The organism is Epilithonimonas bovis DSM 19482, assembly GCF_900108115.1.
GTDB classification, from domain to species: domain Bacteria; phylum Bacteroidota; class Bacteroidia; order Flavobacteriales; family Weeksellaceae; genus Epilithonimonas; species Epilithonimonas bovis.
In genome coordinates, this window is record NZ_FTPU01000009.1 from 1 (window position 1) to 57,671 (window position 57,671).

The following is a 57,671-nucleotide window of genomic DNA, read 5'->3' on the forward strand; positions in this document are numbered from 1 at the left end:
TAGGTATTTTGGCTATAAACTTCATGTGGTTTGTGACAAAAATGGAATCTTCCACTCGTTTGATTTTTCCCCTGCAAACGTTCACGACGTGAACTATCTGCACGACATTAAGGAGAATTTTGAAAATTGCTTATTAATCGGCGACAGAGGGTACATCAGCAAAGAACTCCAACTGGATTTATTCAACTATTCCAAGATAAATCTTTCGGTTCCAATGCGTAAAAACCAGCATAATTTTGTGGACTTTTCCAAGACAAAATCAAAAATCAGAAAGAGGATTGAAACCAATATTTCGCAACTGTGCGGACAGTTCTTAATGAATATTAACCTCGCAAAAACCTTTCAAGGTTTGGCAACAAGAATAGTATCAAAAATAACTTCTTTTACCATGATTCAATATCTCAATTTTTTCGTCTTCAAGAGAAGTTTGAATAAGTTAAAAATTAATTTGTGCTAAATGCACAACAGGTTAAATTTCTCTTCTGATATATAATTTCTGTTTTTTGATTTATACAGGCAGGTTACAACTTCTGCCAAAGACCGGATAGAAAACCCCAAAAACCTTTGGAACTCTAATTTAGATTGTAAAATAGAACCTTCTGAAATATTTAACGCAACAGAATCAACAGCTCTTCTTATTTGAGAAGTCAGATTGAACATTTCATCTTTTGGAAAAAATTTGGAAATTTCAAATACCTTCTCTCCAAAATCCATCGATTTTTGCCAAATAATTAATTTTTCAAATTTAAAGCTCATTAATAATACATTAGTATTCACAAAGTCTGTAATCTTCCAGCTTCTAGCCTCCAACTTCCATCATTTTGATCAAACAAAAAACGGCGTAATTCAGCATGTCGAAGTAGTTGGCATCCAGGCCTTCCGAAACCAAAGTCCGTCCTTCGTTATCTTCTATCTGTTTGGTTCTCAACACTTTCTGATAAATAAGATCTGTAATGGATGATATTCTCATATCCCGCCAGGCCTCGCCATAATCGTGGTTTTTGCGCTCCATCAGTTCTTTGGCTTGTTGGGCGTAAGAATCATAAAGATTGATAATCTCTTCCGGATTGGCATTCAGTTCATCAGAAAAACCTTTCTCCAACTGTATCAGTCCGATGATAGAATAGTTGACAATGGCTACAAATTCGTCTTCCTCACTCTCGTTAACCATCTTAACATGAGTCATCTGCAAAGTCCTGATCCTGTTAACCTTAATATAAATCTGATCGGTAACAGAACTTGGCCGTAAAACACGCCAGGCTGTCCCGTAATCCTTCATTTTTTTCTCAAAAAGCGCTCTGCAGGCAGCGAGAACGCCGTCAAACTGCGCGGATGTGTCGTGCATAAATCTGTCTAATTGGTCAAAGATACAAATTTAGTTGTTTTCAAATTTTGATTAACAAGCGGAAAAATTATCTATTTTTATATCTCAAAATTGCAATTAATGAAAATCGTCCTATCTCTCTTACTGCTATCTTCTATTTTCAGCAATGCCCAACAACAACGGGGACTTACTACAGAAATGGCGAATAAGCTGGCAACTATGCCAATGAAATGCATAAACCAGGCTTATCCCAACAAAACAGCGCACGTCATCAACAACGAGAAAGACGCTATATTGACCCCAAAAGAACTGCACCCGAGTTTCTACGGTTGTTTTGACTGGCACAGCTCTGTGCATGGCCACTGGATGCTGTTGCGATTGCTGAGAACTGTCAACAATCTGGAAAACAGGGATCACATCATCGCTGTCCTTGATCAATCTTTCCTCCCCGAAAAGATAAAAGAAGAAGCCAATTATTTTACCAAATATCAGGTAGCAACCAATTTTGAAAGAACTTATGGCTGGGCGTGGATCCTAAAACTGGACGAAGAATTGGCAAAATGGGACCATCCCAAAGCAAAAATTTGGCACCAGAACCTAAAGCCTTTAACCGACGAAATACTTAGGCTCTGGAAAGATTACTTACCGAAACAGACTTACCCCAACAGAACCGGAGTCCATCCCAATACAGCTTTTGCGATGTCCTTTGCCATCGATTGGGCAAGGCAGGTGGGCGATACCACATTTGAAAAAGAATTGTCTGACAAAGCCAAAACTTTTTACCTCAGTAATACCAAAACACCAGCCTATCTGGAGCCCGACGGCAGCGATTTTTTCTCTCCAAGTCTTGAAATTGCTGAACTGATGAGCCGGGTTCTTCCACAAAAAGATTTTAAAAAATGGATCCATCAATTTTATGAAAAGAGAAGTTTGATCAACATAGAGCAGATACCAGTTATCAGTGATATTAATGACTATCAGACTGTGCATCTGGTCGGCCTGTCATTTTCCAAGGCCTGGGCGATGAAAAATATAGCGAACGCTTTACCACAAAACGATCCTCTTAAAAAGACTTTTGAAGTGACTCGTGAAAAATTTATTACCAATGCCCTGCCTGTTATTTTCCAGGGAAATTATGGCGGCGATCACTGGCTGGCCAGTTTTGCCGTTTATGCTATGACCAATTAAAAGATTATTTGTTTTTATTAGGAACTGATTTTAAAATCTGACTTAAGTAGATGAAAGAAAATAGAGAAAAGATAAAAGACTTATATCAAACTGTCTTAGTCTAAAAATACACGACTAATCCTTTTCAAGAACTTATTATCCATGGATTTTACAATAAGCAACAATACATCGCCATTTTTCTCCATCAACTGCAACGGCAGGCTGGTAGACCTCTCAAAACCCAGATTAATGGGAATCCTGAACCTGACACCCGATTCTTTTTCGGACGGCGGTCAATTCAATAATGAAAAATCTGCTTTGCAACAAGCCGAAAAGCTACTAAAAAACGGCGCAACAATTATCGACATTGGTGCACAATCGACTCGTCCAAAAGCAGAATTTCTAAAAGCAGAAGAAGAAATCGACAGGATCGGAAATATCATATCTTTAATCAAAAAAGAGTTCCCGGATAGCCTTATTTCCCTGGATACATTTTATTCGGAGGTGGTAAAATTCGGTTTTGACGAAGGCATCGATTTGGTAAACGACATCTCCGCAGGACAATTCGATTCTGATTTGTTGGACACGGTTGCAAAAACCGGTTTGCCTTATATATTAATGCACGTCAATCCAACCTATCAACAGATGCATGAGAAAATAAAATATGATGACATCATCCTCGCCATTAATTATTTTTTCTCTGAAAAAGTAAATCTCTTGAGAAAGAAAGGTATTACCGATATTATTCTTGACCCGGGATTTGGATTTGGCAAAACAGTAGAAGATCAATATAAAATGATAGATGAGTTCCAATATATTGGTTTTGGGCATTTACCCGTTCTGGCTGGGATATCAAAAAAATCATTCATTTACAAACCTTTGGGAAAACAACCAAACGAAGTTGAAAAAGAAACATTAGATTTACATCTTAAGCTGTTAGAAAAAGGAGCAAGCATCATCCGCCTGCATCATCCGGAAACCCTGAAACTCTGAGCATGAAAACGATCTTCCGCTATATCAGAAAAGTCCTAAAAAATTCCTTTGACAACATCCGGAATGAGCATCTCAAGCAAAATCTGCTTCAGGCAATACCTTTTTGGATCGGATCTGTCATAACCGGTTTGATAGCGGTACTTTATGCGCAAATCTTTGCTTATGGCGAAGAGCTGCTTCACAAAATACTGGACTGGCATCTTTGGATGATTTTCCTGATTGCGCCCGCTGGTTTTGTACTGTCCTGGCTAATAGTACAAAAATTTGCGCCCTTATCTAGAGGCAGTGGTATCCCTCAGGTAATGGCAGCGGTAGAACTGGCCAATCCCAAAGAAAATTACCTGATCAAAAATCTGCTAAGTTTTCAAAATACTGCTGGTAAAAATTATTTCCAGTTTTATCCTGGTCACTGCCGGAGGAGCCATTGGGCGTGAGGGTCCAACCATCCAGATTGCAGGTTCGGTATTCAGAAAAGTGTATGAACTGTTACCGGATTGGTGGCCCCGGATTTCTAAGAAAAATATGATTCTTACCGGCGCAGCCGCCGGGTTGTCGGCCGCTTTCAATACGCCATTGGGAGGGATTGTTTTTGCGGTTGAGGAATTATCCAAAACTCATATCAATTACTTTAAAACCGCTCTTTTTACAGCCGTCATCATTGCAGGGCTTACCGCACAGACACTGGCCGGCTCTTATTTGTATCTTGGTTACCCCAAAACGCAAGGTGTAACATTGTGGATTATGTTCCCAATCATCTTTGTTTCCGGCATCTGTGGTATTCTCAGCAGTCAATTATCAGTTGCGATGCTTAAAATCAGCCGACTCAAGAAAAAGCTAAAATCACAGGCCGCTAACATCATTTTTCTTGTAATTTCGGGATTAATCATTGCTATGATTGCTTACTTTCTCAACCGTGACATTTTAGGCTCAGGTAAAGATATTATAGAAAGAGTTTTATTCACCGAAAATAAAACGGAAGCCTGGTACGTCCCAATCCTAAGGATGTTGGGGCCGGCCTTAGCATTCACCTCAGGAGGAGCGGGAGGTATTTTTGCCCCGGCATTATCTGCAGGTGCATCCATGGGCAGTGTATTTGGAGGCGTCATGAATCTCTCTGACAATGAAACCAATGTCCTGATTCTCGCAGGGATGGTTGCTTTTCTCACAGGGATCACCAGAGCGCCTTTTACTTCTGCTATTTTGGTTTTGGAAATGACAGACCGGCACTCATTGATTTTTCATCTGATGTTAGCAGGCATGATGTCTTCCATTTTTTCGGTGTTGGTCAGCCGTCATTCTTTGTATGAAGAATTAAAAATCAGCTTCTTGAAAGAACTCCGAAGTAAATAAAAACTTAATGTATCAAATTCTAATTTAAATTATCCATCGAACAACACATTAATTCATAAAAAAGTTGTACTTTTGCAGCTCGAATTTTTAATTAACACAATTAACATTATGAACAATTACGAAACTGTTTTCATTTTAACTCCCGTTCTATCTGATGCTCAGGTGGAGGAAGCAGTGAAAAAATTTGAAGATCTATTAACTTCAAACAATTGCGAAATCGTTGCCAAAGAAAATTGGGGACTTAAAAAATTGGCTTACCCAATCCAATTGAAAAAGAATGGTTTTTATACCCTAATCGAATTCAAAGGAGAAGGTACTGTAGTTGCAGATCTTGAAACTGCTTTCAAACGTGATGAGAGAGTAATCCGTTACCTAACGACTAAACTTGACAAGCACGCTGTAGATTATGCAGTAACAAGAAGAAGCAAACTAAAAGCTTCTAAAGCTTAATTATTAACCTTTAAAATTTTAAAACAATGGCAATAGACGATATGGCAAAACAAGCCTCTGCCGGAGGCGAATCGGAAGTAAAATTTCTTACTCCACTTGATATCAATACAAAATCTGAAAAGAAATACTGTAGATTCAAAAAATTCGGAATCAAGCATGTTGATTACAAAGATGCTGACTTCCTTCTTCAGTTCGTAAACGAACAAGGTAAAATCTTACCAAGGAGATACACTGGTACTTCTCTTAAATATCAGAGAAAAGTATCTGCTGCAATCAAAAGAGCAAGACATCTTGCTTTGATGCCTTACGTAGCGGATCTTTTGAAATAAAAAATTGCAATTAGCCATTAGCGCATCGCTTTTGGCTTTTTGTTGCTGAATAAATTAATTAAATTCTAACTTGATTTAGATTTCAGATTTCAGACATTAGACTTCAAGTCTACTATCTAACATCTACTATCTAACATCTAAAAAAGGACAACAACAAATGGAAATTATCCTAAAAAAAGACGTAGAAAACTTAGGACTTGAGTTTGATACAGTAAATGTAAAACCTGGTTATGCCAGAAACTTCCTAATTCCTCAGGGTTTCGCATTATTGGCAACGCCTAAGAACAAAGCGCAATTAGAAGCGACATTGGAAACAAGAAAAGAAGAAGAAGCTAAATTGGTTGCTGCTGCTAATGCAATTGTAGACCAATTGAAGAAAACTTCTGTTACTATTCCTGCAAAAGTAGGTTCTGGTGACAAATTGTTTGGTTCTATCAACAATGCAGATCTAGCTGCTGCTTTGGCAAAAGCTGGTGTTGTGGTTGATAAAAAATACATCAGAATCCCTGGTAATACTATCAAAAGAACTGGTAAATTCTCTGCTAATGTTAGACTTCACAGAAATGTTGAGTATAACTATGAGTTTGATATCGTTTCTGATGCTCCGGTAGTAGCTGCTCCTGCTAAAAAAGAGGAAGCTCCTAAAACTGAAGAAGCTTAATAAAAAAACTTAATCGTTTTATCATAATAGACTGTCTCCCGAGACAGTCTATTTTTTTTTGTAAACCAATCAGCAGCCTAATCGCAAGCATACAATTACAACCGTCTCGCTTCAGCCATCGCTAATCTCACTATATTTCGAAAATATAAAACACGGTAATACGGAAAATCATTCATAAAGCCTTAACTCATGAATGATGCAAGTCGTTCTGTTAATTGATGGAAAAACACATCTCGCGGAACATAATATATCGCCTCTTAACTCAGATATGGCTCAAACGAAGCCCTCCATCAAAAAGAAATAATGATTGACCAGCTACTGAGATTGTAGATTAAATATTAAAATCTCTTTTGGGATTAAATAGGTAAATTAAAACAAAAAAGAAAATGGATGCCGCCAGGAAATATTGATAGTAATGGACAGCGGACTGAGAATTAATCGTTGTTGAGCTGGAACTGGCTGATTGATGCAATTCTTTTACAAGCTGATTAATGACTGTGTCCAGATTATTACCATCCAGGTATTCACCACCTGTGGAGGATGCAATATTCCTTAAAGCCTTGGTCTGCAGTTTAGACACGACTGTTTCCCCATACATATCGGATTTGTAGCCCATCAGCTGACCAAAATAATACTCCGGAATGGGTGCACCCTGCTCAGTCCCCACACCAATAGTAGTAATCCTGATGCCTTCTTTTTTAGCAAGGCTTATCGCTTCTTCCTCATGGCCTTCGTTATCCTCGCCATCGCTTATCAAAACAATATTTCTTGAACCTTTGGAAATATTTTTAAATTTTTGAGCAGCAATCTGCATAGGTTTAAGAAAGTCGGTTCCCTGATTTTGGATTACGCTGGTCTCGATACCAAAAAGATAATTTTCCGCTGCCGAATAATCACTTGATAAAGGCATTACCGATGTGGCGTCACCAGCAAATACGATGATACCAATCCTGTCGTTGGTTAATTTCTGCAAGGAGTTAATAATAATATTTTTAGCCTCCTCCAGTCGGCTGGGTTGGATGTCCTGGGCATTCATAGAATTGGAGACATCCAGCACAAAAATGGTGTTGCTCACATTTTGCTGTACATTGATCTCCTCTTTCCCTCCCAAAAGATCAATGACGGAAAATATCAGGAACAAAAAACCAAGCAGGTACAAAACCGGAAACAGTTTGGTAAACCAGGAGGTTTTATCAAACAAAACATCCCGGAAACGACTCTCGGCGAACAGATTTCTTTTCCTGTCTTTCCAATGGATATAATGGATGATGAAGTAGCCAATAATGGGCAACAACATCAATAATAACAGATACCAGTAATTTCCTAAATACCAATTCATCAGCCTAACATCTACTTAGTTCAAAATTTTAAAAATGACCCAACGCAACAATGCATCCAACAACAGAAAAGCTAAAGCGACCCAAAGGAAAATCCTGAAATATTCCTCATAATTATACAATTTGGATGTTTTAACATCCGATTTTTCCAGTTGGTTGATCTCGTCATAGACATTTTGCAGCCCACTGTTGGATGTTGCACGGAAATATTTACCACCTGTTAATTGCGCAATATCAATCAATGTATTTTCATCGATTTCAGTTTTCTGCTGCGTGAAAACGATGTCTCCAAAAATATTGGTACCCGTAGGAAAAGCCGCAAAACCATTGCTTCCAATCCCAACCGTATAAACCTTAATGCCATTATTCTTTGCTAATTCGGCTGCAATCTGTGGTGGCATGGCGTTAAGAACGGTATTAACACCATCAGTCATCAGGATGATAATTTTGCTTTTGGCCTTACTTTTTTTCAGGTGGTTGACAGCGACGGACAGCCCTTCACCTATGGCAGTTCCCGCCTGCAGTTCAAGAGGATTAAGTTGGTTTAATTCATCAATGACGACGTCATGATCTGTAGTTAAAGGGACTTTGGTATAAGCCTCTCCCGAATATGCCACCAAGCCAATCCTGTCATTCTCTCTTTTTTTAACAAAATCAACGGCAATTTTCTTAAGCGCTTCCAGCCGGTCCGGATCAAGATCTTTGGCCAACATACTCAGGGACACATCTACCGAAAGCATAATATCTATCCCTTTGGTCTCATCTCTGTCCTGAGAAATGGTGTAAGTCCTGGGCCTGGCCAGAGCAACAATCAGAGCAGAAAGAATAATGTACTTGGAAAGTTTCAAAAATTTTATCACCAGCGAAATATTTCCGCTTGGCTGCATATTATTAACCGTAGGTACCACAATGCCTTTGCTCTTTCTTTTGCCGGCATCCAAAATTAATAATGGAATAAACAAAAGAAAAAGAAGTAAAAACCAGGGACTGTAAAACTCGAAATTCACGTGTTACTTATAATTGATTAATGATAATTGATGTTATTTAAAATTTCCGAATATTTGAGTTGTCCTGTGATTCCGGGATATTCATACTGCGTAGGTGTTCTGCCTCTACATCTTTTGTAGAACGTCTTACAAAATCCCTGATCTCATCAAAATCCTTTGTCATCAGCTCTTGGGAAGGGATTGTTTTGGCAAACTTCACCAGGTCGCCGCGCAGGAATATATCTTCTACCACTTTCTCATTTTCCTGAGAAATAGCATTGGTATTCTTCATATAATCAATCAGATCATCAGTCAACAGTACATCTGCTGGAATCTGATACTGCCTGGTGATAAACCTTCTGGTAATATCCATCAGTTCCACATAAAAGGCGCGGAAATTTTGGTTCTCGATATACTTTTTCTTTTTGAGTTTATCCAGATCTTTCAGTGTTTCATTGGTTGTTACAGCAGGGCTGCTTTTACTTTTTCTGCCCCATTTTATAATCCCGATAATTAGAATAATGATGGCAATAATTAGCAGAGTAACCAGGACATAGAATTTATAAAGATCCCAGTAATCTTTGACATTAAGTTCTACTTCCTTATTCTTCATAATATCATTAATCTGGTCACCTTTTTTGGCGGTATTAATGACTTCTACTTCATAAGGGATTGTTTTAAAGATTTTACCGCCTACCTTCACTTCTATTTCGGGAATTTTAAACTTCCCTTCCTGGAAAATCGCAAACTTCACAGAACGGAGATAAATATCTTTCTGTTTGGCAATACTGTCGTTCACCATTTCAAAATGGAAAGGCAGTAACTCATTTCTCGGTGCTATCTGCACATCTTTCCCATCCAGATCCAGAATCTGAATTTTGTACACCGCAACCTCGCCCAAGGCCAGCGTGGTCTTGTCCAGGTTTGATGATAAGGTTTGTGAAAACCCTAGCGAGAAAAAGAGGATAAAAAACGAAAATAATATTTTGAATGATCTGTAAGGCATTTATGTTGTTGACAGTTGTCGGTTGATAGTTGATAGTTTCAATTTGTCACGCTGAGCGGAGTCACAGCGTCCTGATTCTTTTTTATTTTTTCTATTTCCTGAAATACTGATACAGCAATTTACTGTAGTCGTCTGATGTTTTAATATCCAGAAGATGTGCGGACGATGTCTCAAATTCTTCTTTTATACGACGCATTTTTTGCTTCTGTTGTTCAGCAAATTCGTACCGCCAGCGTTGGCTGGAAGTATTAGCCCAGACCTGTTGCCCCGTTTCCGCATCACGGAAAAGTGCATAGCCGATATCCGGTATCTCCACATCTTTGTCATCATAGACACGAAGCCCCAGCAACTGGTGTTTTCTGGCAGTGACATTCAGGATTTTCTGATCCGGTTCATCCTCGAAATCCGAAAAAACAAAAACAAGGGATTTTCGTTTGAAAACACTCATCATATAGTTAAAGGCGGCATCAACATTGGATTTTGCCGGAACATAGTCTACGGTAAGAATCTGGCTGATAATGGATAATATATGCTTTCTCCCTTTTTGTGGCGGCACAACTTTCAGTACCTTGTCAGCATATAAAATCAATCCTACTTTATCGTTATTACCGGCAGCAGAAAAACCGAGAGAAGCGCAGATTTCGGCAACATATTCGCGTTTCAGCTGCGTTTTGGTACCATAATCCATTGATGCAGATATATCTACGAGCAGCATCATGGTGAGTTCCCGTTCCTCTTCCATCACTTTTACAAAAGGCTCGCGAAAACGTGCGGTCTTGTTCCAGTCGATCCGGCGTGTATCATCACCTGTCTGATACTGCCGCACTTCGGAAAACGTCATCCCCTGCCCCTTGAAGGCGCTGTGATATTGCCCCATAAGCGATGCTTCCGTCTTTTTACGGGTACGGATTTCGATTTGCTTTACTTTTTTGACAATGTCTTGTATATTCAAGGTTCTGAGTTTTAAGTTCAAAGTTTTTTAATTCAACGCTAAAGTTATTTATATTTTGAACCTTTCATTTCACTATTGCTTAAATAATTAATAAAAGCTCCAATTCTCTTACTTAAAGTTTCAGTTTGTTCAATCAAATTTTCAAATTTACCTTTTGAAATAAAATTTCTATCAAAAAACCTATACATTTGCGACCCTGTCTCTCCACAAGATGCTTTTGCAATTGATAAAAACTGAATAAATTCTCTATTTCCATTTCTTTCAAAACCCTCTGCTATATTATCCATTATCGAACCCGAAGAACCGTCAATTTGATTACAAAGTCTATAATTGTTTTTAAGGTTTGTATTTTCAATTATATGATAAATCTCTTGACATAACAACCGAGACAATTGCCAAATTTCTAAATCTTCAAACGTCTTAATCGTTGCCATAACTCTGAATTCTAAACCTTAAACTTTGAACTAACAATTTTGGCGGTCATCGGTTGACAGTATTCAAATCATCGCTTTTAGTAACCCGACAATTGACCACTATCAACTGACAACCAAATTAAAAAAACCGCAAAGACTTATTTAATCATTTGTAAATATTGGGCTCCTAAGGCGCCTGGATTTTACTTAATATTTTGTTGACAATATCGTCCTGAGTCACTTCTTCAGCCTCTGCTTCAAAACTCAATCCGATCCTGTGCCTCAATACATCTTTTGCAATTTCCTTCACATCTTCCGGTATTACAAATGCCCTTCCCTTGATAAAGGCATAGGCTCTGGAAGCAATGGCTAAATTAATACTCGCTCTTGGTGATGCGCCAAAACTAATATAGTTTTTGATGTCAGACAGACCGTATTTTTCCGGGTAACGTGTTGCAAAAACCATATCCAGAATATACTTTTCGATTTTTTCGTCCAGGTAAATCTGGTTAATCAGTTTTTTAGCTTCCACGATCTGCTCAAGATTAACCACCTGTCGGATTTGCGGGATATCCTGTGTAGAAACCATCCTCATCACCTTTCTCTCATCTTCAAACTCCGGGTAATCTATTTTGCATTTCAGCATAAAACGGTCGGTCTGGGCTTCCGGCAAAAGATAAGTCCCCTCCTGATCGATAGGATTTTGCGTTGCCAACACAAGAAAAGGTTTTGGCAGTGGCATAGTCTCATCACCAATGGTTACCTGTTTCTCCTGCATCACTTCCAGCAGTGCAGACTGCACTTTGGCAGGCGCCCTGTTGATCTCATCTGCCAATACAAAATTAGCGAATACAGGTCCTTTTTTTATAGAGAAATCGTTGTCTTTCACGTTATAAACCATCGTCCCCACAACATCGGCAGGCAAAAGATCCGGCGTAAACTGAATCCTGGAAAACTGCCCGTGCACGGCATCAGCCAAAGTCTTGATAGCTAATGTTTTGGCCAGTCCGGGAACGCCCTCCAGGAGGACATGGCCGTTGCCCAAAAGCCCTATCAACAGGCGGTCAATCATGTATTCCTGACCTATGATAACACGGTTAATCTCTTGTTTTAAAATGGAGAAGAAATAGTTTTGTTCTCTAACTTTCTCTGTAAGCTGTTTGATATCTTCTGCTTGATTCAATTCTGACATGGTGGTATTAAAAATAATTGGTAAATTTCATATAAAAACCAGCAACAGCAAACACAATAACTGCTAATCTTGCGTTAAATATTTGTTAAAACAAAAGAGGAGTTATAAAGTTGTTAAAAACGCCATAACAAAAGCCTGTTAACTACTTTTTTCTTACATTTATCAATCAAAACTGAATTTAAAAAAATGAACTATCATTTTGCTAATCACAGACAGGTGAGAAAAAACCTGCTTGACATATTACAGAACACATCCGAAAAAGACCTGCTCACCATCCCTGATGGCTTCAATAACAATATATACTGGAACATTGCCCACTGTATCGCCCAGCAGCAACTCCTTTGCTACTACCTTAGCGGTAACCAGTTCCGCATCGACAAATACTGGATAGAAACTTATAAAAAAGGGACCTTTGCGAATGTGGATGTAAAACAGACCGAAATGGAGGATCTTGCATTTTTGCTTATCGAGACATCCAAAATCCTGATGAAAGATTATGACGCCGACTTTTTCTCGGATTACACGCCCTACTCCACCAGTTTTGGGATTGATCTTAAAAACATCCAGGATGCTATTATTTTTAACAACATGCATGAGTGCATCCATTACGGTTATATCCTTTCCCAAAAAAGAGCATTGATTGGCGAAGGTTTGAGCCTGTAAAGAATTTTATAGAGGCCATAAGATATTTTCATCTCGTCAAATATTCTGATTTCTGACTATTTTTTAAAATCTGCAAAATCTGCATCATCAGCGAGAATATTACATTTCTCAGTATGTCATTAATTGGTGACCTCTAAAATTTTAAAATACATAGCAATTCATTATATTTGTTATTATCTACAATCACCTATTCGTTTGAATCTTAATTCATCATGAACACAATTGTCCATAATCACGTTTTTATGGATGCATGCTGCATTATATTATTCGAAAAAATAATCGTTTCTTCCAATCATATCCCCACCGTAGCAAAGCCATGGATAAGCCATGGATAGTGCATGGGACGGCCTAATAACAATATCATACCTTATCATCGATAATTTTATAAAATCAACAACGCGGTTTAATCCTATTTTTCTAACTGCATGATATATGGAAATCATCGGTCCCAGCATGATTAATATTGATCAAAATATGGTAAAAATTGAGTAGATTATCATAATTTACAATTTTATTAAGAGAAAAACCACTGCAAAAACCTTATTTTTGCCCATCAAATTCTCATTAATGAACGATCAGAAAAAAGATGATTTTATATTTGGGCTGCGACCGGTGATGGAAGCCCTCGAGGCTGGTAAAACCATCGACAAAATATTTGTGCAGAATGCTCTGCAGGGAGAAATCTATATCGAACTGAAGCAACTTTTAGCCAAACATCAAATCAGGCCCAATTACGTACCGGTAGAAAAACTGAATCGTTTTACGAGAAAGAACCACCAGGGTGTTGTTGCATTTATCTCAGATGTCCCTTTCCATAAAATTGAGGACATTTTACCTCAGTTGTTCGAGGCGGGAAAGACACCGTTCATCCTTGTTCTGGACCGATTGACGGATGTAAGGAATTTTGGTGCCATCTGCAGAACGGCAGAATGTACCGGTGTAGATGCGGTTATTATCCCGGAAAAAGGTGGCGCGCCCATCAATTCGGACGCGATAAAAACATCTGCCGGTGCCATCTACAATATCAAAATATGTAAAGAAAAAAACCTGGCGCACACCGTTGATTTTCTTCAGCAAAGTGGCGTATCTGTATTTGCAGCTACCGAAAAGGCGCAAAAATTGATATACGACGTCAACTTCTCAGAACCTTGTGCTATTGTCATGGGAAATGAGGAAACCGGGATCTCCAAAGAAGTGATGCACCATGCCGATGAGAAAATAAAACTACCTATTGAAGGTAAAACACAGTCCTTAAACGTCTCTGTAGCCTGTGGCGCTATCCTTTATGAAGCGGTGAGGCAGAAGTTGGGCTAGAGCTTCGAGAGTATGAGTGTTAAATGAAAGGAATAACGGACATTAACACCGAAAAGCACAACCGGAGTGCAATAGGGATGGAAGCGGCATCCTTTTTTATACAGCGGCGAGGGACGAGCCGTTTCATAAAAAAGATACAGCGGACAGCCCGGCCCGGGAAGAGGGATTAGCCAAGGCGAGGGATTGCCAATATCAAAAATAAGTCCGGCCGCCAGGTTAATCTAAAATTTAATTAAAACACAATGACTGAAAAAGTCATCAAATATCATTTGTGAAATCGAAAGGAGTTGGAAACGTAAACACCAATGAAACTTTGAGATTGCATATGACGTTTGAAAAAAATAAATATCTACATATGAAAAAAATAACTGCGCTTGCGCTGATCGCCATAACATTAACGGCTTGTAAAAAAGAAACCAAAACTGTAACACGCGTAGACCCCAAAACCGGTAAAACTGAAACCGTAACAGTGGAAGTAACCCCGGAAGAAGCGGCTAAACCGAAAGCCATATCGGACAGCAGCGGTATCTACAAACAAAAATTCATCCTGGAAAAAGGACAAACGTATCCCCTGGTTTCTTATCAGAGAGAGATACAGACACTGACCTCGCCGGACGGGAAAACCATGTCCGGAACCAACGAAACCACCGACGAAATGTCTGTAACCGTAAATGATTTTAAAGATAATATCTACGACCTGACACTGAACATGGTGGGTAAAAGAATGTCCAGTACAGCCAATGGCAAAACTGTATCTATTGACACCAAGCAGGCTGCACCAAAAGAAGAGGCGTTGAAAATGGATTATCTTGTCAGCAAAGGCCTGGCTGGTAACAAACTGGCTGTAAAAATGGACGCTTCGGGAGACATCAAGTCTGTAACCGGGTTTGATGCGGTTTACAACAATCTGAGAAAAGCCATTGCTGGAACAGTTAAAGATAAGAAGCAACAGGATGCTATCATAGAAAGCTTCAAAGCTGGTTTTAACGAGGCTATGATGAAGGAGCAATTGGGCAAAAACCTGAAACTGATCCCGGCAAAAGGCGTAAAACTGGGTGATAAATGGACCGAATCTGAAGATATTGTACCCGGAAAACTGAAACAGACACAAACCTTTACACTCACCAAAGTGGAAAATGGCAAAGCCGAAATTGCTGTAAGCGGAACCATCCCATCTAAGTCTGATAAGCAGTCTAAGAATGGTATGACCCATTCTATGAGCATGAGCGGATCACAGAGCGGAAAAATTATTATCGATGAAAACACGGGCTGGGTGCTTAACCAAAACCTTTCTGTAAAAACCAATCAGAAAGAGAGTTTATCAGACGGAAAACAGACTCAGAGTATGTCAAAAAATTCAACAACATCTATTGTCATCAATCCATCCTATAAATAAGAAAAGGAATGAAATATATTTTTGAATTCATTTTAGCAACCATCATCATATTCTTTGTCTGGAATATATTGAAACGGTTGTTCTTCAATGCATTTTATAAGAATTTCCCTGCACTTAACCCTAAAAACCAGCAGGAAACAAGCAAAACAGATTCTACCAAAACACCAAAGAAAAAAGTGAACTGGGACGCCGAGACGGTTGATTATGAAGAAGTGAAGGAGGATAAAAAATAGTAGTTTAATCTAATGCAACCCCTTCAGAGTTAAAACTCTGAAGGGGTTATGTTTCTGATATGGAAAAGGAGATTTTAGAATTTGGACATTTTTATCACATTTACAATCGAGGAAATAACAAAGAGGCTATTTTTTTCGATGACGATAACTATAGATATTTCTTAAAATTGTTATTAAAATACATTGATCCAGTTGCAGATGTATATGCTTATTGTTTACTGAAGAATCACTTTCATTTATTAATTAGAATAAAATCTGAGCAAGAAATTAATGTTTCTGATTTCAAATTCTCAACAATTGAAAAATCAAAATCAATTAATCCTTCGAAACAATTTTCGCATTTCTTCAATGCCTACACACAAGCTATAAATAAACGCTATAACAGAACTGGAAGCTTGCTAGAGAAACCGTTTGAAAGAAAAAGAATAACCGATGAAAACTATCTGAAGCAAATCATTCTATACATTCATAATAATCCGGTAAAACACGGTATTACATCCAATGCAAATCAATATTTTTGGTCTTCTTATCATTCAATTTTATCAGACAAGCCATCAAAACTAAAAAGAAAAGAAGTTTTGGATTACTTTGAAAATGAGACTAATTTCATATTTTCGCATAATAATTACGATTCACTGAATTTACCTTATTAAACGGCAACCCCTTCAGAGTTTTAAACTCTGAAGGGGTTTATTAAGATTCAAACAAAAATAAATTATGTTCAAAAAAAATAAAAACCTCCTCTACATTGCGGCAAGCCTTGTTATTTTTATTGTTTTGGCTGTACTCTACGCCAATCCTGTAATCTCGGGAAAACGCCTGATGCAGCATGATATCGTATTTTACAAAGGCGGTGCTGAGGAATTGTTGCAGTACCGCGCCAACAACGACAAAGAAACCTATTGGAGCGATGCCATGTTTGGCGGTATGCCAACCTACCAGACCGGTGCGCAGTTTCGGGGTGATGTCATCAAAAAGATAGATGATCTGTTTATGTTCCTGCCCAAACCCGCCAATTACCTGTTTTTATTATTTGCAGGATTCTTCTTTTTGGGAATGGTAGCCGTAAGGAACTGGAAATATGCTTTGCTTGGTGCCACGTTTTTTGGATTGTCCACCTACTTCTATATTATCATCGCGGCAGGACACAACGGGAAAGTGCATACCATTGCTTATTTTGCACCGCTGTTAGCCGGGATTCTCTTGGTCTATATCCGTAAAAAATATATTCTTGGCTTCATCGTCACCACATTATTTGCAGGCTTGCAGATCTGTGCCAATCACCCACAGATGACTTACTATCTCTTTATCGGTTTAGGATTTTTATTCCTGTCCGAATTGATAAGAGCCGTCAAAGGACAAATCGAATGGAAACATTTTCTGATTTCTTCCGGGATTGTTGGGCTGGGTGTTGTTTTGGGCGTTGGTATGAACTCACAAAGAATCATGGCCAACGCTGAATATGTGAAAGAAACCGTGCGTGGCAAACAGATTTTGAATAATGAGAAACATTCTTCCGGTAAATCCGGAATGGACCATGAAAGCATTACCATGTGGAGCTATGGCAAACTGGAAACCCTGAATCTCTTCATTCCAAGATTAATGGGCGGTGGCAGCCAGGAAGAAGGTTCTGACAAAATAATGGAACACATCCAGGAGCTGGCACAGGAAAACATCAAATCCCAACAGGAATATGACATGATGGTAAAAGGCTTTGGCAGCGCCACCTACTGGGGCGATCAGCCGAGTACATCGGGACCGGCTTATCAGGGTGCTGTGGTTTGTTTTCTGGCAGTTTTAGGCTTTTTCTTTGCCGGGAAAAAGTACCGTTATTGGATTTTGGGTGCATCTATTCTGACGGTTTTCTTAGCCTGGGGAAGCAATTTCTCAGTCCTTACGGATTTCTTTATCGATTATGTACCGATGTACAACAAGTTCCGTGCGCCATCATCTATTTTGGTGGTGGTTGAATTTTTATTCCCTCTGATTGCCATTCTTGGACTTTATCAATTCTTTACCAATGATAAATTAACCGAAGAATATAAAAAGAGAATTTTACTTTATGTTTCGGGGACTGTTCTTGGGATTACATTGATCCTGACGCTTTTTGGGAAAGGTATTTTAGGTTTTTATACAGCCAACGAAAAGACTTATCTCCCACCCTACATCCTGGATTATCTGGTGGATGAACGCTACAAAATGTTCCAGGCAGATGCGCTGAAAGCATTAGCCTATGTAGCAATTACAGCAGCGGCTCTATTCTTTGCATTAAGAAAAAAGCTCAGTATCAATGTGGCACTTCTCATCATTGGCTTTGTAAGTTTATTCGATCTGTGGACCGTTAACCGACGTTATCTGAATGACGACAACTTTGTTGACAAAACATTTGCAGACAACCCTTTCCAGACAGAGAATTCGGAATACCTAATGAGCAAAGCAGGCAACGATTCTTTTGTACAAAGCCTTCTGCAACAGACCGAAGTTAACAGAGCTTTGCAAACCATCGCAGATAAAGACAAAACACACTATCGGATTTTCAATAATGTTTTAGGAACCTTCAGCGAGACAAATACTTCTTATTTTAAATCATCGATCGGTGGTTACCATGCGGTAAAACTGAGACGTTATGATGATCTTATCAATCAGTATTTCTCATCAACAGATCAGGTAAAAACAATCAGGATCCTGAATATGCTGAACACCAAATACTTTCTGGTTGGTAACCTGCAAAAACCGGAAATTACACCGAATCCTGATGCCAACGGGAATGCTTGGTTTGTATCTGATATCAAATATGTTAGCAATCCCAATGAGGAACTGAATGAAACAGGAAACGTAGATACCAAAAATACAGCCGTCATTGCTAGTGCTGACAAATCTTACTTCGCAGGAAAAAAACTGGCTAAAGATTCCACGGCTTATCTTAATCTTAAAACGTACCAGCCGAATGAGCTCTCTTTTGACTCATCGTCTAAAACGCCTCAATTGGCGGTATTTTCCGAGATCTATTATCCACATGGATGGAATGTTTATCTGGATGGCAACAAAGTAGATTACATCAAAGCTGATTATCTTTTGCGTGCGCTCTATGTCCCTGCAGGACAGCATAAAATCGAAATGAAATTTGAACCAGCTGTTATAGAAACTGGCAAACTGTTCTCATTAATTAGCTTTGGATTATTTATTCTGTTGAGTTTGGTTGGTGCTTACTTCCTGTTTAGAAACTACAAACAATCAAAGACAGTTACGGCTTAATTATATTCAGTCACCATTATACAAAACGGTGCCTGAATCTTTTTTGATCATCACAAATAAAAAAGCAACCCCATTGGAGTTGCTTTAATTTTTTGCTTAAGATTAGGATTATTTTCTGATTCCCAATTCAGCGATGATCGCTCTATATCTAGAGATTTCTTTTTTCTTCAAGTAATCAAGTAGAGATTTTCTCTTACCTACCAATTTTACAAGAGATCTTTCTGTTGCAAAATCGTGACGATTAGCTTTCAGGTGCTCAGAAAGGTGGTTGATTCTAAAAGTGAATAGAGCAATCTGACCTTCAGCGCTTCCTGTGTCTTGTGCAGATTTCCCGTGTTTTGCGAAGATTTCTGCTTTTTTTTCGTTTGTTAGATACATTCCAATATTATTTAAATGATTATTATGTAATTCGGGTGCAAAAGTACAATATTATTTTTAATAAACAATCAATCTGCTTTATTAATTACTGATCCAGATTCTTATGTTTTAACCAGTATGATGTCGCCTCATAAGCTGCGATGGTTTTATCGATTAGTTTTCTGTTCTGATTTTTAGTAAGAATTTCTTTATAATTGATATTGTACTGATCCGGCCAATTACTTTTTTCCATTTGCAAAGTGTATTGCTCAATCTTCTTCCCTGCTGATATGATAGTGAGTTGCTGATCTCTGATGTAGCCTAAATTCTCGTAAGTGGCGATATAAGCACGCGGAACGTAACTGTCAGAAAAAACATCCTGACCCAGGAACTTGGATTCGTAACTGAAATTAAGCAGCCCAAAAACAGTTGGCATGAGATCAATCTGCGACATAAGCCCGTCAAACTTCTGGGGTTTCACAAAACCTTCCGAAAATACAATAGCCGGGATGCGGTATTTATCTATCGGAAGCTCCGTAGATCCCGCACTGGATGCACAATGATCCGCTACAATCACAAAAACGGTATTTTTGTACCAGGATTGTTTTTTGGCCATTGCAAAAAAGCAGCGCAATGCGTAATCAGTGTATTTCACACCACCGTCACGCGATTTTATATCTCCCGGAATATCAATTTTACCATCCGGGTAAGTAAAGGGACGGTGGTTGCTGACAGTCATCCAATGGTTAAAAAACGGTTTCCCCGATTTTGCCTCCGCATTCATTACTTTGATAGCTTTTTTGGCCATATCTTCGTCGCAAACACCCCATACATTGGCAAAGCTAACCTCCTGAGGCAAAAAGCTGTCACGGTCCACAATTTGGTAACCGTTATTACCAAAAAAGGACTTCATATTATCAAAATAGCTGTAGCCACCGTACAAAAACTCAACATTGTATCCTTTTGATCTAAAAACCGAACCGGTTGTGAATTTGTTCCTGTTGTCTTCTCTCTTTATAACGCTCTCTCCGGCAGTTGGCGGGATGCAAAGCGTAAGCGCTTCCAGGCCGCGGACTGTACGGTTTCCGGTGGCATAAAAATTTGTGAACATAAGGCTTTTATCAGCAAGACTATCCAGAAAAGGTGTTATATTTTGTTGATTACCGTAATGCTTCAGATATTCAGCAGACAGGCTCTCAACAGAAATCAGCACCACATTTTTCTTTTGTTCGCTACCGCTTGCATTTATTTTTCTTCGTAAAACAGGCGGTTTAAAATCCTCCAGAAAAAGCTTTTCTGATTTTTGGATACCTAAAGTAGGATAAAACTTAAAAAAATCAAGTTCGTTGTGCGAAAATGCATAAGCGAAACGTTCTATACCATTGCTCTGTAACTCATAGGTGAAATTATTTTTGGACTGAAAATTCGCCAATTTTGGTAGAAAAAAGAGCCCCAAACTACAAATGATCACAAACGAAATGAGTAAACCTAACTTCTGTGAAATATTGGGCAGGATTTCCAATTCTTCCTTTGTCCGGCGAAATATCAGATAAGATACAATGAGACTTATTAAAATCATGACAGAAAATAGTGGGATTACCGGATAAGACTCCATGATATTCCCAATTACTTCGTTCGTATAAATCAGATAATCTACCGCTATAAAGTTGTAACGCACGCCAAACTCATTCCAGAAAAAATATTCGCTGACAAGATTTAAGATAATCAAAAGTACATACAGAAAAATGATGATGAAATAATTAATGTTCCTTATCAGCCTTCTTTGCTTAGGCAAAAACAGCATTAGAGCAAAACAAATAATCTTTATCCCAACGAAAATCATCGCAAGCTCCGCCACTACACCACCATATTGTCTAAAAATATTATTGGGATAAAAAGCAATATAAAGTTCTGCCAGGACCATCAATCCAAGAATAACCCAGCCCCACGGTCTGTGAAATTTGCTATTGGATAGGAAAAGAAAATAAAGTGCGAGAAAAGATGACGCCAAAGCAAAAACCAGAGAATCATTGATAAAGCCAATCCCGAAAATCCTGATTATATCAATAAAATCAAAATGTCCGGTAGTGATGGGATGAAATAAAAGTATCAATCTTAATAAAGACGATAACAACACATAAAATCCTCCCAGATATAGAAATGGTTTTATTTTGCCAAAGATCATAAATTATATTTTGCGCAAATATAACGATTTGATGGTTTAATATTTTGTACTGAAATATTTTAACGCGACATTATAGCTTCTTTAATTTTACTTAAATCATTGGGTAAGAGAGTTGCCAGTTTGTCTTTTCTACCAAAAGCCGCAAGTTTTTCCGGGATTTCTATTGTTTCTTTAAGGACATTCTCTACGACTTCTACAAACTTAGCAGGATGAGCCGTTTCCAACAAAACACCGATAAGTTCTTCATTATTTTTTTCTAAATATTTTTGAAATCCAAGATAAGCAACCGCCCCGTGCGGATCCAAAGTGTAACCAAAATCATTCCTCACCTTACGCATTGCAATTTTCGTTTCTTCATCGGAAAAAGAATACGAATCAATCTCTCTTTTGAATTCCGAAACATCATTATCAAACAAACTTTTCATCCGCTCAAAATTACTCGGATTACCAACATCCATTGCATTACTGATGGTTTGTACAGAAGATTTCGCCGTATAAATTCCGGTTTCTAAATAGTTTGGAACAATGTCATTCGCATTGGTTGATGCTACAAAATGATGGATAGGCAATCCCATTTTTTTTGCAAAAAGTCCGGCAGTTAAGTTCCCAAAGTTCCCGCTTGGCACAGAGAATACAATTGGTTTCCCAAGCTTCTGTAATTGTGCAAAAGCCCAGAAATAATAAAAAGATTGAGGAATCAATCTGGCAATATTAATGCTGTTGGCTGATGTCAAAGTGAATTTCTGATTCAGTTCTTCGTCAGACAAAATCTGCTTGGCCAAAGCCTGGCAATCGTCAAAAGTCCCGTCAATTTCCAAAGCTTTGATATTTCCTCCCCAGGTTGTCAATTGCTTTTCCTGCAACGGGCTTACTTTTCCTTTTGGATAAAGGATATAAACCTCAATTCCGGGCACATTGTAAAATCCCGACGCTACAGCACTTCCTGTATCTCCGGAAGTGGCTGCAATCACTTTCATCGGTTTTCCTTCTGAGAAATAAGACATCATTCTTGCCATAAACCTTGCGCCAACATCTTTGAAAGCCATCGTAGGGCCGTGAAATAATTCTAAAGAGTAAATATTTTCCGAAATCTTCACCGCAGGAATCTCGAAGTTCAAAACTTCATCAATGATTTCTTTTAAGTTTTCATCGGGAATGGATTCTCCTAGAAATTCTCTTGCCACCCGGAAACCAATTTCCTGCAAGGTAAGATTGGGCAATTTTTCAAAAAACGCCGAATCCAATTGCGGAATATATTCTGGCATAAACAATCCGCCATCATCGGCCAAACCTTTTAGGATGGCGGTTTTTATATTGGTTTCTTCCTGTTGTCTTGTTGATATGTATTTCATCTGTTGATAGTTGTTGGTTGTCGGTTGACAGTCTTTTCTCTTTGTTCTTTATTCTTTTATCTTAATAACTCTTGCGCCTTCATCATTGATTTTTGTGACAAACGCCTCGCTTTCTATATTTTTTTGATTGAGTAATTCTTTGATTTTATATGAAATATCTTCCGCAGTTTCCTTCTTTTCACACAATGCAAAAACCGACGGGCCAGATCCGGAAATCCCAAAACCAATAGCACCATTGTCCAAAGCGAGTTGTTTCATCTCATAAAAATAAGGAATCAGCATGGCACGGACGGGTTCTATAATCACATCTTCCATACTACGGCTAACCAAACTCAAATCATTAGTACAAAATCCGGCCACCAAACCGGCGACATTTCCCCACTGCTGAACGGCAGATTTGAGACTAACCCGTTCTTTGATGATTTTCCTGGCTTCGCCTGTTGGGACATCTACGTGCGGATGAACAGAAACAACAGACAAACCTTTTGGATAAGGCAGTTTGAGCGCATCTAAAGGTTCGTAACTTCTCACCAAAACCAAACCACCTAAAAGTGCCGGTGCCACATTGTCGGCGTGCGCATTGCCACAGGCCATCCGTTCACCTTCCATCGCAAGAGGCAGTAGTTCCTGTTTTGAATAAGGCTTCCCCATCAGCTCATTGATAGCAACCAAAGCAGCAACACTGCTTGCTGCGCTGGAGCCCATTCCGCTGTTGAGTGGCATTTTTTTATAAAGCTCGATATCAATTCCTTGGTTGGAGTTGATTTTTTCCAGAAACAATCGGATAACGTGCGAAACCACATTTTTATCCGGGTCTTTTGGAAGTTTTCCGCCATCGCCTTCTATTTTTGTGATAGTGATTTTATCAGAATCGTTTTTTTTCAAAATGATCTCGTCGCCTGGCTCTTCTATCGCAAAACCGAGAATATCGTAGCCACAAACAACGTTGGCGACGGTTGCGGGAGCAAAAACTTTTATTTGATTCATTCTTATAATTAATTATTGATTTAATGATAATTGATTAAATAAATATTTATGATTTCTTTAATTTTGGCTAAAGCCAAGTTATGTTTACTTTTTGAGAACGGGCTAAAGTCCGCCCCTATTGATATTTCAAAATTATTTATCATTAATCAACTATCATTTATGGTTTTATTGCGCTGTAACTCTTACCAGATCTGCGAAGACGCCTGCGGCCGTTACTTCTGCGCCGGCTCCCGGGCCTTTTACAACCAACGGTGTATTTCTGTATCTGGAAGTCGTGAACGAAATGATATTATCGCTTCCCGACAATCCGAAAAACGGATGATTTGCATCTACAATCTGTACTTCGATATTGATTTTCCCATCTTCTAAAACGCCAATCAATCTGAGTTTCCTGCCAGAACTTTCAGCTTCGTTTTTGAAAGATGAAAAGTAGGGCTCATGCTTTTCCAGTTCTTCATAAAATGCAGAAATCGATTCTGCTTTCAGGCAAGCTTCCGGAAGAAAATCTTTGATACTGACATCGGACATCTCCAAAGGCAAACCTATCTCGCGGCCAAGAATCAACATTTTTCTGGAAAAATCCATCCCGTTGAGATCGTCTCTGGGATCCGGTTCTGTATAACCTAATTCCTGCGCTGTTCTTACCACTTCAGCAAAGGTTTTGTCCCCGACATAATTATTGAAAATGTAAGAAATTGTCCCTGACAGAATCGCTTCGATTTTTAGAATCTCATCGCCGGAAATCCAAAGGTCATTCAGGGTTTTGATAATAGGCAATCCAGCTCCGACATTGGTCTCATATAAAAAGCTCACATTGTTCTTTTTTACCAGCCTCTTGAACTGGCTGTACTGTTCGTAAGACGAAGAATTGCCTTTCTTATTGCACGTCACAACCGAAATATTATTGTTGAACAAAGTCGGATATTCTTTGACCACTTCTTCGCTGGAAGTGTTATCCACAAAGACCAAATTAGGTAAATTTTTATCAGAAATAGAACCTATAAATTCTCCTAAATCCGCTTTTTGCAATTCAGAACCGAAACTGCTATCTAAATCAAAGTTGGATTCCGAATGATTGAAAATTTTCATTTGGCGGCTGTTGGTAATTCCCACCACATTGATTTTGATCTGATGATTGTCTTTCAGGTTTTTCTGTTCTCTTTCCAGTTGATGGAATAATTCTTTACCGATATTCCCCGTTCCTGCAAACATCACATTAAAGGTTTTAACCGGTGAAAGCAGAAGCGAATCGTGGACCACGTTCAGGGCTTTTGAAAGTTCGTTTCTTTCTATCACTGCAGAAATGTTGAGTTCAGAAGAACCCTGTGAAATAGCGATAATATTGATTCCGTTTTTCCCCAGCGCACTAAAAAATTTACCACTGACCCCTCTCGTTTTTTTCATATTCTCGCCAACGACAGAAATAATACTCAACTCATTGTCAAACTGCGGTTCATCTATTTTATCCGCATTGATCTCAAAATCGAACTCCTCGTGGATCGCTTTGCTAGCCTTTTTCTCATCCTCAAAATTGACCACAAAAGAAATACTGTGCTCCGAACTGGCCTGCGTAATCAGGATCACATTAACCTCATACCGCGCCAAAGCATTGAATAACCGTCCACTGAAACCCTTCATCCCAATCATTCCGTTGCCAGTAATATTGATGAGGCACGTTTTCTCAATGGACACAATGCCTTTGATTAAACCTCCGGAGGCTTCGGATTTTTGATGGATCAATGTTCCTGCGCGGTCCGGTTTAAAGGTATTTTTGATATAAATCGGGATCTGGCTCTCGATGGCAGGAATCATCGTTGGCGGATAAATGACTTTTGCCCCAAAATAGGACATTTCCATCGCTTCCTGATAGCTGAGTTCCGGCTGAGAAAATGCATTTTTTACCAACCTTGGGTCAGCCGTCATAAAACCGTCAACATCTGTCCAAATCTGGATTTCGTCCGCCTGTAAACCTGAACCCAGAATCGCAGCTGTATAATCTGATCCGCCTCTTCCCAAAGTGGTGGTATCATCATTTTTATCTTTTGCGATAAAACCAGTTACCACATAAATCTGATTTTCTAGTTTCCAGTTTTTGAGGTTTTCATTGGTTTTTTTAGAATCGACATTCGCATTTCCGAAGTGAGAATCCGTTGCAATCAATTCTCTTGAATCTTGAAAAACTGCAGGAAAATTTTCTGATTGAAGAAACGCAGAAACAATCTTGCTCGACATCTGTTCTCCGTAAGAAAGCAATCTGTCTTTGATCCGGTCTGATAATTCGCCCAGATTTTTAACACTGAATAAGATATCTTCAATCTCATTGAAACTCACTTTCACCATCATCAATAATGGATTTTGTGCGGTTCTGGGCAATAGTTCCGAAATAATCTGATAATGTTTCTCTTCTGCAGATTTTAGGATTGCGGAAAAATCATTTTGATTAAGAGCTTCTTCCGACGCTTTTACAAGCGTATTGGTAATGCCGGACAAAGCAGAGCATACAACAATCAAAGGCTCATTGGTTTTGAATTCTCTCTCAACGATTGATTTAACATTTCTCAATCCTTCTAAACTTCCGACCGAAGTCCCGCCAAATTTTAAAATTTTCATTATTTATTGTTTTTTAACAGGTCGCTCCTAAGGAGCTTCGTTTTTTATTTCTTTCTTTCTATTAACATTTTGCTCTTATAGAGCATTTTTAATTCATTAAAAACAAAAAAGCCTTTCTGAATTCAGAAAGGCTTTTTGTTAATTATCTATTTTCACAATATTACAAACACACCTTTCTGCAGCAACTAATTGTAGTTATTGTATGAATGGTTGTTGTAATAGTAAGAGTGACTGTCATTTTTTAAAATCTTTAACGAAAGTATAAAAACATTTTGCATCTGCCAAGCTTTACTATCATTATTTGAAATTAATTTAAAAATTCAATCAATTTAGACTGTTAATTTTTCAGACATAAAAAAAACAATTAAAATTTTATCACTGAAAATCAATAAGTTAAAAATATATTACAAAAATATTTACTACTTTGTATTGCATAATACCATTTTGTTTATATATCTTTGCAATGTAAAGTTAAGGAAAGATGTTTTTTTGAAGTCTTAAGACTATAGCAGGAAACTGGAAAATCTTATAGTAAAAACCAAACATCATTAATTCAACTTAAAATTTTAAAACCAAACAATTAATATGAATACCGAGAACACAAAGGCGCAAATGCGCAAAGGGATCCTGGAATTCTGTATTTTGAGTCTGATTCAGCAACGCGAAATGTATGTTTCTGACCTGATTGAGTCACTCAAAAAAGGAAAACTGGATGTTGTAGAAGGTACACTCTACCCTCTGCTGACAAGACTGAAAAACGGCGAATTCCTCGCGTACAGATGGGAAGAATCCACCAGCGGGCCGCCCCGAAAATACTATCAGATCACCGAAAAAGGAAGCCTATTTTTGGCAGAATTACAAAATACCTGGCAGGAACTGACAGATTCTGTAAACCAAATTACATCAAACTCTCACTCTCAAAATTAATACTATGAACAAGACATTATCTATAGCACTCGCAGGGTTCTCTTTTATGATAGACGAACACGCTTACATTAAGCTTAGCGATTATCTGAATGCCTTGAGAAATTCTCTGGACGCATCAGAAGCAGATGAAGTAATGCACGATATTGAAATCCGGATGGTCGAGATTTTCAAAGAAACATTGGCAAAAAGAGAAGTCATTAATGACTCTGATGTAGAAAAAGTGATTGCGCAAATCGGAACGCCAGAACAGATTGATGAGCAGGAAGAGGCTTATTTCTCCGAAGGAAAACCAAAAGCTGCAAAATCTTCCGGCAGTAATTCTTACAGCAGTAATTCTCAGAAACAACTCTTCCGTGATCCGGAAAAACAGAAGATCGCCGGAGTTTGCGCAGGTTTAGCCGCTTATTTTGGGATGGACATTACGTGGATGAGACTAATCTGGGTAGGTGCGTTTTTATTCCTATGGATAGCACCAGGATCATCATTTTTAGTCGTGATTTTGTATTTCATTCTTTGGGCCGTATTGCCAAAAGCAGAATCGGCTTCTGATTTTTTGAAGATGAAAGGGAAACCGCTCAACTTTGATAATTTAAAAGAAGAATCCAGCAAAATAGTACAGTTTGCCAACGAGACAACCACCAGAGCAGGGGAAATCTACAACGAGAACAAACCAAAAATTGGCTCTGCGGGCGATACTTTTCTTAAAATTATCAAATACTGCCTGGCTATTTTTCTGGCTTTGCTGGCTGCCTGCTGCTTCATAGGATTGTTTGCCATGATGTTTGCCTACGGGTCTGACAAATTTGGGATGGATAACAACCTTGGATTTTATCTTGAGGAAAACAACTTGGGTTACCTTCTGCTGGCTATTGCAGCTCTGCCAACTATTATTATTGGTGTAGGATCTTTGCTTTTATCTATCAAATTATTCTCACCAAAAACCAAATTCAATTATGTTGGGCCGGTCTTGGGAACTTTGGGGATTATCTGGATTGTATTGATTGGTATCCTTGCGGCAAGCGCGTCCAAGTTTAATTTCAGATATAGTGGGGAAAATCAGGATTATGAGAATGTCTCTATATCAGCTCCTAATGATACCATCTATCTGGACAGCAAAAAAGTGGCGATCCCGGAGAATTTTAAAACTTATTTTAATAACATCTATTCCGACAAATCTGTAATCTACAAAAGAGACTACCCAAGTGTAGAGATTACAAGAAGAGACGATATCAAAACACCTTACCTTATCATCAAAAAAGAAGCAGAAGGTTATAACCAACCGCTAAAGATGAAAGTGCCTGTGGAGATTGTTGGCAACCGGATCCTTCTCCCTAATTATTTTCAGTATCCCTACGAGTACAGATTCCGTGATTACAGGCTGGATTACGAGCTGGTAGTACCGTCTAAAACCAAAGTGATCAATGAGAAAGAATATGAGCTAAGCACCCGTGGCGATGATGACGATGATGACAACGATGCTGACCATTATAACAGGAATGGGATTACAGTAGAGAAAAATAAAATCAATATTAACGGGACAACTATCGAGTACAATTCTGACGAAAGCGACAGCGTAAAAATCAATGGGAAAAATTATTCAAAAGATTCAGCAGACGCCGTGTTGGAAAGAATGAAAATAGATCAGCAGGTTAAAAAAAGCCTGAAAGATCTGGACATCAATATCAAAGATGGCAAGAAAGAAATCAGTATCAAAACTAAATAAATTGAGAGTGGATTAGTTGAAAAGCGGGCAAAAAACCTTCGGTTTTCCGCTTTTCTCCTAGTTCCAAAATTTATCAATATCACAAAATATTCATTATGAAAATCTATACTTTCTTATTTTTGATACTCTTCACCACTTTATCAAAAGCCCAAACGCACCGTTTTGTTTACGAATACAGATATAAGCCGGATTCTACAGCTGATAATTTTAAAAATGTAAATATGGCTTTGGACTCCTATGCAATAATTTACTAAAATTTTAAGTAGAAGAATATCAATTTCATCAAAATTTATTAGTAAATTTGTTACTAAATAAACTTCTAATCACAAAAACCATAAAAAATGATACAACTCGTATTAGAAATCGCAATTAAGCTGGTGGATTTTATCAGCAATCTGTTCTGATGGTTAACAATATTCTTATTTCTGAGAAATAAACATATTTTGTAGATTTGTAAAGTATAACCTTGGTGGTTGTACTTTATTTTTTTGTGATGACCGCTAATCAGAATTCTCTGACGCGGCAATTCATCAAAAAATAAACAACTCTCAAACCTATCTATGAAAAAACTTCTTGCGAAAGCAATTCTTAAAATAGTCGGCTGGAAAATAGTACTCCAGGGCAATGTTAATAATCTGGACAGATGCATCCTGGTGGTAGCACCACACACCCACAACAGCGAGTATCTCTTGGGAAACCTGGCTTATTGGGCGCTTGGGAAAAAACTTAAAATCATTATCAAGGACGCGCATACAAAAAACCCGTTCTACGGTTGGCTGGTAAAAGCGATTGGCGGGATTGGCATCGATCGTTCTCAGAAAAATGATCTGGTTAATTTTGTAGCCAACGAATTTAAAAAAGATGATTTCAGCCTTGTGATAACGCCCGAAGGCACAAGAAGCTGGGTTCCGAAATGGAGAAAAGGCTTTTACAATATGGCTATTGCAGCAAAAGTACCTATTGTGCTTGCAGGCGGTGATTATAAAAGGAAAACCATCAATCTTGGATATGCGATCCCCTATGAAAAGCTTGCATCACAGACTTTTGAACAGACCATGCAGGAGATTCAGGATTTCTATATCAAATATGATATTGTCCCAAAAATCCCAGAAAACTGGAATCCCCAGATCTATTAATACGCGGTTGCAAATAAACATTGTCTGAACATAAACTAAAAGCAGAAAAATGGACGAAGCTAAAAAAAAAGATATACTTAGCAGGCTAAACCAAGCGGGTAAAAACACGCTCAACGAGACACTTGATATTGTATATACCGATGTTTCTGATGATTTCCTAAGTGCTACAATGCCGGTTACATCCCGGGTTCATCAGCCTTACGGCATCCTTCACGGCGGTGCAAGCTGCGTGTTGGCCGAGACATTGGGATCCTGCCTGTCTTTGATACATGTGGATCCGGCAAAATATGTTCCCGTAGGCACCAATATCAACAGTAATCATCTCCGAGCCAAACGGGATGGTGTGATTACGGGCACGGCCACATTTATCAGAAAAGGTAATACCATGCATGTTTCTCAAATCGAAATCCGGGATGAGAAAGGGCATCTCATTAATCATACTACAATGACTAATAATATTATCCCTGTGGGTAAAGTCTAAATCTGTCATGCTACTATTCAGACTACCAGATTCCCAGACTTTTTATACACTGGAATCGTCACAGGACATCCCCGTTTCCTTCGTCAGTTTTGACACCAAAACCGTTTTGGATTTCAAAGGCACAATAAAACCAGTGTCACGCCAAGATATTTCCGGTCAAAGCCTCGCACCTAAAAGTAAAAGCCAACTCATAGAAATCGCTAAGGAAACCGAAGATTCCTATGCTTTGAAAATTGCCCAGGCTAAGGATTTTATTGAAAAAAATGAGCTTAGAAAACTGGTGCTTTCCCGAAGGAAGCTACTGATGTACCTGGATGCAGATCCTCAGAAAAAACTCTCACTAACCAAAAGTTTCCTGAAATTTTGCGACAGTTATCCCACAGCCTTTTGTTATCTATTCGAAAAAAACGGCGAAATATGGATGGGCGGATTTTCTGAAGTTTTGGGGAAATTTGATAAAAAAAATCATGTATTCGAGACTATGAGCGTTGCCGGGACGCTGCCACTGGACGAAAACTGGACAGATAAGGAAGTTGAGGAACAAAAAGCCGTAACGGATTACATACATTCTGTCATTAGAAAATTTTCTTCCAATGTAAAAATCTCTTCCACAAAAGATTTGATTTCCGGCAATATAAAGCATCTAAAGACCGACTTCTTGGCAGAGATAAGCCCGGAAAGCCTTGATAAAATCATTGCTGAGCTGCATCCTACCCCAGCCGTCTGTGGCTTTCCCAAAGAGCTCTGTGCCCAGGGTATCAAAAGTATAGAGCATTTTAACCGCGAGTTTTACGCCGGATATATCCGTATAGAAACCGAAGACCAAATCTACTATTTTGTAAACCTGAGATGTGCCAGTTTTTTTAAAAATTATGCATTCCTGTTTGTTGGTGGTGGCATCACATTGAAAAGCGACCCGAAAAAAGAATGGGAAGAAACAGAACTGAAATCACTGGCCATACAGCAACATCTTGTCTTTGAATAATTGACTGAAAAAAAAAATTAAAAAAGATGAATAAGCAACTTATATTCATCTTTTAATTTTCTGATAATGCCTTATTTTATAATCCTACCAACAACCTAAAGACACTGTCTACTGTCACTGTGAGTTGATCAGACGCTATTTTTTCACCCTGGACTTCCAGAATCAGGTACTTTTGATCCGTTTTTAATATATCAGCTAACTCGATGGTAGTATCCGGGGTAAAATTTAGAATATCGGTACTGGTGTTATTACTAGCAGTTGCAACAAGCAGATCGCTTTGTCCTTCTACCCTTAGATAGAGCCTGGCATTGTTGATCACGTCAAGTTTTATTCCGGCCACAGAAGACTTATACTGGATTTTAAACTGCGTTAATTTTGCAGATTTTAGATTTGCTGCAGACATAGCAGGATACTGTGACTTTATAGCTGCGTTAATATCTGCATTAAAAGGAATTGGCTGAGTTTTGACATAATTTACCGTATCTGTAACAGACAGAGGAATTTGTGTGTCAAAAGTTACAGGTACAGAAAAAGGAACAGGAACGGTAATATCATCTACCAGATCATCTGCTTTGCTGCAACTTTGTAAAGCAAAAGCTAAAGTCAAAATAACAGCACAATGTAGGATTATGTTTTTCATACTATCTAATGTGTAACATTTTGGACATCAGTTTCCGAATGTTTATACTTAAAAATCAATGCAAATAAGATCGTAACCACTAATGCATACCCTGCAAATATATACCATGATGTTCTCCATCCTTCCAGTTGTAAAACAGGGTCGGTTTGAGAGTAAACAAAATGATTGACCACCTCTCCTGCTCCCAACATCCCAATAGTTGCCCCAAATCCGTTAGTCATCATCATAAAAACACCCTGTGCACTGGATCGGATATCTTTGGAAGTTTCTTTATCAACAAATAACGATCCTGAAACATTGAAAAAATCAAAGGCTATACCATAAACGATCATTGAGAGCACAAACATCCAAACGCCTGAACCGGGATTACCAAGGCCAAAAAGGCCGAATCTGAGAACCCAGCCGAACATAGCCATGAGCATCACTTTTTTTATTCCAAATTTTTTAAGGAAAAACGGAATTAATAAAATACATAATGTCTCTGAAACCTGAGATAATGAAATCAACGCGTTAGCATGATTAGATCCCCACGTATCCTGAAAGCCAGGGACGTTCTTAAAACCGGTAATAAATGGATTCGCATACCCATTAGTAATCTGTAACGATACACCTAACAGCATCGAAAAAATAAAAAATGTTGCCATCCTTCTGTCTTTAAAAAGGCTAAACGCTTTTAAGCCAAATGCATCAGCAATATTTTTCTTTTCGCTGCCTTTGCTAACCGGACAGTTTGGCAGTGTGAACGAGTATAGAAACAGGCATATCCCTAATATCCCGGATACAAAAAACTGTGAATAATTTTGCTGGTAGCCTGAGAAATCTACAAATAACATGGCACAGATAAAACCAACAGTCCCCAATGTACGGATGGGTGGGAATGCCTTGATTGTGTCCATATTATTATTAACTAAAACAGAGTATGCTACCGAATTGGATAAAGCAATAGTAGGCATATAAAAGGTAACACTGATTGAATAAAGTAAAAATATAATAGAAAACTGAACAGAATCACCTGCAACCATCCCATAATATCCTGCTGCAATAATAAAAATGGCCGAGATGGCGTGGCTTATTCCCAATAACTTTTGCGCAGGAATCCACCGATCTGCGATAACGCCCAAAATAGCCGGCATAAAAATAGAAACGATCCCCTGCATCGCATAGAAAAGTCCAATTTTAGATCCCATTCCCACATCTCCAAGATAATTTCCCATAGATGTTAAATAAGCTCCCCAAATTGCAAACTGTAGGAAACTGAGTATCGATAATCTTGATTTTAGATTCATATGTCAAAAATGAAATTGTACAGTATTTTTATTCTATTTTTTTGTTTCTGCGTTTGATTTCTTCCTGGATCCTGAGCGCGGTATCAAAATCTTCATCACGCACAGCATCGTTCAGCATCTGATTAAGTTCCTCCACTGTTGCACCAGAAAGATCATTGTAGTCAGACACTTCGGGCTCATCAGTATCTACCTGTATTTTTGGGGATTCCTCCAGCTCCAACAGAATACCTGCTTCATTAAGTACTTCCGAAGTAGTGAAAATTGGCGCATCAAAACGAACTGCCATAGCGACAGCGTCTGATGTCCTGGCATCTAAAATAAGTTCGTCTTCGTTAACCGGATTTTTAAAATTGATGTTAGAGAAAAAAACGCCGTCCTTAATCTGATAAATGATAACAGACTCCAGCTTGTAGCCGGTATTTTTAACAAACTGTGCAAATAGGTCGTGCGTCAACGGGCGTGGCGGATGGATGTCTTTTTCTAATCCTAAAGAAATGGATTGGGCTTCAAAATTTCCTATAACAACCGGCAGTTTTACCGATGTCTCCTCATGTTCTAATAACAGCGCATAGGCCCCGGACTGGGTTTGGCTGTATGAGATTCCTCTAATGATTAATCTTTTATAATCCATTTAGCAAATATAAAATATTTTGTCAATTTTAATTGAGAAATTGTTGATTTTTACGTGGTTTCTATTGTATTGATATAGAATGTAAGATACAAAAAGTAGTATGTATCAAATGATGAGCGATAACTTAATCTAATGCTTTGTTTTGGAACGCAGAATTGCAGCAGCCCGACTTGAACGGAGCTCTTTTTCTTTTTTGAATAAAAAAGAAAAAAGCGGGAGTGGAAGGCGGATACAGCTGCCCAAATAAAACAAAAAACCTGAGCCGCTGACTCAGGTTTTGATTGTGTTATAAGGAATTTTACGCTCCTTTCAAAGCTTTGATTTTCTCCGTCAAAGCAGGAATGATCTGGAAAGCATCACCCACAACGCCATAATCCGCAGATTTGAAGAATGGTGCTTCGGGATCATTGTTAATGACAACAATCGTTTTAGAACTGTTAACACCTGCCAAATGCTGGATTGCCCCGGAAATCCCTACTGCGATGTACAAGTTTGGAGAAATAGCCTTACCGGTTTGGCCAACGTGCTCTGTATGAGGCCTCCAACCAATGTCGGAAACAGGCTTGGAACAAGCCGTTGCTGCGCCCAAAACATTAGCAAGGTCTTCGATCATTCCCCAATTTTCAGGACCTTTAAGACCTCTTCCTGCAGAGACTACAATCTCAGCTTCTTTAAGATCAAGTTTTCCTGAAGATTGCTCGTGGCTGATAACCTTAGTATCGTCATTAGCAACGCTCAGGTCTTTCACTTCTTCTGATCCCTGCACAGGATTTTCTTTTACACCAAAAGCGTTTTGAGAAACGGTTACAATCACACCTGCGGCGTCCGCCTTGGCATGCATAAAACCCTTGCCAGAAAAAGCTCTTCTTTTTACCTGAAAAGGTGATGTACTCTCCGGCAAATCGATCGCATTGGTGATTAAAGAAAAATTCTTCTGGATTGCTAACATCGGCGCTACCGAAGAGGCATCTGTGGTATGAGGAAAGACAATAATATTACCGTCTACAACCTGGTTCACGGCTTCTGCATAAGCTTTTGCACTGAAGTTTTTTAGCCCTGCATCTTTTACATTGATAACTTTATCAGCACCATATTTATAAAGAAGGTCTGACGAATCTGTAGGATTGATAGATATTGCTGTAACAGAGTCTCCGGTTTTTGCGGCGATAGCTTTTGCATAAGATACGGCTTCAAATGCTGCTTTTTTGTAAACTCCGTTTATATTTTCTGCGTATACGAATACTGCCATAATTTTAAGTTTAAGATTTTTAAGTTCAAAAATTCAAGTTGATAAACATTGAACTTCAAACATTTAATTTTGAATGATTAAATAACTTTTGCTTCTTCATGAAGTAATCTTACCAACTCGTCGAGATTGTCTGCGGAAACCAATTTTACGGCTGCTCTTGGTGCAACACTGTCAAAAGAAACAGCTTCTACCTTAACTTCGGAATTGGAAGGTTCCACAACCTGAAGCGGTTTTGTTCTGGCAGACATAATACCTCTCATATTGGGGATAATCAAATCTTTCTCATCAACAAGGCCTTTTTGGCCTGCTACCACAGCCGGCAATTTTACAGAGATCGTTTCTTTACCACCTTCTATCTCTCTAATAGCAGTTGCTTCTGAACCATTCACGTCCAAGCCTACAGCCGCATTAACGAAAGGATAATTAAGGAGTTGTGCTACCATCCCCGGAACAGCGCCACCATTATAATCGATGGATTCTTTACCTGTAAGTACAAGGTCATAACCACCTTCCTGTGCAATTTTTGCAATCTCTTTGGCTACAGAAAAACTGTCTTTGGCCTCTGTATTCACGCGGATGGCATCATTAGCTCCAATTGCCAGTGCTTTTCTGATAACCGCCTCTGTCCCGGCATCGCCAACGTTTACAACCGTTACTGTTGCACCTTGAGATTCCTGTAATTTGATCGCTTTGGTAAGCGCAAACTCATCTAAAGGATTGATAACCCATTGGATTCCGTTTTTGTCAAAAGCAGATTTGTCTGCTGTAAAATTAATCTTGCTTGTAGTGTCTGGTACACTGCTGATACAAACTAATATTTTCATCTGTTAATTAATATTTTTAATTGATCATCCACCAGATTCATTTTAAAATAATGATTGTTCATATTTCAAAATTGCAGCTAATGGTGATTTCTGTGTTACTAACTTTGGCTAATTTATATAAAAAATACTATGCATGCATAATTTTTTGTTATTTACTAAATAACATTCGTAAACACTTTATCAATCGGATATTTAGAATATTTATAAATAATTTTCAAAAAATAGTTGCCACAAAATCGTGTTAAAAGCTTAATATTTTTTGGTGCTTGCAGCTTGAATAATTATCCGTTGATCTATTTTTTGACCTGACTTGCCCGCAACTCAATTTTGCTTGGCAGTACGCGGGGATTCATTTTTAGCATATCGAGAATCAGATTTCCAACATCTTCCGGCTGAATTTTCCAATCGTCTTTTTCTGAAGGTACATTTCCATTAAAATAGGTGGCCACAGAACCAGGCATAATGGTGGAAACTTTGATATGATATTGTCTGAGATCTATCATTGCAGCCTGCGTAAATCCAACAACACCAAACTTGGACGCATTGTAACCGGCACCATTTTCGAAGAAATTAGTGCCCGCAAGGCTGGCAATGGTAATGTAATAGCCCTGCGATTTTTTAAGTTCTTCAACAGCAGCCTTTAAGGTATAAAAACAACCTGTGAGATTGGTTTCCTGCATGGCATTCCAATCTTCTATACTCAGTTTATCCACCGGCTTGAAGATTCCCAGTCCGGCATTGGCTATCACCACATCCAGGCGGCCAAAATGATGAACAATCTTCTTAACTGCAGATTCTTCATCCTGATAGTTCCTGACATCAGAACTTATTCCTAAAACCTGATCAGACTTTTTTTTCAGTTCTGAGACTGCTTGATCAACGTCTTCCTGTTTTCTTCCGCTGATGGCCACTTTGTAACCGTCACGAAGCAATACTTCTGCAATTCCGAAACCTATTCCCTTGGTTCCGCCTGTGATATAAACAACTTTTGACATAATAATTTTTGATTTTAAATTAAAAAACCCTTTCGGAGTACAACACTCAGAAAGGGCTAAATTAGATTTTTTATTAATTTCCCTGAGCGTAAAACTCAAAAAAGTAAGGGATACTTTCTATTCCTTTATAATAATTATACAATCCGTAATGCTCATTGGGCGAATGGATGGCATCGGTATCCAAACCAAATCCCATCAATACAGATTTAGCGCCAAGAACTTTCTCAAATAAAGATGTGATTGGGATGCTTCCGCCACTTCTGTAAGGCAGAACTTCTTTACCAAATGCTTTTTCCATAGCCTTTTTAGCAGCCAAAAATTCTTTGGTATTACTTTCTAAAACGTAAGGCATTCCTCCGTGATGCGGCGTTACTTTTACTTTGACGCTCTTCGGAGCAATCTTTTCAAAACATTTTGTGAACTTTTCTGTAATCTCTTCCGGCGTCTGATTAGGAACTAACCTCATCGATATCTTGGCAAAAGCTTTGGAAGGAATGACTGTTTTTGCACCCTCGCCTGTATAGCCGCCCCAGATACCATTAGCATCCAAAGTTGGACGGATAGATGCTCTCTCAAGCGTAGTGTAACCTTCTTCTCCCTGAATATCATTGAGCCCGATTGATTTTTTATAAGCCTCGGGGTCATCTTTCAGCTTATTCATCTCTTTTCTGTCTTCATCGGAAACCACCACAACATTATCATAAAATCCATCAATGGTAATATGGCCTTTCTCATCAATTAGTTCACCAATCATTTTTGACAAGACATTAATAGGATTAGGCACTGCACCACCATATAGCCCGGAATGAAGATCTCTGTTGGGCCCTTCTACCTCAACTTCTACATAACTCAAACCACGGAGACCAGTAGTAACTGTTGGCTGCTCATTAGAATAAATATGTGTATCCGAAATCAGAATTACATCACAACTCAATTTTTCCTTGTTCTCTTCAAGAAAATCTGCCAAACTTGCAGAACCAACTTCTTCCTCACCTTCTATGATAAATTTTACATTACAAGGCAGAGAATTGGTTTTCATCATGGCTTCAAAAGCTTTAACATGCATAAAAAACTGGCCTTTGTCATCTGCGGAACCTCTTGCGAAAATAGCCCCATCAGGATGAAGGTCTGTTTTCTTCACCACAGGTTCAAAGGGATCGCTGGTCCAAAGCTCCAAAGGATCGGCCGGCTGCACGTCATAATGACCATATACCAAAACGGTTGGTAAATTTTCCCCAATCAATTTTTCTCCAAAAACGATGGGGTTACCTTTGGTCTCGCATATTTCCACGTTATCTGCACCGGCAGCTTTTAGATGTTTGGCAACTGCATCGGCGCAGTCAAGCACCTCCTGCTTGTAAGCCGGATCTGCACTGATGGATGCAATTCTTAGAATATCAAATAATTCATCAAGAAAACGCTGTTTGTTCTCCTGAATGTAACTTTGTGTAGTGCTCATATTATAATTGATAATGATAATTGATTTAAACTTTTCACCGATTACATCCTAAAAAAAGGATTGTGGTAAAAATAAAAAATGTCCTGCAAATGCAAGACATCTTTTATTATAATATTATTATAAAATTCTCTATTAGTGCTCCGTTTTTGGTACTTCTGCAGCCGCGGAAGGTTTCACTTCATTAGTGACTGTTTTCGCAGAATCTGACACCACAGGCTGTACTGCCTTAGCAGAATCCGCAGTCGGTTTGTATGTCCCATGAGGTGCACCTGGATCATTATATGCCACAACATCTTCTGTCTGCTTCAAGACTCTTTTATTACCTCCCTGAGGAAGGTTGCAAGAAACCAACAAAACAACTGAAGCCAATAATATAACGGTCTTTTTCATTTTAATTTTTTTGATGTGTCAAAAGTAATAAACTTTGCATTTTCTGCAAAATTATTTTTGACAAATATCTTTTTAAAGACGCATGGAATTAGAATTTTTCGCAAATCATCGTATAATAAAACTGTGTACTGTTGCTGTTTCTTGCTAAAAAGGTAACTCTGTACAGATTATTATCCCCGGGATAAGTGATATATAGCTCATCCAGCGTATTATTAGCATAAGTACTGTCCAGCGTTTGCCAGCCATTAGTATCTACTGTGCTGCCACTGCCGATGGTAACCGACTGCCCCGATGCCATGGTATTAGGCGAAGAAAAACTACTGTTGGACGAGTTAACTTTGTGTAATATGGTATAATAGACTGTTGTAGAATTACCAGATATTAACTTTATCTGAGGATGGGTGCCGGTATCATACCTAAAGCTGAACCTTCCGCAATCCATAGAATTATTAATATCGGGAGAATTGGATACATAGGTTAACTTTTTATTTTCCAATATCAATTCCTGAACCTTATATTTCAGATCATTTTTATCCCATTTGTCAAGATTACCATTGCTGTCTGCCACAATTACATTGCCGTAGCTGTTGTCAGCCGTCTTGTCTGTAAGCGTGCGAACACGCAGGTCCCCATTATGATCCAGCATTCTGGTAGGTGATGCTGTATTAATACCCACCTGAGCACTGCAAAACCACGATATGAAAACCGATATAAATAAAATATTTTTCATCATTATAAACTTTGCATGTAAAACCTTTCACAAATTACGCCGTAAGCAAAGGTGCTGGTGTTATTATTATTAGTTCTGGATACCGTAACCTTGTAGAGATTATTCTGTTTTGGAGGGATAATCGTATAAACTCTTACTGTATTACCTTCAGAGGTAACAGCAGTAGATATTGCAACATCATCCAAAACCTGGTAAGTAGAATAATTACTCGTAGTAAAGGTGACAAACCTGTTCTTATAATTATAGGAAGACCCTGACCATCGCTTTATACCATAACCCAGGTCAAAGGTTGTAATATTATTGTTGGTAAGGAAAATTGTTGTGGAATTAAGCTTAAACTCTGGTGTCCCGTTATTGTTTAACCGGAAAGTCATATCTCCACAATTACATTCATTGGCTGTAACAGGTGTGGTGGCCAGATAGATGGAGCGTTTTACTTCTACATTATTGGTTTCATCCTGTGGGATAGAGGAAACTGTCACATAATCTACATTACCTGTATTCTTATCGGCCGCAATAATTCTGTTATAATTGGTATTACCTGTGACAACATTGGCAGATCTAATTCTCAAATCTCCATTTACATCCAGTTTTCTGGTAGGTGTATCTGTCCCGATGCCAACATTTTGAGCAGAAAACAATCCTGTGTATAATATACTGATTAATAATAACTTTTTCATAATTTAAAATTTTTCGCAAACCGCAGCAAAATCCCAATTGTTTGCGCCAGTTTTCTGTAAGACTTTGTAGATGATCAATCTGTAAAAATCATTATCACCAGGATATTGAAAATGCATCACATTTTGTTCAAAATCAGCAACACGGCCTTGTGCAAAAATCTGAACCACATTATAATTACTGCTGTTAAAGACAAATGGCACAGTAGCGGCATCATTACTCCCTTTCCCCTGAAAAAGCTGATAACCATTGTTATCCCAGTTCTGTTCCATTGTCATATAAATACTAATAGCCGTTCCCGGGTTGTCTATTAATCTAAATCCAATCTAGGAATCGCTAGCATTAGAAAATGAGAAATAAAATTTTCCACATTTCAGAACTTTTGTTGGGTCACCGTTGGAAACTGTCTGATTATAGATCTGGCTATAGCTTTCTTTATCAGAATTATTAGGATTGCTGGATGGCAGCAAGCTCTCTTTTGAAGCGTAATCTATATTACCATCGTTATCAGTAACAAGAATCCTGTCATAGGAAGCGTAATCGGACTTGTTTGTAAGAGCCTCAATTCTTACGTTCCCATTTACATCCAGCTTTCTGGTTGGTAATTGCGTATTGATACCTACCTGTGCGTTGGTTTTACAAAAAGAAAAACAGGCGCATAAGACTATTAACAATTTCATATTTATAAAATCCATCATTTATGTTAAAAACGGCTGCAAAGATACTTCTTTTAGAAAAAATAAAATAATGTAAATCTGAATTTTAGGTTAATAATAATTATTACTATCATAAATTATTATCAAAGTTATTATTAATTTTACCCCCGTGATTACCAAAGAGACGATAGATAAGATATTTTCCACCATCCGCGTAGAAGAGATTATTGGCGAATATGTCCAATTGAAGAGAGCCGGATCCAATTTCAAAGGACTGAGCCCTTTTCATGAGGAAAAAACACCAAGTTTTGTCGTATCGCCAAGCAAGCAGATCTGGAAGGATTTCTCCACTGGCAAAGGCGGCACGGCCATTTCTTTCCTAATGGAGATTGAGAATTTTACCTATCCCGAAGCCTTACACCATGCGGCAAAAAAATACGGCATCGAGATTGAGGAAAACATCCGGGAATATTCCGAAGAAGAAAAACAGTCTCAGACCGAGCGCGATCTTCTGTACAAAATCCATGAGGTCGCCAATGATTATTTCCAGGATCAGCTTTGGGAGTCTGAAGAAGGGAAAATGATTGGTCTCTCTTATTTTAAAGAGAGAGAGCTGCGGGATGACATTATCAAAAAGTTCCAGCTAGGCTACTCCCCGGAAAAGAAAAATGCCTTTACAGAATTTGCTTTGGAAAAATCATATTCCAGAGAGATTCTCGAGAAATCAGGATTATCTATTTTCCCGGAAAATACACCCTCCGGCATCGACAGGTTCCGCGACAGAGTGATTTTTCCAATCCACAGTTTCTCGGGCAGAGTGCTTGGCTTTGGCGCAAGGATTCTCAAAAACAATGTCAAAACAGCAAAATACCTCAACTCTCCGGAAACAGAAATCTATCACAAATCCAATGTGCTCTATGGCCTTAACCAGGGTAAACAGGCTATTTCCAGAAAAAACCTTTGCCTTTTGGTAGAAGGTTATATGGATGTGGTATCTCTGCATCAGTCCGGGATAGAGAATGTGGTGGCAAGCTCCGGGACCTCTTTGACGACCGAACAAATCAAACTGATCAAAAGGTTAACGGAAAATGTTACCATTCTTTTTGATGGTGATAACGCAGGTATCAAAGCTAGTTTCCGCAGCATCGATATGCTCCTGACCGAAGGGATGAACATCCGCGTGCTGCTCTTTCCTGATGGTGACGACCCCGACTCTTTTGCCAGAAAACATCCCCGGGAATATGTTGAGAATTTTATCGATAAAGAAGCCAATGATTTTATCGATTTCAAAGCAGAAATTCTACTGAAGGAAGCAGACAGCGATCCTATAAAAAAAGCAGACGCCATCCGCGACATTGTAAAATCAGTCTCGTTTGTACAAAATGCACTGAAACGCGAGGTCTATCTGAAAGAAGTTTCCAACAAATTTGGTCTAAGCGAACAGAGTTTGTTTAATGAACTGCAGATCCAGACCAATATTACAACAAAAGAGGCCAAACCTCATGTGGCAGAAAAAGCCAGCCAGCCAAAGCTGGAAGTGGTTCGCGAGGCAGTTTTTTCCGTCAATCCACTGTGGGTGCAGGAGGAGAAGCTGGTGGAGCTAATGCTTAAATACGGAGATTTTGTCCTGGACAGGAAAGATCCCGACGGCAATGATTACAAAATAACGGTCATCGAAGAAATACTGAACCACCTGGCAGAAGATGACTGTGAAATACAACTGGATATTAATAAAAAAATCATTTCGGAAATAAAAGACGGTATCCTGCACAACGAACTTCGTTCCGGCGGATTCTTCTTCAATTTTATGGATGAAGAAGTGACAGGCAAACTAGCCAATGCGTTGATAGATAATTACCAGACCAGCAACTGGAACAAGTACAACATCTACTTCAGCAAAGAAGAAGAAGTGGTGCCCAAACTGGTTTCAGACATTGTTTTGCGGCATAAGCGCGAATATATCATCAAATTGATTAATGACCTAAAGAATAACCTGAACGATGACAGCGATAATACCGAAATTTATCATAAAATAATCCTTCTGACACAACTTAAAAACAAATTAGACCAAGAGTTATTTCGTATTTTATGACAGAATGACTTATTTTAGCAAAGGAATATTTTTTGCCAAGACTATTCCGAATTCAATTTTAAACAATAAACCTTAATATGGACATCAACAAAGAATTTAGAGACTTTTCTGTAAAACACATGGGGAACAGCGGTTTGGCCACAGACCAATATATGGGAATGTTTAACCCAACCAATCTTACACCTTATATTATGGAGGAAAGAAGGATGAACGTTGCACAGATGGACGTTTTCTCCCGGCTGATGATGGACCGGATCATATTCCTGGGAACAGGCATTGATGATCAGGTTGCCAACATTGTAACAGCGCAGCTTTTGTTCCTGGAAAGCTCTGATCCGGCCAAAGATATTCAGATTTACATTAATTCTCCCGGTGGCAGCGTCTACGCAGGATTAGGTATCTACGATACTATGCAGATTATCAAGCCAGATGTGGCTACCATCTGCACCGGTATGGCTGCATCTATGGGTGCCGTTCTTCTGGTAGCTGGCGAAAAAGGGAAACGTTCTGCGTTGAAGCACTCCCGCGTGATGATTCACCAGCCAAGCGGTGGCGCACAAGGTGTGGCATCTGACATGGAGATCAACCTGAGAGAAATGCTTAAGCTGAAAAAAGAATTATACGATATCATATCTCACCACTCCGGACAAACTTATGAGTGGGTAGAGAAAGCATCAGACAGAGATTACTGGATGACATCCTCTGAAGCCAAAGATTTTGGAATGGTGGATGAAGTCCTTGAAAGAAAGGCAAAATAATAATTAACAGATCCGTTTTTGGTAACTCAAAAACGGATTTTTTTTTGCAGTGATAAAACAGCATTTTACAATGTATTTTTAAAAACTATGTTATTTTTGCAAAAAAATGAAATGAAATTTCATATCAAAAATCTGGCGGAATGGAATGATGTTGTGAAAGATATCACACCAAAATTACAGCATAACATCCTGCTTCTCAATGGAAATCTGGGAGCTGGAAAAACCACTTTCACAAAATTCCTCTTGCAGGAACTTGGGAGTACCGACGAAATATCCTCGCCCACCTACTCTATTGTGAATGAATATGATACACCCAAGGGTAAAATCTACCATTTTGACCTCTACCGTTTGAAAAGTAAAGAAGAAGCATTCGATTTTGGCATAGAGGAATATCTGGATAATGCCTACCTTTCTGTTATAGAATGGCCGGAAATCTACCGAGATGAGCTGGAAGACTACGGTTATCATCAGATGACAATCGACACTACAGATTCTGGCAGAGAAATCACTTTTGAATAACTGGTACTGTAAAAAATTTTATCTTTGTTCCTAAATTGTTTTTAACATCATTATTATATGAGCAGCACATCGACCATATTTACACCTTTTTCTGAAGAAGAACTGATTCCTAAGGAAGAAAAACTTGAAGTTGTAAAAAAAGGCAAAACCTTCAGCATTGGCGTTCCCAAAGAGACATGCCTAAGCGAAAAAAGAACATGCCTGATACCGGATGCTGTGCAAATCCTTGTCAACAACGGGCATCGCGTCATTGTAGAAAGTGGTGCCGGCGAAGGCTCTCATTATTCAGATCTTTTGTATTCCGAAGCCGGTGCAGAGATCACCAACGACCCCAAAGTTGCTTTTTCCCAGGATGTGATTTTGAAAATCAATCCACCAACGTTAGAAGAAATCGAGTACCTGCGGCCACTTACCTATCTCATTTCTGCTTTGCAGATCAACCTGCGCGACAAAGAATATTTTACGCAACTGGCTTCTAAAAAAGTCAACGCCATCGCATTTGAATTTATCCTTGATGAATACAAACAGCTTTCTCTGGTAAGATTAATTGGTGAGATTGCAGGGTGCGTATCTGTGATGTATGCGTCAGAACTGCTGGCTATGTCCAATGGCCTTCTCTTGGGCGGCATTACAGGCGTTCGGCCGACCGAAGTAGTAATTTTGGGTGCCGGAATTGTGGGCGAATTTGCAACCAAAGCCGCTATAGGCCTGGGCGCCAGCGTTAAAATATTTGACAATTCATTATCCAAGCTCAGAAGGCTCCATACTCTTGTGGATAGCCGCGTCCCGACATCCATTATAGATCCTAAAGAACTTACCAAAGCACTGCGCCGTGCCGATGTCGTAATTGGTGCATTGCCAAGGCTTAATTTGCCGCCAGTGGTAACAGAAGATATGGTGATGAAGATGAAGAAAGGCAGTGTCATTATTGATATTACGATTGATAACGGTAAAGTCATCGAGACATCAGAACTCACTTCTACCGAAAAACCATATATCTTAAAACACGGCGTGTTGCACTGCGGCCTCCCCAATCTTACATCCAGAATGCCCAGAACTACAACCAAGGCGATCAGCAATTTTTTCCTGAGTTATCTGCTAGGTTATGATGAGGAAGGTGGATTTGAGAATATGCTAATTCACAAGAGCGAAATCAAACAATCGCTTTATATGTACAAAGGCAGACACACCAAACAACTGATTTGCAACAAGTTTGACTTACCTTACCACGATATTAATCTTCTGATTTTTTAAAATCAAACCATGCTAAAAAAACTTAAGTTCTATTTCATCGGGTTGGTTCCGGGATTATTGATCGTATTTTTTATCCTGAATCAAAAAGGCACAAGTTGCTCCTATTTCCCGAACGACAGGGTTATTGCCGAAACACTGACCAAAGATTTTACTTATACCGACAGTTTCAAAAAGGAAATGGAACTGAATAAAATCTCAGAACAATTTCTAAAAGACAGCATTATCGCAAAAGGAGAAATCGATTTTGATAGAAGTAAACCGCAGAACGAACCTTGCCCAGAATATCTTTTGCTTTATCCAAAAAATAATCCGAGAATCGAGGTTAATTATTCTAAATGTAAAGAAACTGCAGAATTTACTTCTTTAAAAAAACTGAAATAATTAGCTCAAAAATTCAGAATTAATTTCTATCTTCGTTTTGTGAAAACAACAAACAGAACATATTATTACGCAATTCAAAATCTTATAAAGGATTAGGAATTCGTATGTATCCATATCAAAACCTCGTCCTGATGACGGGGTTTTTTGTTATAAAAAATTAAAGAAAAATATTACAAATGAAACGCTTTGCGTTCCATCTGACATAATAAAAAAACAGGTATTTACAGATGAAAACAGGTATTATCGGGACAGGATTAATTGGCGGATCCATCGCATTGAAATTAAAAGAGAAAAACTTCACCAATTTCGTTTACGGAATTGACCAAAACGAAGAAAATCTCAATAAAGCCCTCGAACTCAATATCATTGATGAAAAATCAGATTTTGAGGATGGAATCAGGAAGGCAGACCTAATTATTGTTGCGATACCGGTAGATTCAGCCAAAAAAATATTGCCGGACATTTTAGATTTGATTAACGAAAATCAGGTCGTGATGGATGTTGGTTCTACCAAATCTGGGATTGTAAATGCTATCAAAAATCACCCAAAACGAAAAAGGTTTGTTGCCTTCCACCCGATGTGGGGAACAGAAAACTCTGGGCCACAGGCCGCTACCACAGAGAGTTTTACCGGGAAAGCAGCAGTGATCTGCAATAGCGAAGAGTCGGATAAAAACGCTCTTGCAACCGTAGAACAGCTTATCCAGCATCTGGAAATGCACCCAATATATATGCAGGCCGATGCCCATGACGTGCACACCGCTTACATCTCACATATCTCACATATCACGTCTTATGCGCTGGCCAATACAGTATTGGAAAAAGAGCGTGAAGAAGACCGAATTTTCCAGTTAGCGAGTTCCGGTTTTTCCAGTACAGTCCGGTTGGCAAAATCTCATCCTGAGATGTGGGTTCCGATTTTCCGCCAGAACAAAGAAAATGTTTTGGATGTTCTTAATGAGCATATTTCGCAACTTAGAAAATTTAAATCAGCACTTGAAAAAGAAAACTTTGATTATCTGGAGGAACTAATTGTTAATGCGAATAAGATCAGGGGCATTTTGGATAAGTAGTTTCTTTTGTGATTATAACAAATCCTAATTTTTAGGCAGAATCTGCAGCCCGGCTTGAACGGACTCTTCGACAGGCTCAGAGTAATAAAACAGGAGTTGAAGACGGATTAAGCTGCCCAAAAATTATTCATCAAAATGATTGGGATGCAGTTTTTTGATATCTTCAACAGTTCCAAGAACTTTATCTTTCAGCGAATTCTGGTATTTCTGAAGTTTTTCTGAAACTTCGGAATCGGAAGTTCCAATGATTTTTGCAGCGAGAATTCCGGCATTTGCCGCGCCGTTAAGCGCAACTGTTGCAACAGGAATCCCAGACGGCATCTGCAAAATAGATAATACCGAATCCCAGCCATCGATAGAATTGCTGGACAAAATCGGAACGCCAATTACAGGCAAAGTGGTACAACTTGCAACCATTCCCGGAAGATGAGCAGCGCCTCCAGCTCCCGCAATAATAACGTTGAGGCCTCTTTCTCTCGCCGATTTTGCATAATCGAACATGCGCTCCGGCGTTCTGTGTGCAGAGACGACTGTTAACTCATAAGGGATTTCCAGGGATTTTAAAAAATCAGCAGCTTGCTGCATTATGGCCAAATCGCTTTGGCTGCCCATTATTATTCCGACCATTTCAATTTTTATTAGATGCTCAAAGATAAAGATTTATCAATAAAATCGAGTTTTTTAAAATATCTTTGCTTCTTAATTTTCCAGATTTGAATTCCAAAACCATTATCGCTATTCTAATTGTTGCCTTAGTTTGGGGCACAACTTTTCTTGGTATCAAAATCGGTGTAGAAACTGTTCCGCCTTGGTTTGTTGCAGGTTTGCGTCAATTTTTAGCATCATTGATTCTTTTACCATTTTTAATTTTTACCAAAAATCTGAAATGGATTGGCTGGAAGAGTTTTAGAATTCAATTGACTTTATCATCATTACTTTTAATCGGTGCCAATGGTTTGACAACGGTTGCAGAAAAAAATCTGACCAGTAGTTTGGCTTCTTTAATCAGTGCACTTTCTCCAGTTTTTATCTTCATTGGAAGTATGATTATCGGAATGGAAAAATTCACCATCAGAACTTTAATTGGTCTGTTGATGGGTTTTTTCGGTGTTGTTTTTATCTTTTGGGACGGTTTGAGAGAATTGGCCAATCCGGATTACAGAAACGGATTGATTGTGATGATTTTAGCATTACTTTGCTGGGCAAGCGGAACGATTTACACGAAAAAGCTGCACGTTCAAAACAATAATCTTTTCCTGAATCTGTTTTACCAATTTGCTTGGGCAGGCATTATCCAATTGATTTTCGCTTTTTCCTTTTCAGATAAAATAGAATTTGAAACTTGGTCTGTAAAAAGTATTTCAGCTATTATTTATTTGGCAATTTTCGGCTCTGTTGTCGCATTTTTCTCTTATCATTACCTGTTAAAAACGTTGCTGCCGACGCAGGTTTCTATGCTGTCTTATGTCAATACCGTTATCAGCATAGTTCTGAGTTGGCTGATTTTAAATGAGACTATTTCTGCAAAGTTTATTATCGCAACGGTTTTTATAATCAGTGGTGTTTTTATAATTAATTATAAACCAGGAATATTAAAAAAACGCCTGAGAAAAAGAGAAATTTAAGATCCGAAACGTATTGTCTGGAATCATTTTTGCAAAAACCCTACTTATGGATTAAATGTTTATATTTGCGAAACAATCTATTTAACATTAAAATTATTAACAATGAAAAAAATTTTTGTAATAGCTACTACAGCTGCATTATTGTTGACATCTTGTAAAAAAGAAGAACAAACTGTTGTAACAGACCAGAACAATGATACTGTTGCAGTCGTAACAACTGAAACCACTCCGCTTACAGAAGTAGAAGCCAAAGCTAAGGTAGATCAGGCACAAGCAGACCTGGACGCTGCCATCAAAAAAGGTGACAAGGATGCAGAAACAGCAGCCAGAAAGGCGCTGGCCGATGCCAATACTGCTTGGGAATCTACAAAAACTGCAGTTGACAAAACAGCTAAAGATGTAAAACAGGATGTAGATAATGCTGCGCAGGATACCAAAGAAGCAACAAAAAAAGCGACTGAAGATGCCAAAAATGCTTATAACAATGCATTGGATAAGGCTAAGGCCAAATAAAATTTACAAAAAACAAAGAGGAAGTCTCATAACTCAATGATGTGGGTTGAGAATCGTCTGTACAAAAACCATTATCAGACAGGAGGTCGAGAAAAAACATAAAAAAAGGCTGTTTTCACGAGTTATGATACAGCCTCTTTTTATTCGGAAACTACTTTTACAAGTGATTTGATATGAATCAGTTTTTCCATCAGTTCTTCTCGTGAATTGGCCAGAACGTTGATGTGCCCCATTTTTCTGCCGGGTTTTGTTTCGGTTTTACCATATAGATGAACGTAAGTTTCAGGTAATTTCAGGACTTCTTCCAAGCCTTTATATTTTACTTTTCCAGAGTGATTTTCTTCTCCGACAAGATTCAGCATTCCTGAAAATCCGAATGCGTCTGTATCCGCCAAAGGACTGTTTGTTACAACTCTATAAAATTGTTCGAACTGAGAATTGGCATTGCCTTCTTGTGATTGATGCCCAGAATTATGCAGTCTTGGTGCAGTTTCATTCACCCAAACTTTTCCATTTTTATCAAGGAATAATTCTATGGCAAAAAGTCCTGCAGAATCTGCACTTCGGATGAACTGATTTGCAATGACATCAATCTGTTTCTGAGTTTCTTTCGAAATATCAGCTGGACAAATATTGAAATCGAGAAGATTAAGTTTTGGGTCTGCAACCATTTCAGTCACTGGAAAAGTTTTCACTTCTCCGTTTTCGTTTTTAGCAACAATTACAGATAATTCTTTATCGATATCAACCAGATTTTCCAAAACAGATTCCTGAGTCCAAAGATTTCTCCAATCGTCATTGGAACGAATCAATTGAACGCCTTTTCCGTCATAACCGCCTGTATTTAGCTTTTGAACAAACGGAATTTGGATTTTGATTTCGTCCTCACTTCCGTCCATTATTTCAAATTCGGGAGATGGAATTCTGTTGTCTTCATAAAATTGTTTCTGAAGAATCTTCTGCTGAATGATTTTGATGATTTTAGAATTTGGAACTACTTTTATACCTTGATTTTCAAGTTCTTCAAGTGCATCAGCATTCACATGTTCTATCTCAATCGTAACCACGTCTTTGCCCTCGCCAAACTGAAGAACATCATCATAATTATTGAAATCCCCTTTGGTAAAATGAGAAATATTGGCACAGGAACAATCCGCGTTGGGATCCAGAACATAGAATTCATCATCATATTTCAATGCTTCCTGAATGAACATTCGACCGAGTTGTCCGCCTCCTAAAATTCCTATTTTCATTTGTAGACTTTTATTTTTTGATTATCAGATGAAACGAAAGCGTTTCACTTTTTATACTTATTTTAAACGCAAAGTGCGTTAAGGTTTTTTTTAATTTTGTTGAAAATATTTTTAAGTCCGCAAAGCCGTAAAACTTGGCAAAGACTAAAAATTTGTTCATTTACTTTTTACAATTATCTTTTCTTCTTGTATCAATGATGTATTGGATCTTCCACTCATTATTTGTCTTTACCAATTGGAAAGAATTGACACCACAATGTGAGAATTTTCCCTGGTAATAAAATTCATAAGGTGTCCAGACCGAAGCCAAATTACCGTCAACCAAAATATTTGAAAATACAATTTTCTCATCAAGGCTTCCTTTCTCTGCTTTGGAAATACTTACGGCAAAATCTTTGATACTTTCAGTCTTCACCTCTCCGTTTTTGGTTATCGTCTGCAAAATTGCATTGTTTGAAAAAGATTGGTTGATCTTTGTCGAATCCGAGGTTTTCATCCCTTCAAACAGACCGTTTACAGAAGCTTTTATCAAATCCGTTTCAGATGCCTGAGAAAAAACAAAGGTTGAAGCTAAAATTAAGCACAATGACAAGATTTTCATATTTAGATTTTATTGATTTAACATTTTATATGTCCGCTCTTCATCATTTTTATTAAATTCCAAATCATTGCGATTTAAATAATTATTTGATTTTTAAATAACCCAGCGTCATTGGATTATCCTGGTTTCCAGCCTCCGATTTTCTAAGAATAACAGAATATTTTTGCCTGGTCTCGCCCGACAACAGATCATTGACGTTATAAACATCATCGATATCCACGCCTAATTTGTTATCGATATGGCTCACTGCATTTTCAAAACCCATTGTTTTGTAGAATTTGGTCTGCTTGGCTCTTTTTATAACCTCACTTAGGGATTGTGCCACCATCAAGTGCTGTTCATGAAATTCTTCAAAATGCCCGGGCTGGTAACCACCCAGATTGATAAAAAATAAATCTTCTGAAGGTTTTTCTGCAGTTTTGTCCACAATCTCCACTGCATAGCCATCTGCAAAACGCACTTCCTGGTAAGCATCGATATGGAGTTTGGTGTCTTTCCAAAAAGCTTTGATCTCCGGAATAAGATCTTCCAGACATTCTGCAATCCCGAAAAACACATCGTGCTGCTCAATATGGCGGCCAGTGGGTGTGGCGCCCAAAATCACATAAAATAACTTCATCAGAAAATAACTGTTTCGCAAAAATAGTTATTTAATACAAGTTTTGAACAACTATACTGCTGCAAATGCCATCATTTTTGAATGAATTACAGTGCATAAAAATTTACGAATCGATCTCTACAAAAATGACCAAAATGTTCAATTCCTACAATGTTAATAGGCTATATATGAATTAATTATTTCGAAAAAAAATCAATTTTTGCTGACCAAAATCTTCTACAAAACTTTATATTTGCGGGATGTCAGAAATCATAATTCTCTTTTTTGGAGCTATTGCTGCCGGATTGATGGGTTCTCTTACAGGATTGGGCGGCGGTGTCATCATTATTCCTCTACTTACACTTGGTTTAGGTGTTCCGATGCATTATGCAATTGGTGCTTCGCTTATTTCTGTAATCGGAACCTCTTCAGGCGCTGCAGTAGCTTTTGTAAAAGAAGGCTTTACCAATATGCGGATCGGGATGTTCCTGGAAATCGCAACCACTGCTGGTGCCGTAACTGGCGCTCTGGTATCCGGATTCCTGAATCCCAACACCATTGGGATTATCTTCGCAAGTATCCTCATACTGACCGTCATACTGAATCTGAGAGGAAAACCCGATCATCAGGAAGCTATTATCAAAGGTAGCCTGGAAGAAAAACTGAAACTGTATGGTACTTTTCCTGACAAAGACGGGATCAAGAGTTATGCCGCCAGAAACAGTATTGGAGGATTCCTGATGATGGTTTTTGCAGGCGCCATGTCCGGGCTATTGGGCATTGGTTCTGGTGCTCTCAAAGTTTTGGCAATGGATAATATGATGAAGCTCCCCTTCAAAGTATCTACCACGACCAGTAATTTTATGATTGGTGTAACAGCTGTCGCCGGTGCTTTGATTTATTTCCAAAGAGGACAGATTATTCCTGTTATCGCGGCTCCTGTTTTGATTGGCGTGGTGGTAGGAAGTTTTATTGGATCCAAAACGCTGATGGTTTCTAAAACCAAGAAGCTAAAAACATTTTTCGCTATTGTGATTACGCTACTTTCCGTGTATATGATGTATAATGGCATAAACAAAAATTTCCAGTAATGAGAAACCAACCATTTACAGATCTTGACCTCAACCGCTCCGTGGGCAATCTACTGAGACTGGGCGTGATACTTTCGGTTGCCACATCTTTGATTGGCTTTATCAAGCTCTTTACAGAAGGTTTTAAAATGCCCAGGAAATACAATCTTCTCAATATGGGTGATTCCTCAGAAAAAGTCTGGGGAAGTTTTTGGGATTCGCTGTGCAAAGGTGAAGGAATGGCGATTATTCAGCTCGGGATTCTACTCCTGATCCTTACACCGCTGGTAAGGATTATATTTGCCTTAATTGGTTACCTGAAAGAAAAAGACTACACGTATGTGGTTATTTCGCTGATTGTGCTAACCATTATGCTCGTCAGCTTTCTCACAGGTTACGCCCATTAGTATGAATGATAATTGATTTTCAAAGTCTATCATCTATCATCCTGTTATCTTTTTATGTTAGTTTTCGTAAAATTCTAAAGGCAAATTATCAGGATCGATGGTAAAAAAGAATTTCTTGTCTGTAAATTCATCAATCCTGATTTCCTCACAATCCAAACCTTTTTGAACTAATTCACTTCGTTTTTCCTGAACATCATCAACTGAAAAAGCGAGATGACGCAGTCCGCAGCTTTCTGGCCTTGACGGGCGTTTTGGAGGATTTGGGAAAGAAAATAATTCGATAATATAATGATCTCCGATTGCTAAATCCAACTTGTAAGATTGTCTCTCTTCACGGTAAACTTCCCGAATGATGTTGAGCCCCAGAACTTCGGTATAGAACTTTTTGGAGACTTCGTAATTGGAACAGATAATGGCGATGTGATGGATTTGCATTTTCTTAAATGATTCATTATTAATAAAACTCAATATTTGTCATCCCGTAGGAATCTAAGCCGTGGAGATTCCTACGGAATGACAAAAACGCAGGCTAATTGTAACGCTATAATTTCACTTCTGACTTCCGACATTCAGCTTCTGACCTTTCTAAAACCTCATCACATCCTTCACTACGCCACCATTTTGCGTCAAAGGAACAAGCTCTGTTTTGATAAAATCTGTAATTCTCTTGTTATCAATATCATCAGGAAAAAGTAGATGGACATTAGCACCGGCATCTAGGGTGAAGAATAACGCCAGACCAGTAATTTTCCTGAATTCCCAAATCTTATTGATGACTTGCAAAGTTCCTGTTTGCATCAAAATGAAAGCTGGTTCGCTCATCATCATCATGGCATGTAGTGTCAATGCCTCGTGTTCTACCAATTGGATAAAACCTCCCATATCGCCCGTTTCCAGAATGGTTTTCAGTTTGGCAAAATTCTCGTGCGCTTCCTGGAACCGTCTTTCGGCATAAGGATTCGTATTCATCAAGCCGTGGCCAACGGTGGAAGAGACGGATTTCTGACCCTCATGAATCAATAAAACCCAATCGTTGAAATTTTTGAAAATTGGATGAATTTCTTCATTAGGATAAGGTACTGCAAATAAATCCGAACTCCCTTCTACTTCCTTGGTTTTCCCCCAAACCACCAAACCATCGTAAAGGCTTCGGCAAGCACTTCCGCTTCCTAATCTTGCAAGAAAACTGGATTTTTTATCCTTTGTCAGGCTGAAGCTCTCGAAGTCTTCTTCTTTAACAGTAAAAATCTCATCAAGATTCAGCAGGCATTTGGCAATTGCTCCAAAACCTGAAGCGGAACTTGCAATCCCGGAACTGTGAGGAAAGGTATTTTCGGTTTTGATGGTATATTTCCCTTTTAGGATCCAAGGTAAATAAAGCTCGATATTTCTAAAATATTTTTCTATTTTCTCTGCGAATTTTTTTTCTTCGTTCCCCGCTAACCAAGTCTGAACAGAAAAATCTTCTCCCGCCAAAAACTCCATTGATGTATTGGTTCTGCAATGGTTCAACGTGTAGCTGATACTTGGATTAGCCGGGATTTGATTGTCGTATTTCCCCCAATATTTTATCAATGCGATATTGGAAGGACAGCTTGCTGAAACGAGTTGATTGGATATTTCAAATTTGGGATTTCCCAAAAATTCTTGCGTCATAATGTAGCTTTTGGCAATCAGCTTTTGGCGGATTGCATTTGGTTGGCTAATTTAAGAATTAATACATCTTTGTCAAAGTCCTGAACTTTGACAAAGCTAAGAAAGCAACTTTTCTGTAACATTTTTGTCTTTTTTAAACTAATTTTGTGGAGTTTTAAAAATCGTCGAAAGAAAGACGAAACCCAAATATAGCCCCGATGGCAGCGGCATCCTTTTTTGTTTAGCTTCGGCAGGCTCGGCCTGACAGCAAACAAAAAAGATATAGCGGACAGCGGGTTGGAATAGTGAACCGAAGGACCAATCTTGTTGCTCCTAAAAAATTAAAAAACATCTGTATGCTGAAAGCAGAAAATATCAAAAAAACGTACAACGCCGGAAAAAAAATTGCACTTCAGGACTTCTCTATTGAAGTTCCAACTGCAAGTATTTATGGGCTTTTAGGCCCTAATGGTGCCGGAAAAACTTCTTTTATCCGAATCATTAATCAAATTACTCAGGCTGACGAAGGGAATGTCTGGATTGATGGCGAAAAACTGAATCCGGAACACATAAAAAACATCGGGTACATGCCGGAAGAACGCGGTCTTTACAAGAATATGACGGTGGGCGACCAGCTTCTGTATTTTGGTGAGCTGAAAGGGATGTCCCGCCAGGAAGCACTTTCGCAGGCAAAATTCTGGTTTGAGCAGCTGAATATCGACCAGTGGTGGAAGAAAAAACTGAGCGAACTTTCCAAAGGAATGGCGCAGAAAATCCAGTTTGTGGTGACGGTTCTACACCGCCCAAAATTGCTGATCCTGGATGAGCCTTTTTCGGGTTTTGACCCTGTAAATGCGAACCTTATCAAGGACCAGATCATCCGCCTGAAAAACGAGGGAACAACCATCATTCTCTCAACACACCGAATGGAAAGTGTGGAGGAAATGTGTGATTTTGTAGCGCTCATCAACAATTCTAAGAAAGTTCTAGACGGGAAGGTTTTTGATGTTCGGGAACAGTTTAAACAGAATGTTTTCTCTGTGGTTTTGTCCGACGTGAATGCCGAAAACCTGGAAGAATTGACAAGAAAATACCAAATCGAAAATCTTGGAACCGGAAATGGGTTATTCAGTTTTGAGCTGAAAAATCCCGAGCATCAAACTGTTCTTTTGCAGGATCTTGTAAAAACCGGAACGATCCGGACTTTTAATGAGAAAATCCCAAGCATGAACGAGGTTTTCATCAATGCAGTGAAGGCATAATTGATAATTGATTTTGTTTGAACACAAAGCTCGCAAAGTTTTTTTGACAACTAAATGTTCTCAGGTTCGCAAAGGTGCTTCGCTCAGCAAAAGTTCATTTTTTATAATCTTTAAATTTTACAATGAAAAATATTTTCCTCATAACAAAAAGAGAATTTTTGACCCAGGTCAAGAAAAAATCTTTTATCATCCTGACACTTCTGGCACCACTGCTCATCATTGGTTTTGGTGTGCTTATTGGCGTGATGTTCAAAGCCAACGAAGCCGAATACCACTTTGATGTTATTGATAAAAGCGGTGTTTTCAACGGTCAGTTAAAATCTACAAAAGATATTACTTACACTTTTGTCCCGACGAATACTGAAAATGCGCTCGTCAAAAACCTGAAAGACCTAAAAGGTACAGACGGCTTACTGATTATTCCGGAACTGAAAGACAGAAATTTTAACGATTTGGAAAGCGGAACCAAACTGCTGACCAACAGAAAAATAGGTGTAGATACAAAATCTTCTGTTTCTGCCGATCTCAGTAACATCCTGAAAAAAGAGAAAATAAAACAACTTGGCATCCCCGAAGACCGGATTATAAACCTGGATAAAAACTTCAAAATCATTTCCCAAAATGTGGCAGAAAGCGACCGGCCAGAGAGCGATCTGGCATTTGGAATCAAAACTGCGCTGAGCATGGGACTGATGTATGTGGTTTTTATGTTCATCATTATTTACGGTGTGCGTGTTATGAGAAGCGTTCTCGAAGAGAAAAACAACCGGGTGGTGGAGATTATCATCTCATCCGTCAAACCATTTGAACTGATGATGGGGAAAATCCTGGGTGTAACTCTGGTCGCTTTAACACAATTCATTATCTGGATAGCAATGTCTGTGACGGCTGCATTTTTCCTCAATACAGGTTTCTCAGCAATGCAAAAAAACATCCCTGCAGAACAAGGCGAGATGATGAAAAACCTGGATCTACAGCAGATGGCAACCGAAGTTTCGCACATCCTTTTGGATATGAACTACGTAGGCATCATCAGTGTTTTTGTATTTTTCTTTCTTTTTGGCTACATCTTTTACAGTTCTATGTATGCGGCGATAGGAAGCGCCGTTGATAATGAGACGGAGACGCAACAATTCACGATGTTTGCGATTGTTCCGTTGATGTTGGGACTTTACGGAAGTTTTACGATTATGAATAATCCTGACGGACCGATGGCTTTTTGGCTGTCCATCATTCCGTTCACTTCGCCCGTTGCGATGATTGCGAGAATCCCGTTTGGGGTTCCGCTTTGGCAGATTCTTTTATCTATTTTCCTATTGATTGCTTCT

At 38.6% G+C, this 57,671-nt stretch carries 61 protein-coding genes and 1 pseudogene (1 of these 62 running past the window's edge); 31 read left to right on the forward strand and 31 right to left on the reverse strand.

The genetic code is table 11. The annotated features are described in order from the left end of the window. On the forward strand, positions 1-457 hold a 457-nt coding region (locus B0B05_RS05190; RefSeq protein WP_143745949.1), incomplete at its 5' end, for an IS982 family transposase. Here the strand turns inward: B0B05_RS05190 and B0B05_RS05195 are convergent. Both B0B05_RS05195 and B0B05_RS05200 read right to left on the reverse strand, forming a co-directional pair. Next, entirely contained in the window at positions 454-756 is a 303-nt protein-coding gene (locus B0B05_RS05195; RefSeq protein WP_076782424.1) for a four helix bundle protein, read from the reverse strand. The two genes, B0B05_RS05190 and B0B05_RS05195, sit on opposite strands and share 4 nt — an antisense overlap. A gap of 43 nt (positions 757-799) precedes the next feature. Continuing rightward, entirely contained in the window at positions 800-1,345 is a 546-nt protein-coding gene (locus B0B05_RS05200; protein WP_076782425.1) for a DUF1599 domain-containing protein, read from the reverse strand. A 99-nt stretch (positions 1,346-1,444) separates the two neighbouring features. On the opposite strand from B0B05_RS05200, the gene B0B05_RS05205 reads away from it, so the two are divergent. The 6 genes and pseudogenes from B0B05_RS05205 to rplI all read left to right on the forward strand — a co-directional run bounded on the left by B0B05_RS05205 (position 1,445) and on the right by rplI (position 6,274). Continuing rightward, positions 1,445-2,512 carry a DUF2891 domain-containing protein gene (locus B0B05_RS05205; RefSeq protein ID WP_076782426.1) on the forward strand — a complete coding sequence of 356 codons (1,068 nt, stop codon included), beginning with the start codon at positions 1,445-1,447 and terminating at the stop codon, positions 2,510-2,512. 141 nt (positions 2,513-2,653) lie between these two features. Next, the gene (gene folP, locus B0B05_RS05210) at positions 2,654-3,484 is read left to right on the forward strand and encodes a dihydropteroate synthase (RefSeq protein ID WP_076782427.1); all 831 of its coding nucleotides are present in this window, start codon (positions 2,654-2,656) and stop codon (positions 3,482-3,484) included. A 2-nt stretch (positions 3,485-3,486) separates the two neighbouring features. Further along, a pseudogene (locus B0B05_RS05215) lies at positions 3,487-4,834 on the forward strand (chloride channel protein). Between the two features lie 108 nt (positions 4,835-4,942). Then, positions 4,943-5,284 (forward strand): 30S ribosomal protein S6, encoded by a 342-nt coding sequence (gene rpsF, locus B0B05_RS05220; RefSeq protein WP_076782428.1) that lies wholly within the window; start codon positions 4,943-4,945, stop codon positions 5,282-5,284. A 26-nt stretch (positions 5,285-5,310) separates the two neighbouring features. After that, entirely contained in the window at positions 5,311-5,613 is a 303-nt protein-coding gene (gene rpsR / locus B0B05_RS05225) for a 30S ribosomal protein S18 (RefSeq protein ID WP_027382072.1), read from the forward strand. Positions 5,614-5,770: 157 nt separating this feature from the next. Continuing rightward, positions 5,771-6,274, forward strand: coding sequence for a 50S ribosomal protein L9 (gene rplI, locus B0B05_RS05230; protein ID WP_076782429.1), 504 nt, complete (start codon positions 5,771-5,773; stop codon positions 6,272-6,274). Positions 6,275-6,605: 331 nt separating this feature from the next. Here rplI and B0B05_RS05235 read toward each other — a convergent pair whose 3' ends face one another. The 6 genes from B0B05_RS05235 to B0B05_RS05260 form a co-directional block, all read right to left on the reverse strand. Further along, on the reverse strand, positions 6,606-7,613 hold the full coding sequence (locus B0B05_RS05235; protein WP_076782430.1) for a vWA domain-containing protein: 1,008 nt from the start codon (positions 7,611-7,613) through the stop codon (positions 6,606-6,608). A 15-nt stretch (positions 7,614-7,628) separates the two neighbouring features. Further along, positions 7,629-8,618, reverse strand: a complete 990-nt coding sequence (locus B0B05_RS05240; protein ID WP_076782431.1) for a VWA domain-containing protein — start codon at positions 8,616-8,618, stop codon at positions 7,629-7,631. A gap of 37 nt (positions 8,619-8,655) precedes the next feature. Beyond that, the gene (locus B0B05_RS05245; protein WP_076782432.1) at positions 8,656-9,603 is read right to left on the reverse strand and encodes a BatD family protein; all 948 of its coding nucleotides are present in this window, start codon (positions 9,601-9,603) and stop codon (positions 8,656-8,658) included. 91 nt (positions 9,604-9,694) lie between these two features. Continuing rightward, entirely contained in the window at positions 9,695-10,555 is an 861-nt protein-coding gene (locus tag B0B05_RS05250) for a DUF58 domain-containing protein (protein ID WP_076782433.1), read from the reverse strand. Positions 10,556-10,599: 44 nt separating this feature from the next. Next, positions 10,600-10,989 carry a four helix bundle protein gene (locus B0B05_RS05255; RefSeq protein WP_076782434.1) on the reverse strand — a complete coding sequence of 130 codons (390 nt, stop codon included), beginning with the start codon at positions 10,987-10,989 and terminating at the stop codon, positions 10,600-10,602. Positions 10,990-11,155: 166 nt separating this feature from the next. Further along, a complete protein-coding gene (locus B0B05_RS05260; protein WP_076782435.1) occupies positions 11,156-12,160 on the reverse strand; it encodes an AAA family ATPase in 1,005 nt (334 codons plus the stop codon). Positions 12,161-12,346: 186 nt separating this feature from the next. Between B0B05_RS05260 and B0B05_RS05265 the strand changes: the two genes are divergently transcribed. The 6 genes from B0B05_RS05265 (at position 12,347) to B0B05_RS05290 (ending at position 19,021) form a co-directional block, all read left to right on the forward strand. Next, the gene (locus B0B05_RS05265; RefSeq protein ID WP_076782436.1) at positions 12,347-12,823 is read left to right on the forward strand and encodes a DinB family protein; all 477 of its coding nucleotides are present in this window, start codon (positions 12,347-12,349) and stop codon (positions 12,821-12,823) included. A 567-nt stretch (positions 12,824-13,390) separates the two neighbouring features. Next, positions 13,391-14,137 (forward strand): 23S rRNA (guanosine(2251)-2'-O)-methyltransferase RlmB, encoded by a 747-nt coding sequence (rlmB, locus tag B0B05_RS05270; RefSeq protein WP_076782437.1) that lies wholly within the window; start codon positions 13,391-13,393, stop codon positions 14,135-14,137. A 355-nt stretch (positions 14,138-14,492) separates the two neighbouring features. After that, positions 14,493-15,533, forward strand: coding sequence for a DUF6263 family protein (locus B0B05_RS05275; RefSeq protein WP_076782438.1), 1,041 nt, complete (start codon positions 14,493-14,495; stop codon positions 15,531-15,533). A gap of 8 nt (positions 15,534-15,541) precedes the next feature. Then, a complete protein-coding gene (locus B0B05_RS05280) occupies positions 15,542-15,766 on the forward strand; it encodes a hypothetical protein (protein ID WP_076782439.1) in 225 nt (74 codons plus the stop codon). Between the two features lie 59 nt (positions 15,767-15,825). Continuing rightward, a complete protein-coding gene (locus B0B05_RS05285; protein WP_076782440.1) occupies positions 15,826-16,419 on the forward strand; it encodes a transposase in 594 nt (197 codons plus the stop codon). A gap of 64 nt (positions 16,420-16,483) precedes the next feature. Then, a complete protein-coding gene (locus B0B05_RS05290; RefSeq protein WP_076782441.1) occupies positions 16,484-19,021 on the forward strand; it encodes a YfhO family protein in 2,538 nt (845 codons plus the stop codon). Between the two features lie 108 nt (positions 19,022-19,129). Here B0B05_RS05290 and rpsO read toward each other — a convergent pair whose 3' ends face one another. The 5 genes from rpsO to thrA form a co-directional block, all read right to left on the reverse strand. Then, a complete protein-coding gene (gene rpsO, locus B0B05_RS05295) occupies positions 19,130-19,399 on the reverse strand; it encodes a 30S ribosomal protein S15 (RefSeq protein ID WP_076782442.1) in 270 nt (89 codons plus the stop codon). Between the two features lie 85 nt (positions 19,400-19,484). Next, positions 19,485-21,563 carry an LTA synthase family protein gene (locus B0B05_RS05300; RefSeq protein ID WP_076782443.1) on the reverse strand — a complete coding sequence of 693 codons (2,079 nt, stop codon included), beginning with the start codon at positions 21,561-21,563 and terminating at the stop codon, positions 19,485-19,487. 59 nt (positions 21,564-21,622) lie between these two features. Then, positions 21,623-22,915 carry a threonine synthase gene (gene thrC, locus B0B05_RS05305; RefSeq protein ID WP_076782444.1) on the reverse strand — a complete coding sequence of 431 codons (1,293 nt, stop codon included), beginning with the start codon at positions 22,913-22,915 and terminating at the stop codon, positions 21,623-21,625. A gap of 48 nt (positions 22,916-22,963) precedes the next feature. After that, on the reverse strand, positions 22,964-23,902 hold the full coding sequence (locus B0B05_RS05310) for a homoserine kinase (protein WP_076782445.1): 939 nt from the start codon (positions 23,900-23,902) through the stop codon (positions 22,964-22,966). Between the two features lie 165 nt (positions 23,903-24,067). Then, complete coding sequence (gene thrA / locus B0B05_RS05315; RefSeq protein WP_076782446.1) at positions 24,068-26,512, reverse strand: bifunctional aspartate kinase/homoserine dehydrogenase I; 2,445 nt, start codon at positions 26,510-26,512, stop codon at positions 24,068-24,070. Positions 26,513-27,097: 585 nt separating this feature from the next. Between thrA and B0B05_RS05320 the strand changes: the two genes are divergently transcribed. The 6 genes from B0B05_RS05320 to B0B05_RS05340 all read left to right on the forward strand — a co-directional run bounded on the left by B0B05_RS05320 (position 27,098) and on the right by B0B05_RS05340 (position 31,764). After that, a complete protein-coding gene (locus tag B0B05_RS05320) occupies positions 27,098-27,439 on the forward strand; it encodes a PadR family transcriptional regulator (RefSeq protein ID WP_076782447.1) in 342 nt (113 codons plus the stop codon). Positions 27,440-27,443: 4 nt separating this feature from the next. Continuing rightward, positions 27,444-29,162, forward strand: coding sequence for a PspC domain-containing protein (locus B0B05_RS05325; protein ID WP_076782448.1), 1,719 nt, complete (start codon positions 27,444-27,446; stop codon positions 29,160-29,162). Between the two features lie 95 nt (positions 29,163-29,257). Then, positions 29,258-29,416: a hypothetical protein gene (locus B0B05_RS16555; protein ID WP_159435840.1), complete on the forward strand. Its 159-nt coding sequence runs from the start codon at positions 29,258-29,260 to the stop codon at positions 29,414-29,416. Positions 29,417-29,722: 306 nt separating this feature from the next. Then, a complete protein-coding gene (locus B0B05_RS05330) occupies positions 29,723-30,298 on the forward strand; it encodes a 1-acyl-sn-glycerol-3-phosphate acyltransferase (RefSeq protein WP_076782449.1) in 576 nt (191 codons plus the stop codon). 49 nt (positions 30,299-30,347) lie between these two features. Further along, entirely contained in the window at positions 30,348-30,779 is a 432-nt protein-coding gene (locus tag B0B05_RS05335; RefSeq protein WP_076782450.1) for a PaaI family thioesterase, read from the forward strand. Positions 30,780-30,786: 7 nt separating this feature from the next. After that, complete coding sequence (locus tag B0B05_RS05340; protein WP_076782451.1) at positions 30,787-31,764, forward strand: chorismate-binding protein; 978 nt, start codon at positions 30,787-30,789, stop codon at positions 31,762-31,764. Between the two features lie 76 nt (positions 31,765-31,840). Here the strand turns inward: B0B05_RS05340 and B0B05_RS05345 are convergent, their stop codons facing one another. The 12 genes from B0B05_RS05345 to B0B05_RS05400 all read right to left on the reverse strand — a co-directional run bounded on the left by B0B05_RS05345 (position 31,841) and on the right by B0B05_RS05400 (position 41,326). Continuing rightward, the gene (locus tag B0B05_RS05345; protein WP_076782452.1) at positions 31,841-32,404 is read right to left on the reverse strand and encodes a hypothetical protein; all 564 of its coding nucleotides are present in this window, start codon (positions 32,402-32,404) and stop codon (positions 31,841-31,843) included. A 5-nt stretch (positions 32,405-32,409) separates the two neighbouring features. After that, positions 32,410-33,690, reverse strand: coding sequence for an MFS transporter (locus B0B05_RS05350; protein ID WP_076782453.1), 1,281 nt, complete (start codon positions 33,688-33,690; stop codon positions 32,410-32,412). A 28-nt stretch (positions 33,691-33,718) separates the two neighbouring features. After that, positions 33,719-34,321, reverse strand: coding sequence for a bifunctional nuclease family protein (locus tag B0B05_RS05355; RefSeq protein WP_076782454.1), 603 nt, complete (start codon positions 34,319-34,321; stop codon positions 33,719-33,721). A 298-nt stretch (positions 34,322-34,619) separates the two neighbouring features. Then, on the reverse strand, positions 34,620-35,570 hold the full coding sequence (locus B0B05_RS05360; RefSeq protein ID WP_076782455.1) for an electron transfer flavoprotein subunit alpha/FixB family protein: 951 nt from the start codon (positions 35,568-35,570) through the stop codon (positions 34,620-34,622). Positions 35,571-35,647: 77 nt separating this feature from the next. Beyond that, a complete protein-coding gene (locus tag B0B05_RS05365) occupies positions 35,648-36,394 on the reverse strand; it encodes an electron transfer flavoprotein subunit beta/FixA family protein (protein WP_076782456.1) in 747 nt (248 codons plus the stop codon). A gap of 293 nt (positions 36,395-36,687) precedes the next feature. Then, positions 36,688-37,389 (reverse strand): SDR family oxidoreductase, encoded by a 702-nt coding sequence (locus tag B0B05_RS05370; RefSeq protein WP_076782457.1) that lies wholly within the window; start codon positions 37,387-37,389, stop codon positions 36,688-36,690. Positions 37,390-37,462: 73 nt separating this feature from the next. Continuing rightward, the gene (locus B0B05_RS05375; protein WP_076782458.1) at positions 37,463-38,848 is read right to left on the reverse strand and encodes a dipeptidase; all 1,386 of its coding nucleotides are present in this window, start codon (positions 38,846-38,848) and stop codon (positions 37,463-37,465) included. Positions 38,849-38,980: 132 nt separating this feature from the next. Beyond that, positions 38,981-39,238, reverse strand: a complete 258-nt coding sequence (locus tag B0B05_RS05380) for a hypothetical protein (RefSeq protein ID WP_076782459.1) — start codon at positions 39,236-39,238, stop codon at positions 38,981-38,983. Between the two features lie 88 nt (positions 39,239-39,326). Continuing rightward, positions 39,327-39,971 (reverse strand): hypothetical protein, encoded by a 645-nt coding sequence (locus B0B05_RS05385; protein WP_076782460.1) that lies wholly within the window; start codon positions 39,969-39,971, stop codon positions 39,327-39,329. Further along, the gene (locus tag B0B05_RS05390; protein ID WP_076782461.1) at positions 39,971-40,648 is read right to left on the reverse strand and encodes a hypothetical protein; all 678 of its coding nucleotides are present in this window, start codon (positions 40,646-40,648) and stop codon (positions 39,971-39,973) included. Before B0B05_RS05390 ends, B0B05_RS05385 begins: the two co-directional genes overlap by 1 nt. 3 nt (positions 40,649-40,651) lie before the next feature. After that, on the reverse strand, positions 40,652-40,918 hold the full coding sequence (locus B0B05_RS05395) for a hypothetical protein (RefSeq protein ID WP_143745951.1): 267 nt from the start codon (positions 40,916-40,918) through the stop codon (positions 40,652-40,654). A gap of 54 nt (positions 40,919-40,972) precedes the next feature. Further along, complete coding sequence (locus tag B0B05_RS05400) at positions 40,973-41,326, reverse strand: hypothetical protein (protein WP_143745952.1); 354 nt, start codon at positions 41,324-41,326, stop codon at positions 40,973-40,975. Positions 41,327-41,471: 145 nt separating this feature from the next. On the opposite strand from B0B05_RS05400, the gene dnaG reads away from it, so the two are divergent. The 6 genes from dnaG to B0B05_RS05430 all read left to right on the forward strand — a co-directional run bounded on the left by dnaG (position 41,472) and on the right by B0B05_RS05430 (position 47,379). Next, complete coding sequence (gene dnaG, locus B0B05_RS05405) at positions 41,472-43,394, forward strand: DNA primase (protein ID WP_076782464.1); 1,923 nt, start codon at positions 41,472-41,474, stop codon at positions 43,392-43,394. Between the two features lie 77 nt (positions 43,395-43,471). Continuing rightward, positions 43,472-44,152, forward strand: coding sequence for an ATP-dependent Clp endopeptidase proteolytic subunit ClpP (gene clpP / locus B0B05_RS05410; RefSeq protein WP_076782465.1), 681 nt, complete (start codon positions 43,472-43,474; stop codon positions 44,150-44,152). 111 nt (positions 44,153-44,263) lie between these two features. After that, complete coding sequence (gene tsaE, locus B0B05_RS05415) at positions 44,264-44,671, forward strand: tRNA (adenosine(37)-N6)-threonylcarbamoyltransferase complex ATPase subunit type 1 TsaE (protein ID WP_076782562.1); 408 nt, start codon at positions 44,264-44,266, stop codon at positions 44,669-44,671. 57 nt (positions 44,672-44,728) lie between these two features. Continuing rightward, positions 44,729-45,925, forward strand: a complete 1,197-nt coding sequence (locus B0B05_RS05420) for an alanine dehydrogenase (protein ID WP_076782466.1) — start codon at positions 44,729-44,731, stop codon at positions 45,923-45,925. Between the two features lie 9 nt (positions 45,926-45,934). Beyond that, on the forward strand, positions 45,935-46,306 hold the full coding sequence (locus tag B0B05_RS05425) for a DUF4258 domain-containing protein (protein ID WP_076782467.1): 372 nt from the start codon (positions 45,935-45,937) through the stop codon (positions 46,304-46,306). Positions 46,307-46,533: 227 nt separating this feature from the next. Next, positions 46,534-47,379 carry a prephenate dehydrogenase gene (locus tag B0B05_RS05430; protein ID WP_076782468.1) on the forward strand — a complete coding sequence of 282 codons (846 nt, stop codon included), beginning with the start codon at positions 46,534-46,536 and terminating at the stop codon, positions 47,377-47,379. A 123-nt stretch (positions 47,380-47,502) separates the two neighbouring features. On the opposite strand, the gene purE is transcribed toward B0B05_RS05430, so the two are convergent. Then, on the reverse strand, positions 47,503-48,006 hold the full coding sequence (gene purE / locus B0B05_RS05435; RefSeq protein ID WP_076782469.1) for a 5-(carboxyamino)imidazole ribonucleotide mutase: 504 nt from the start codon (positions 48,004-48,006) through the stop codon (positions 47,503-47,505). 86 nt (positions 48,007-48,092) lie between these two features. On the opposite strand from purE, the gene B0B05_RS05440 reads away from it, so the two are divergent. After that, a complete protein-coding gene (locus B0B05_RS05440; protein WP_076782565.1) occupies positions 48,093-49,004 on the forward strand; it encodes a DMT family transporter in 912 nt (303 codons plus the stop codon). A gap of 102 nt (positions 49,005-49,106) precedes the next feature. Continuing rightward, complete coding sequence (locus B0B05_RS05445) at positions 49,107-49,517, forward strand: hypothetical protein (RefSeq protein WP_076782470.1); 411 nt, start codon at positions 49,107-49,109, stop codon at positions 49,515-49,517. 140 nt (positions 49,518-49,657) lie between these two features. Here B0B05_RS05445 and B0B05_RS05450 read toward each other — a convergent pair whose 3' ends face one another. From B0B05_RS05450 to B0B05_RS05460, 3 genes are all read right to left on the reverse strand, one after another. Beyond that, positions 49,658-50,770, reverse strand: coding sequence for a 5-(carboxyamino)imidazole ribonucleotide synthase (locus B0B05_RS05450; RefSeq protein ID WP_076782471.1), 1,113 nt, complete (start codon positions 50,768-50,770; stop codon positions 49,658-49,660). Positions 50,771-50,930: 160 nt separating this feature from the next. Next, on the reverse strand, positions 50,931-51,371 hold the full coding sequence (locus B0B05_RS05455) for a nuclear transport factor 2 family protein (RefSeq protein WP_076782472.1): 441 nt from the start codon (positions 51,369-51,371) through the stop codon (positions 50,931-50,933). Between the two features lie 82 nt (positions 51,372-51,453). Next, positions 51,454-51,990, reverse strand: a complete 537-nt coding sequence (locus B0B05_RS05460) for a DUF1543 domain-containing protein (protein WP_076782473.1) — start codon at positions 51,988-51,990, stop codon at positions 51,454-51,456. 239 nt (positions 51,991-52,229) lie between these two features. Between B0B05_RS05460 and B0B05_RS05465 the strand changes: the two genes are divergently transcribed. After that, entirely contained in the window at positions 52,230-53,060 is an 831-nt protein-coding gene (locus B0B05_RS05465; protein ID WP_076782474.1) for a sulfite exporter TauE/SafE family protein, read from the forward strand. Then, on the forward strand, positions 53,060-53,446 hold the full coding sequence (locus B0B05_RS05470) for a DUF1634 domain-containing protein (RefSeq protein WP_076782475.1): 387 nt from the start codon (positions 53,060-53,062) through the stop codon (positions 53,444-53,446). The genes B0B05_RS05465 and B0B05_RS05470 overlap by 1 nt, the downstream gene beginning before the upstream one ends. 57 nt (positions 53,447-53,503) lie before the next feature. Here the strand turns inward: B0B05_RS05470 and gloA2 are convergent, their stop codons facing one another. Together gloA2 and B0B05_RS05480 are read right to left on the reverse strand one after the other, a co-directional pair. Continuing rightward, positions 53,504-53,881: an SMU1112c/YaeR family gloxylase I-like metalloprotein gene (gene gloA2 / locus B0B05_RS05475; RefSeq protein ID WP_076782476.1), complete on the reverse strand. Its 378-nt coding sequence runs from the start codon at positions 53,879-53,881 to the stop codon at positions 53,504-53,506. Positions 53,882-54,031: 150 nt separating this feature from the next. Next, on the reverse strand, positions 54,032-55,102 hold the full coding sequence (locus B0B05_RS05480) for a diphosphomevalonate decarboxylase (RefSeq protein WP_076782477.1): 1,071 nt from the start codon (positions 55,100-55,102) through the stop codon (positions 54,032-54,034). 335 nt (positions 55,103-55,437) lie between these two features. Between B0B05_RS05480 and B0B05_RS05485 the strand changes: the two genes are divergently transcribed. Together B0B05_RS05485 and B0B05_RS05490 are read left to right on the forward strand one after the other, a co-directional pair. Beyond that, positions 55,438-56,343 carry an ABC transporter ATP-binding protein gene (locus B0B05_RS05485; protein WP_076782569.1) on the forward strand — a complete coding sequence of 302 codons (906 nt, stop codon included), beginning with the start codon at positions 55,438-55,440 and terminating at the stop codon, positions 56,341-56,343. 122 nt (positions 56,344-56,465) lie between these two features. After that, positions 56,466-57,671, forward strand: the 5' portion of a protein-coding gene (locus B0B05_RS05490) for an ABC transporter permease (RefSeq protein ID WP_076782478.1). It continues 105 nt past the right edge of the window; 1,206 of the gene's 1,311 nt are visible here — the first part of the coding sequence; the start codon lies at positions 56,466-56,468; its stop codon lies beyond the right edge, outside the window.

Coding starts and splice junctions, on each gene's coding strand:
- B0B05_RS05195 (WP_076782424.1), bottom strand. CDS start 756: ATGAGCTTTAAATTTGAAAAATTAATTATTTGGCAAAAATCGATGGAT.
- B0B05_RS05200 (WP_076782425.1), bottom strand. CDS start 1,345: ATGCACGACACATCCGCGCAGTTTGACGGCGTTCTCGCTGCCTGCAGA.
- B0B05_RS05205 (WP_076782426.1), top strand. CDS start 1,445: ATGAAAATCGTCCTATCTCTCTTACTGCTATCTTCTATTTTCAGCAAT.
- folP (WP_076782427.1), top strand. CDS start 2,654: ATGGATTTTACAATAAGCAACAATACATCGCCATTTTTCTCCATCAAC.
- rpsF (WP_076782428.1), top strand. CDS start 4,943: ATGAACAATTACGAAACTGTTTTCATTTTAACTCCCGTTCTATCTGAT.
- rpsR (WP_027382072.1), top strand. CDS start 5,311: ATGGCAATAGACGATATGGCAAAACAAGCCTCTGCCGGAGGCGAATCG.
- rplI (WP_076782429.1), top strand. CDS start 5,771: ATGGAAATTATCCTAAAAAAAGACGTAGAAAACTTAGGACTTGAGTTT.
- B0B05_RS05235 (WP_076782430.1), bottom strand. CDS start 7,613: ATGAATTGGTATTTAGGAAATTACTGGTATCTGTTATTATTGATGTTG.
- B0B05_RS05245 (WP_076782432.1), bottom strand. CDS start 9,603: ATGCCTTACAGATCATTCAAAATATTATTTTCGTTTTTTATCCTCTTT.
- B0B05_RS05255 (WP_076782434.1), bottom strand. CDS start 10,989: ATGGCAACGATTAAGACGTTTGAAGATTTAGAAATTTGGCAATTGTCT.
- B0B05_RS05260 (WP_076782435.1), bottom strand. CDS start 12,160: ATGTCAGAATTGAATCAAGCAGAAGATATCAAACAGCTTACAGAGAAA.
- B0B05_RS05265 (WP_076782436.1), top strand. CDS start 12,347: ATGAACTATCATTTTGCTAATCACAGACAGGTGAGAAAAAACCTGCTT.
- rlmB (WP_076782437.1), top strand. CDS start 13,391: ATGAACGATCAGAAAAAAGATGATTTTATATTTGGGCTGCGACCGGTG.
- B0B05_RS05275 (WP_076782438.1), top strand. CDS start 14,493: ATGAAAAAAATAACTGCGCTTGCGCTGATCGCCATAACATTAACGGCT.
- B0B05_RS05280 (WP_076782439.1), top strand. CDS start 15,542: ATGAAATATATTTTTGAATTCATTTTAGCAACCATCATCATATTCTTT.
- B0B05_RS05285 (WP_076782440.1), top strand. CDS start 15,826: ATGGAAAAGGAGATTTTAGAATTTGGACATTTTTATCACATTTACAAT.
- B0B05_RS05290 (WP_076782441.1), top strand. CDS start 16,484: ATGTTCAAAAAAAATAAAAACCTCCTCTACATTGCGGCAAGCCTTGTT.
- rpsO (WP_076782442.1), bottom strand. CDS start 19,399: ATGTATCTAACAAACGAAAAAAAAGCAGAAATCTTCGCAAAACACGGG.
- B0B05_RS05300 (WP_076782443.1), bottom strand. CDS start 21,563: ATGATCTTTGGCAAAATAAAACCATTTCTATATCTGGGAGGATTTTAT.
- thrC (WP_076782444.1), bottom strand. CDS start 22,915: ATGAAATACATATCAACAAGACAACAGGAAGAAACCAATATAAAAACC.
- B0B05_RS05310 (WP_076782445.1), bottom strand. CDS start 23,902: ATGAATCAAATAAAAGTTTTTGCTCCCGCAACCGTCGCCAACGTTGTT.
- thrA (WP_076782446.1), bottom strand. CDS start 26,512: ATGAAAATTTTAAAATTTGGCGGGACTTCGGTCGGAAGTTTAGAAGGA.
- B0B05_RS05320 (WP_076782447.1), top strand. CDS start 27,098: ATGAATACCGAGAACACAAAGGCGCAAATGCGCAAAGGGATCCTGGAA.
- B0B05_RS05325 (WP_076782448.1), top strand. CDS start 27,444: ATGAACAAGACATTATCTATAGCACTCGCAGGGTTCTCTTTTATGATA.
- B0B05_RS16555 (WP_159435840.1), top strand. CDS start 29,258: ATGAAAATCTATACTTTCTTATTTTTGATACTCTTCACCACTTTATCA.
- B0B05_RS05330 (WP_076782449.1), top strand. CDS start 29,723: ATGAAAAAACTTCTTGCGAAAGCAATTCTTAAAATAGTCGGCTGGAAA.
- B0B05_RS05335 (WP_076782450.1), top strand. CDS start 30,348: ATGGACGAAGCTAAAAAAAAAGATATACTTAGCAGGCTAAACCAAGCG.
- B0B05_RS05340 (WP_076782451.1), top strand. CDS start 30,787: ATGCTACTATTCAGACTACCAGATTCCCAGACTTTTTATACACTGGAA.
- B0B05_RS05345 (WP_076782452.1), bottom strand. CDS start 32,404: ATGAAAAACATAATCCTACATTGTGCTGTTATTTTGACTTTAGCTTTT.
- B0B05_RS05350 (WP_076782453.1), bottom strand. CDS start 33,690: ATGAATCTAAAATCAAGATTATCGATACTCAGTTTCCTACAGTTTGCA.
- B0B05_RS05355 (WP_076782454.1), bottom strand. CDS start 34,321: ATGGATTATAAAAGATTAATCATTAGAGGAATCTCATACAGCCAAACC.
- B0B05_RS05360 (WP_076782455.1), bottom strand. CDS start 35,570: ATGGCAGTATTCGTATACGCAGAAAATATAAACGGAGTTTACAAAAAA.
- B0B05_RS05365 (WP_076782456.1), bottom strand. CDS start 36,394: ATGAAAATATTAGTTTGTATCAGCAGTGTACCAGACACTACAAGCAAG.
- B0B05_RS05370 (WP_076782457.1), bottom strand. CDS start 37,389: ATGTCAAAAGTTGTTTATATCACAGGCGGAACCAAGGGAATAGGTTTC.
- B0B05_RS05375 (WP_076782458.1), bottom strand. CDS start 38,848: ATGAGCACTACACAAAGTTACATTCAGGAGAACAAACAGCGTTTTCTT.
- B0B05_RS05380 (WP_076782459.1), bottom strand. CDS start 39,238: ATGAAAAAGACCGTTATATTATTGGCTTCAGTTGTTTTGTTGGTTTCT.
- B0B05_RS05385 (WP_076782460.1), bottom strand. CDS start 39,971: ATGATGAAAAATATTTTATTTATATCGGTTTTCATATCGTGGTTTTGC.
- B0B05_RS05390 (WP_076782461.1), bottom strand. CDS start 40,648: ATGAAAAAGTTATTATTAATCAGTATATTATACACAGGATTGTTTTCT.
- B0B05_RS05395 (WP_143745951.1), bottom strand. CDS start 40,918: ATGGAACAGAACTGGGATAACAATGGTTATCAGCTTTTTCAGGGGAAA.
- B0B05_RS05400 (WP_143745952.1), bottom strand. CDS start 41,326: ATGAAATTGTTAATAGTCTTATGCGCCTGTTTTTCTTTTTGTAAAACC.
- clpP (WP_076782465.1), top strand. CDS start 43,472: ATGGACATCAACAAAGAATTTAGAGACTTTTCTGTAAAACACATGGGG.
- tsaE (WP_076782562.1), top strand. CDS start 44,264: ATGAAATTTCATATCAAAAATCTGGCGGAATGGAATGATGTTGTGAAA.
- B0B05_RS05420 (WP_076782466.1), top strand. CDS start 44,729: ATGAGCAGCACATCGACCATATTTACACCTTTTTCTGAAGAAGAACTG.
- B0B05_RS05425 (WP_076782467.1), top strand. CDS start 45,935: ATGCTAAAAAAACTTAAGTTCTATTTCATCGGGTTGGTTCCGGGATTA.
- B0B05_RS05430 (WP_076782468.1), top strand. CDS start 46,534: ATGAAAACAGGTATTATCGGGACAGGATTAATTGGCGGATCCATCGCA.
- purE (WP_076782469.1), bottom strand. CDS start 48,006: ATGGTCGGAATAATAATGGGCAGCCAAAGCGATTTGGCCATAATGCAG.
- B0B05_RS05445 (WP_076782470.1), top strand. CDS start 49,107: ATGAAAAAAATTTTTGTAATAGCTACTACAGCTGCATTATTGTTGACA.
- B0B05_RS05450 (WP_076782471.1), bottom strand. CDS start 50,770: ATGAAAATAGGAATTTTAGGAGGCGGACAACTCGGTCGAATGTTCATT.
- B0B05_RS05455 (WP_076782472.1), bottom strand. CDS start 51,371: ATGAAAATCTTGTCATTGTGCTTAATTTTAGCTTCAACCTTTGTTTTT.
- B0B05_RS05460 (WP_076782473.1), bottom strand. CDS start 51,990: ATGAAGTTATTTTATGTGATTTTGGGCGCCACACCCACTGGCCGCCAT.
- B0B05_RS05465 (WP_076782474.1), top strand. CDS start 52,230: ATGTCAGAAATCATAATTCTCTTTTTTGGAGCTATTGCTGCCGGATTG.
- B0B05_RS05470 (WP_076782475.1), top strand. CDS start 53,060: ATGAGAAACCAACCATTTACAGATCTTGACCTCAACCGCTCCGTGGGC.
- gloA2 (WP_076782476.1), bottom strand. CDS start 53,881: ATGCAAATCCATCACATCGCCATTATCTGTTCCAATTACGAAGTCTCC.
- B0B05_RS05480 (WP_076782477.1), bottom strand. CDS start 55,102: ATGACGCAAGAATTTTTGGGAAATCCCAAATTTGAAATATCCAATCAA.
- B0B05_RS05485 (WP_076782569.1), top strand. CDS start 55,438: ATGCTGAAAGCAGAAAATATCAAAAAAACGTACAACGCCGGAAAAAAA.